The sequence below is a fragment of the Streptomyces sp. IBSBF 3136 genome (genome assembly GCF_036815105.1).
GTDB lineage: Bacteria > Actinomycetota > Actinomycetes > Streptomycetales > Streptomycetaceae > Streptomyces.
The window spans coordinates 15,066-69,690 of the sequence record NZ_JAJSZC010000011.1 but is presented as its reverse complement, the minus strand read 5'-3'; the positions used below and the strand labels follow the sequence as shown (position 1 = coordinate 69,690).

General features: G+C 72.4%; 40 protein-coding genes, 2 tRNA genes and 1 pseudogene. 22 read left to right on the top strand and 21 right to left on the bottom strand.

The genetic code is table 11. The features are described 5' to 3' along the window. The 3 genes from V7E45_RS04320 to V7E45_RS04310 all read right to left on the bottom strand — a co-directional run. A partial coding sequence (locus tag V7E45_RS04320) for a serine/threonine-protein kinase (protein WP_333772711.1) occupies positions 1–872 on the bottom strand: 872 nt, incomplete at its 3' end. 154 nt (positions 873–1,026) lie between these two features. After that, positions 1,027–1,100, bottom strand: a tRNA-Ile gene (locus tag V7E45_RS04315). Positions 1,101–1,275: 175 nt separating this feature from the next. Beyond that, positions 1,276–1,348 (bottom strand) — tRNA-Asn (locus V7E45_RS04310). A 150-nt stretch (positions 1,349–1,498) separates the two neighbouring features. On the opposite strand from V7E45_RS04310, the gene V7E45_RS04305 reads away from it, so the two are divergent. From V7E45_RS04305 to V7E45_RS04290, 4 genes are all read left to right on the top strand, one after another. Beyond that, positions 1,499–1,813, top strand: coding sequence for a YtxH domain-containing protein (locus tag V7E45_RS04305; RefSeq protein ID WP_319148855.1), 315 nt, complete (start codon positions 1,499–1,501; stop codon positions 1,811–1,813). 85 nt (positions 1,814–1,898) lie between these two features. Beyond that, the gene (locus V7E45_RS04300) at positions 1,899–3,350 is read left to right on the top strand and encodes an FGGY family carbohydrate kinase (RefSeq protein WP_333772710.1); all 1,452 of its coding nucleotides are present in this window, start codon (positions 1,899–1,901) and stop codon (positions 3,348–3,350) included. 131 nt (positions 3,351–3,481) lie between these two features. After that, positions 3,482–5,215 (top strand): ABC transporter ATP-binding protein, encoded by a 1,734-nt coding sequence (locus tag V7E45_RS04295; protein WP_333772709.1) that lies wholly within the window; start codon positions 3,482–3,484, stop codon positions 5,213–5,215. Continuing rightward, positions 5,215–7,143, top strand: a complete 1,929-nt coding sequence (locus tag V7E45_RS04290; RefSeq protein WP_333772708.1) for an ABC transporter ATP-binding protein — start codon at positions 5,215–5,217, stop codon at positions 7,141–7,143. The genes V7E45_RS04295 and V7E45_RS04290 overlap by 1 nt, the downstream gene beginning before the upstream one ends. Before the next feature lie 73 nt (positions 7,144–7,216). Here V7E45_RS04290 and V7E45_RS04285 read toward each other — a convergent pair. The 5 genes and pseudogenes from V7E45_RS04285 to V7E45_RS04265 form a co-directional block, all read right to left on the bottom strand. Then, positions 7,217–8,507: pseudogene (locus tag V7E45_RS04285) on the bottom strand (RNA polymerase sigma factor). A 105-nt stretch (positions 8,508–8,612) separates the two neighbouring features. After that, complete coding sequence (gene dnaG / locus V7E45_RS04280) at positions 8,613–10,523, bottom strand: DNA primase (protein WP_333772707.1); 1,911 nt, start codon at positions 10,521–10,523, stop codon at positions 8,613–8,615. 47 nt (positions 10,524–10,570) lie between these two features. Continuing rightward, positions 10,571–11,836 carry an NAD(P)/FAD-dependent oxidoreductase gene (locus V7E45_RS04275; RefSeq protein WP_333772706.1) on the bottom strand — a complete coding sequence of 422 codons (1,266 nt, stop codon included), beginning with the start codon at positions 11,834–11,836 and terminating at the stop codon, positions 10,571–10,573. 152 nt (positions 11,837–11,988) lie between these two features. Next, a complete protein-coding gene (locus V7E45_RS04270; protein ID WP_333772705.1) occupies positions 11,989–13,263 on the bottom strand; it encodes a deoxyguanosinetriphosphate triphosphohydrolase in 1,275 nt (424 codons plus the stop codon). A 77-nt stretch (positions 13,264–13,340) separates the two neighbouring features. Continuing rightward, positions 13,341–14,207, bottom strand: a complete 867-nt coding sequence (locus V7E45_RS04265; protein WP_333772704.1) for a sirohydrochlorin chelatase — start codon at positions 14,205–14,207, stop codon at positions 13,341–13,343. Positions 14,208–14,372: 165 nt separating this feature from the next. On the opposite strand from V7E45_RS04265, the gene V7E45_RS04260 reads away from it, so the two are divergent. Both V7E45_RS04260 and V7E45_RS04255 read left to right on the top strand, forming a co-directional pair. After that, positions 14,373–15,050: a SanA/YdcF family protein gene (locus V7E45_RS04260; RefSeq protein WP_333772703.1), complete on the top strand. Its 678-nt coding sequence runs from the start codon at positions 14,373–14,375 to the stop codon at positions 15,048–15,050. Positions 15,051–15,190: 140 nt separating this feature from the next. Next, entirely contained in the window at positions 15,191–17,389 is a 2,199-nt protein-coding gene (locus V7E45_RS04255) for a molybdopterin oxidoreductase family protein (RefSeq protein WP_333772702.1), read from the top strand. A gap of 4 nt (positions 17,390–17,393) precedes the next feature. Here the strand turns inward: V7E45_RS04255 and V7E45_RS04250 are convergent, their stop codons facing one another. Beyond that, positions 17,394–17,828 (bottom strand): gamma-glutamylcyclotransferase family protein, encoded by a 435-nt coding sequence (locus V7E45_RS04250; protein ID WP_333772701.1) that lies wholly within the window; start codon positions 17,826–17,828, stop codon positions 17,394–17,396. Positions 17,829–17,969: 141 nt separating this feature from the next. Between V7E45_RS04250 and V7E45_RS04245 the strand changes: the two genes are divergently transcribed. From V7E45_RS04245 to nirD, 6 genes are all read left to right on the top strand, one after another. Continuing rightward, complete coding sequence (locus V7E45_RS04245) at positions 17,970–19,619, top strand: M4 family metallopeptidase (RefSeq protein ID WP_333772700.1); 1,650 nt, start codon at positions 17,970–17,972, stop codon at positions 19,617–19,619. Positions 19,620–19,939: 320 nt separating this feature from the next. Then, a complete protein-coding gene (locus V7E45_RS04240; protein ID WP_333772699.1) occupies positions 19,940–20,584 on the top strand; it encodes a hypothetical protein in 645 nt (214 codons plus the stop codon). Positions 20,585–20,736: 152 nt separating this feature from the next. Further along, positions 20,737–21,369, top strand: a complete 633-nt coding sequence (locus tag V7E45_RS04235; RefSeq protein WP_333772698.1) for a class F sortase — start codon at positions 20,737–20,739, stop codon at positions 21,367–21,369. Positions 21,370–21,544: 175 nt separating this feature from the next. Further along, positions 21,545–22,759 carry an NAD(P)/FAD-dependent oxidoreductase gene (locus V7E45_RS04230; RefSeq protein WP_333772697.1) on the top strand — a complete coding sequence of 405 codons (1,215 nt, stop codon included), beginning with the start codon at positions 21,545–21,547 and terminating at the stop codon, positions 22,757–22,759. After that, positions 22,760–25,369, top strand: a complete 2,610-nt coding sequence (gene nirB, locus V7E45_RS04225; RefSeq protein ID WP_333772696.1) for a nitrite reductase large subunit NirB — start codon at positions 22,760–22,762, stop codon at positions 25,367–25,369. Further along, positions 25,366–25,725 carry a nitrite reductase small subunit NirD gene (gene nirD, locus V7E45_RS04220; RefSeq protein ID WP_333772695.1) on the top strand — a complete coding sequence of 120 codons (360 nt, stop codon included), beginning with the start codon at positions 25,366–25,368 and terminating at the stop codon, positions 25,723–25,725. The genes nirB and nirD overlap by 4 nt, the downstream gene beginning before the upstream one ends. A gap of 22 nt (positions 25,726–25,747) precedes the next feature. Here nirD and V7E45_RS04215 read toward each other — a convergent pair whose 3' ends face one another. Continuing rightward, on the bottom strand, positions 25,748–26,680 hold the full coding sequence (locus V7E45_RS04215; RefSeq protein WP_333772694.1) for an oxidoreductase: 933 nt from the start codon (positions 26,678–26,680) through the stop codon (positions 25,748–25,750). A 116-nt stretch (positions 26,681–26,796) separates the two neighbouring features. On the opposite strand from V7E45_RS04215, the gene V7E45_RS04210 reads away from it, so the two are divergent. Then, the gene (locus V7E45_RS04210; protein ID WP_333772693.1) at positions 26,797–27,381 is read left to right on the top strand and encodes a DUF4232 domain-containing protein; all 585 of its coding nucleotides are present in this window, start codon (positions 26,797–26,799) and stop codon (positions 27,379–27,381) included. A 93-nt stretch (positions 27,382–27,474) separates the two neighbouring features. On the opposite strand, the gene V7E45_RS04205 is transcribed toward V7E45_RS04210, so the two are convergent. Beyond that, a complete protein-coding gene (locus V7E45_RS04205) occupies positions 27,475–27,753 on the bottom strand; it encodes a zinc-ribbon domain-containing protein (protein WP_333772692.1) in 279 nt (92 codons plus the stop codon). Between the two features lie 485 nt (positions 27,754–28,238). Here V7E45_RS04205 and V7E45_RS04200 point away from each other — a divergent pair, with 485 nt between their 5' ends. Further along, on the top strand, positions 28,239–28,745 hold the full coding sequence (locus V7E45_RS04200; RefSeq protein WP_093477838.1) for a DUF1003 domain-containing protein: 507 nt from the start codon (positions 28,239–28,241) through the stop codon (positions 28,743–28,745). 62 nt (positions 28,746–28,807) lie between these two features. Here V7E45_RS04200 and V7E45_RS04195 read toward each other — a convergent pair whose 3' ends face one another. The 6 genes from V7E45_RS04195 to V7E45_RS04170 form a co-directional block, all read right to left on the bottom strand. Further along, positions 28,808–30,142 carry a Dyp-type peroxidase gene (locus tag V7E45_RS04195; protein WP_333772691.1) on the bottom strand — a complete coding sequence of 445 codons (1,335 nt, stop codon included), beginning with the start codon at positions 30,140–30,142 and terminating at the stop codon, positions 28,808–28,810. A 41-nt stretch (positions 30,143–30,183) separates the two neighbouring features. After that, a complete protein-coding gene (locus tag V7E45_RS04190; RefSeq protein WP_333772690.1) occupies positions 30,184–31,263 on the bottom strand; it encodes a tetratricopeptide repeat protein in 1,080 nt (359 codons plus the stop codon). Then, positions 31,263–32,417, bottom strand: a complete 1,155-nt coding sequence (locus tag V7E45_RS04185; protein WP_333772689.1) for a DUF4331 family protein — start codon at positions 32,415–32,417, stop codon at positions 31,263–31,265. The genes V7E45_RS04190 and V7E45_RS04185 overlap by 1 nt, the downstream gene beginning before the upstream one ends. 210 nt (positions 32,418–32,627) lie before the next feature. Beyond that, positions 32,628–33,152 carry a hypothetical protein gene (locus tag V7E45_RS04180; protein ID WP_333772688.1) on the bottom strand — a complete coding sequence of 175 codons (525 nt, stop codon included), beginning with the start codon at positions 33,150–33,152 and terminating at the stop codon, positions 32,628–32,630. 462 nt (positions 33,153–33,614) lie between these two features. After that, positions 33,615–36,335 (bottom strand): pyruvate, phosphate dikinase, encoded by a 2,721-nt coding sequence (gene ppdK, locus V7E45_RS04175; protein ID WP_333772687.1) that lies wholly within the window; start codon positions 36,333–36,335, stop codon positions 33,615–33,617. A 449-nt stretch (positions 36,336–36,784) separates the two neighbouring features. Further along, positions 36,785–38,005, bottom strand: coding sequence for an ROK family transcriptional regulator (locus V7E45_RS04170; protein ID WP_333772686.1), 1,221 nt, complete (start codon positions 38,003–38,005; stop codon positions 36,785–36,787). Between the two features lie 283 nt (positions 38,006–38,288). On the opposite strand from V7E45_RS04170, the gene V7E45_RS04165 reads away from it, so the two are divergent. The 3 genes from V7E45_RS04165 (at position 38,289) to V7E45_RS04155 (ending at position 44,275) form a co-directional block, all read left to right on the top strand. Continuing rightward, complete coding sequence (locus tag V7E45_RS04165) at positions 38,289–39,683, top strand: MGH1-like glycoside hydrolase domain-containing protein (RefSeq protein ID WP_333772713.1); 1,395 nt, start codon at positions 38,289–38,291, stop codon at positions 39,681–39,683. Next, on the top strand, positions 39,680–41,617 hold the full coding sequence (locus tag V7E45_RS04160) for an amylo-alpha-1,6-glucosidase (protein ID WP_333772685.1): 1,938 nt from the start codon (positions 39,680–39,682) through the stop codon (positions 41,615–41,617). The genes V7E45_RS04165 and V7E45_RS04160 overlap by 4 nt, the downstream gene beginning before the upstream one ends. A gap of 1,041 nt (positions 41,618–42,658) precedes the next feature. Beyond that, complete coding sequence (locus tag V7E45_RS04155) at positions 42,659–44,275, top strand: CDP-alcohol phosphatidyltransferase (protein WP_443055932.1); 1,617 nt, start codon at positions 42,659–42,661, stop codon at positions 44,273–44,275. A gap of 45 nt (positions 44,276–44,320) precedes the next feature. Here V7E45_RS04155 and dusB read toward each other — a convergent pair whose 3' ends face one another. After that, the gene (gene dusB / locus V7E45_RS04150; RefSeq protein WP_333772684.1) at positions 44,321–45,454 is read right to left on the bottom strand and encodes a tRNA dihydrouridine synthase DusB; all 1,134 of its coding nucleotides are present in this window, start codon (positions 45,452–45,454) and stop codon (positions 44,321–44,323) included. A gap of 259 nt (positions 45,455–45,713) precedes the next feature. Here dusB and V7E45_RS04145 point away from each other — a divergent pair, with 259 nt between their 5' ends. Continuing rightward, positions 45,714–47,165 (top strand): MFS transporter, encoded by a 1,452-nt coding sequence (locus V7E45_RS04145; RefSeq protein ID WP_333772683.1) that lies wholly within the window; start codon positions 45,714–45,716, stop codon positions 47,163–47,165. Positions 47,166–47,322: 157 nt separating this feature from the next. On the opposite strand, the gene V7E45_RS04140 is transcribed toward V7E45_RS04145, so the two are convergent. Then, on the bottom strand, positions 47,323–48,249 hold the full coding sequence (locus V7E45_RS04140; RefSeq protein ID WP_333772682.1) for a helix-turn-helix transcriptional regulator: 927 nt from the start codon (positions 48,247–48,249) through the stop codon (positions 47,323–47,325). Between the two features lie 101 nt (positions 48,250–48,350). On the opposite strand from V7E45_RS04140, the gene V7E45_RS04135 reads away from it, so the two are divergent. Together V7E45_RS04135 and V7E45_RS04130 are read left to right on the top strand one after the other, a co-directional pair. Next, complete coding sequence (locus V7E45_RS04135; RefSeq protein WP_333772681.1) at positions 48,351–49,778, top strand: MFS transporter; 1,428 nt, start codon at positions 48,351–48,353, stop codon at positions 49,776–49,778. Positions 49,779–49,890: 112 nt separating this feature from the next. Next, positions 49,891–50,115 (top strand): hypothetical protein, encoded by a 225-nt coding sequence (locus V7E45_RS04130; RefSeq protein ID WP_333772680.1) that lies wholly within the window; start codon positions 49,891–49,893, stop codon positions 50,113–50,115. 146 nt (positions 50,116–50,261) lie between these two features. On the opposite strand, the gene V7E45_RS04125 is transcribed toward V7E45_RS04130, so the two are convergent. Beyond that, entirely contained in the window at positions 50,262–50,849 is a 588-nt protein-coding gene (locus V7E45_RS04125; RefSeq protein WP_333772679.1) for a TetR/AcrR family transcriptional regulator, read from the bottom strand. A gap of 26 nt (positions 50,850–50,875) precedes the next feature. Then, positions 50,876–51,886 carry an aldo/keto reductase gene (locus V7E45_RS04120; RefSeq protein WP_333772678.1) on the bottom strand — a complete coding sequence of 337 codons (1,011 nt, stop codon included), beginning with the start codon at positions 51,884–51,886 and terminating at the stop codon, positions 50,876–50,878. A gap of 204 nt (positions 51,887–52,090) precedes the next feature. Here V7E45_RS04120 and V7E45_RS04115 point away from each other — a divergent pair, with 204 nt between their 5' ends. After that, positions 52,091–53,143 (top strand): chitinase, encoded by a 1,053-nt coding sequence (locus tag V7E45_RS04115; RefSeq protein ID WP_333772677.1) that lies wholly within the window; start codon positions 52,091–52,093, stop codon positions 53,141–53,143. A gap of 263 nt (positions 53,144–53,406) precedes the next feature. Continuing rightward, positions 53,407–54,522, top strand: coding sequence for an endonuclease/exonuclease/phosphatase family protein (locus tag V7E45_RS04110; RefSeq protein WP_333772676.1), 1,116 nt, complete (start codon positions 53,407–53,409; stop codon positions 54,520–54,522). Positions 54,523–54,625 lie beyond the last annotated feature (103 nt).

Sequence of the window (54,625 nt, the reverse complement as noted above, 5' to 3'; positions counted from 1 at the left end):
GTCGAGGGGGCCGGGGGCGTCGGGGCCGGCCGCGGCGCCGGTGGTGCGGTCGCGAGCGTCGGGTGGTACGACGGCGTGTCCGGGCGGGCCGGGCCGGCCGGCTCCCCGGTGAGGCGGTCCAGCAGTTCGGCGGGGGTCGGCCGGGCTGCGGGGTCCTTCGCCAGGCAGGCGGTCACCACGTCCACCAGCCCGGCCGGCACGGCGGACGTGTCCGGCGGCTCATGGACGGAGCGGTACATCAGCCCCATCGGCGTGCCCTCGCCCCAGGCGCTGCCGCCGGCCGCGGCCACCAGGACGGCGCCGAGCGCGAACACGTCGGCCGCGCCGCCCACATCGTGGCCGAGGGCCTGCTCGGGGGCGAGGAAGCCGGGCGTGCCGAAGGCGGTGCCGGTGGCGGTGAGCCGGGTGGACTCGACGGCCCGGGCGATGCCGAAGTCCAGGACGCGCGGCCCGTCGTCGGCCATGACGATGTTGCCGGGCTTGAGGTCGCGGTGCACCAGGCCGCAGGAGTGGATGGACTCCAGCGCCTCGGCGAGCGCGGCGGCCAGCGCCCGCAACTGCGGCTCGTCCATGGCCCCCTGGGCGGCGAGCCGGGCCGCGAGGGTCGGGCCCGGGATGTAGGCGGTCGCCAGCCACAGCGGGTCGCCGTCGACGTCCGCGTCCACCACGGACGCGGTGTGGAAGCCGCCGACCGCCCGGGCCGCCTCCACCTCGCTGCGGAACCGCTCGCGGAAGACCGGGTCCGCCGCGAGCTCCGCCTTGGCGACCTTCAGCGCCACCGCACGCCCACCGCGCGTCCGCGCGAGGAACACGGTCCCCATCCCGCCCTCACCGAGCTTCCGCTCGACGAGGTAGCCCCCTATGCGTTCCATGCGCACAGTATGGCGCCGGGCGCGGCACCGTGATCGCGGGGAGTGTCCTTCGGATCCTGCTCGGAGCGGGTGAACGGCTGCCACTCCTGCGGTGTGGCAACCACCGTTCATTCGAGCGCACAGGTCAGATCGATTCTGCTCCGGTGCTGCTGGGTGGGGCGGGTGGGACTCGAACCCACGGCCGACGGATTATGAGTCCGCTGCTCTAACCGGCTGAGCTACCGCCCCATAGCGGCGTGTCGCGTACAGGTGTGCGCGCCGTCTGCCGCAGCATAGCCGCTCATACGATCTCCTGCTTCGGATGGTCGGCTTCCGCGCTGCTTCCTGACCTTGAGACTTCGCCCAGCCCAGGGCGGTTCCCGCGGGCATGAAAAAGGACCCCGAAGGGTCCTCGTTCAGCGTGCTCCCCCGACTGGACTCGAACCAGTAACCTGCCGGTTAACAGCCGGCTGCTCTGCCAATTGAGCTACGGAGGATTGCCTCGTTGCATCGAACGTACCTACCTGGGTATTCGCCAGGGGGCGGGCGCTCGCTGCGACACATACATTAGCGCAAGCAGGGGGGTGCTTCGCCAATCGGTATCCCCCGGCCCCGACGCCGCACCACAGACCCACGCAAGGAGAAGGGTGACAGCCATGCGCTACCGGCTCACGTTCGTCGCCGGACTGGCCCTCGGTTACGTGCTCGGCACGAGGGCCGGGCGCGAGCGTTACGAGCAGCTGAAGAAGTCAGCTCGGCAGATCTCGCAGAACCCGGCCGTCCGGAACACCGCCGAGACAGCCGCCCAGCAGGGCCGGGTGTACGCCGGCAAGGCCCTGCACACGATGAGCGACAAGGTCGGCGACCGGGTCCCCGAGTCGGTGGCCCAGCGGGTGCGTTCCCTGCGCGACCGCAACGTCAACGGCACGCCCGAGGACGACTGGGGCACCAGCAACACCTAGGGAGCGGGCTTCGCGAAGGCCGGTGGGCGCGGGCAACCGCGCCCACCGGCGGAAGCAAGCGCCGCGGTACGGCAGAATTTTGGCCATGGGGATAGTCGCCGGGTTGGACAGTTCGCCCGATTTCACTCGCATCGTCGTCTGCGACGCGGACACCGGAGCCGTGCTCAGGCAGGGGTACGCCCCGCATCCGGTGGACACGCCGGACGGAGCCCGGCCCAGCGACGTGGACCCGCAGGCCTGGCTGCTGTCCCTGGGCGAGGCCGCCGGGGGCGGACTGCTGGAGGGCGTGCAGGCCATCGGCGTGTCCGCGCAGCAGAACGCGCTGATCCCGCTGGACGCGCAGGGCAACACGGTCCGCCCGGCGATCACCGGCGGGGACAAACGGGCGCAGGTCGCGGCCGCCGACCTCGTCGACGCGCTCGGCGGCCGGGAGGTATGGGCGCAGGCCGTGGGGTGCGTGCCGCAGGCCGCGCAGCCGGTGACCAAGCTGCGCTGGCTCACGAAGAACGAACCCGAGAACGCCCGCCGCACGGCCGCCCTGCTCCAGGCACACGACTGGCTGGTGTGGCAGCTGCTCGGGCGGCCGGTGCGCCGGACCACCGACCGCGGCGGGGCCTCCGGCACCGGCTACTGGTCCGCCGCCACCGGCGCCTACCGGCCCGACCTGGTCGAGCTGGCGCTGGGCCACCATGCCATGCTGCCCGAGGTGATCGGCCCGTCGGAGGCGGCCGGCACCACCCCGGAGGGCCTGCTGATCTCGGCGGGCACCGGGGAGACCATGGCCGCCGCGTTCGGGCTCGGCATCGGGCTCGGCGACGCGGTCGTCTCGCTCGGCGCGTCCGGGTCCGTGATGGCCGTGCATCCCGAGGCGCTCGCCGACCAGAGCGGGATGATCACCTCCCTCGCCGACGCCACCGGCATGCACCTGCCCGTCGTCACCACCCTGAACGCGGTGCGCGCGCTGCGCGGCACCGCCGAACTGCTCGGGCTGCCGGATCTGGAGAGCCTCTCCGACCTGGCGATGAAGTCCACGCCGGGGTCGCACGGGCTGGTCCTGCTGCCCTACCTGGAGGGTGAGCGGACCCCGCACCTGCCGCACACCGCGGGCACGCTCGCCGGGCTGCGGCGGGAGTCGATGAAGGCCGAGCACCTGGCCCGGGCCTCGTTCGAGGGCATGCTCTGCGGGCTCGCCGACGCGCTGGACGTGCTGCGCGGGCGGGGCGTGGAGGTGCGGCGGATCTTCCTGCTCGGCCAGGCCGCCGAGCTGCCCGCGGTGCAGGCGGCGGCGCCCTCGCTGTTCGGCGCGCAGGTCGTCGTACCGCAGCCCGCCGACTACGCGGCGATCGGCGCGGCCCGGCAGGCCGCCTGGGCGCTCGGCGTGTCGCAGGGCTCGCTCGACCCGCGCAACCCACCCGCCTGGCAGGGGGCGGCCGCTCAGGTCCTGGAGCCGGGTGACGATCTGGCCGTGGGCCAGGCGGTGCGCCAGCAGTTCGTGTCGGTACGCGAGCAGACCCACCCCGGGGCGTTCCGCCCGTAGCGGCGCAAACCCCCGGGGCGGCAGGAGCACGCCGATGGGTTAATCGGTTGGGGTAACGCGGGTGGAGTGCCCGACGATAGGGGCCAAGGGCACACCGACCCGCCCCCATCGCCGACTCCGAGAGACGTAGCGTGCTCATACGACTTCTGCGGACCTATCTCAGGCCCTACAGGAAACCCATAGCCTTCCTGGTGCTGCTGCAGTTCCTGCAGACCTGCGCCACCCTCTACCTGCCCACGCTCAACGCCGACATCATCGACAACGGTGTCGTGAAGGGGGACACGGACTACATCCTGTCCTTCGGCGCCCTCATGATCGGCATCTCGCTGGCCCAGGTCGTCTGCAACATGGGCGCGGTCTACTTCGGCGCCCGAACCGCCGCCGCGCTCGGCCGGGACGTGCGCGGTGCCGTCTTCGACCGGGTGCAGTCCTTCTCCGCGCGTGAGGTGGGTCACTTCGGGGCGCCTTCGCTCATCACCCGGACGACCAACGACGTGCAGCAGGTCCAGATGCTGGCCCTGATGACGTTCACCCTGATGGTCTCGGCGCCCATCATGTGCGTCGGCGGCATCGTGCTGGCGCTCGGCCTGGACGTGCCGCTGTCCGCGGTGCTCGTGGCGGTGGTGCCGGTGCTCGGCATCTCCGTGACCCTGATCGTGCGCCGGCTGCGGCCGCTGTTCCGGTCCATGCAGGTCCGCCTGGACACGGTGAACCGGGTGCTGCGCGAGCAGATCACCGGCAACCGGGTGATCCGCGCCTTCATCCGGGACGACTACGAGAAGGGCCGGTTCGGGAAGGCGAACGGCGAGCTGACCGACATGCAGCTGGCCACCGGCCGGATGCTCGCGCTGATGTTCCCGATCGTCATGACGGTGGTGAACCTGTCGTCGATCGCGGTGGTGTGGTTCGGCGCCCACCGCATCGACAGCGGCGGGATGGCGATCGGTGACCTGACCGCGTTCCTCGCCTATCTGATGCAGATTGTCATGTCTGTGATGATGGCCACATTCATGTTCATGATGGTGCCGCGCGCCGAGGTCTGCGCCGAGCGCGTCCAGGAGGTCCTGGGCACCGACTCCAGCGTGGTGCCGCCGTCGGCGCCGGTCACGGAGCTGCGCCGGCACGGACATCTGGAGATCCGGGGCGCGGGCTTCCGCTATCCGGGTGCCGAGGAGCCGGTGCTGAAGTCGATCGAGCTGGTGGCCCGGCCGGGCGAGACGACCGCCGTCATCGGCTCGACCGGCAGCGGCAAGTCCACCCTGCTGGGGCTGGTCCCCCGGCTGTTCGACGCCACCGAGGGCGAGGTGCTGGTGGACGGCGTGGACGTCCAGCAGGTCGACCCCACGCTCCTGGCGAAGACGGTCGGCCTCGTGCCGCAGAAGCCGTACCTGTTCGCGGGCACGGTCGCGAGCAACCTGCGCTACGGCAATCCGGACGCCACCGACGAGGAGTTGTGGCACGCGCTGAAGGTGGCGCAGGCCGAGGACTTCGTGCGGAAACTGGGGGGCGGCCTGGACGCGCCGATCGCGCAGGGCGGCACGAACGTCTCGGGCGGCCAGCGCCAGCGGCTCGCCATCGCCCGCACGCTGGTGCAGCGCCCGGAGATCTACCTGTTCGACGACTCCTTCTCCGCGCTCGACTACGCCACCGACGCGGCACTGCGGGCCGCGCTCGGCCGGGAGACCGCCGAGGCGACCGTCGTCATCGTCGCCCAGCGGGTGGCGACCATCCGGGACGCGGACCGGATCGTCGTGCTCGACGAGGGCCGAGTGGTCGGCTCCGGCCGGCACCACGAGCTGATGGCGGGCAACGAGACCTACCGGGAGATCGTGCTCTCCCAGCTCACGGAAGCGGAGGCTGCCTGATGTCCGGGCCCATGGGACGCATGATGGCCGCGGGCGGCCCCGACCAGCGCTCGATGGACTTCAAGGGGTCGGGCAAACGGCTCGTCGCCCAGTTCAGGCCCGAACGGGTCACCATCTACGCGCTGCTGGCGTGCGTGGTGATCAGCGTGGGCCTCAGCGTGATCGGCCCCAAGATCCTGGGGCGGGCCACCGACCTGGTGTTCGCCGGCATCATCGGCCGCCGGATGCCCGCCGGGGCCACCAAGGAGCAGGTGCTCCAGTCGATGCGCGACCACGGCCAGGGCCGGATCGCGGACATGCTCAAGAGCACCGACTTCACCCCCGGCCAGGGCATCGACTTCACGGCCGTCGGCCATGTGCTGCTGCTCGCGCTCGGCACGTTCCTGGTCGCCGGCCTGCTGATGGCGGTCGCCACCCGGCTGGTCAACCGGGCGGTGAACCGCACGATGTACCGGCTGCGCGAGTCCGTGCAGGGGAAGCTGTCGCGGCTGCCGCTGTCGTACTTCGACAAGCGCCAGCGCGGTGAGGTGCTGTCCCGCGCGACCAACGACATCGACAACATCGGGCAGACGCTCCAGCAGTCGATGGGGCAGCTGATCAACTCGCTGCTGACCATCATCGGTGTGCTGGTGATGATGTTCTGGGTCTCCTGGATCCTGGCGCTGGTCGCGCTGGTGACCGTGCCGCTGTCGTTCGTGGTCGCCACCCGGGTCGGCAAGCGGTCGCAGCCGCACTTCGTGCAGCAGTGGCGCTCCACTGGCAAGCTGAACGCCCACGTCGAGGAGATGTACACCGGGCACACCCTGGTGAAGGTGTTCGGGCGGCAGGAGGAGTCGGCGAAGCAGTTCGCCGAGCAGAACGAGGCGCTGTACGAGGCTTCCTTCAAGGCGCAGTTCAACAGCGGTGTCATGCAGCCGCTGATGATGTTCGTGTCGAACCTGAACTACGTGCTGGTGGCGGTCGTCGGTGGCCTCAGGGTCGCGTCGGGCGCGCTGTCCATCGGTGACGTGCAGGCCTTCATCCAGTACTCGCGCCAGTTCTCGATGCCGCTGACGCAGGTCGCGTCGATGGCGAACCTGGTGCAGTCGGGTGTCGCGTCGGCCGAGCGGATCTTCGAACTCCTGGACGCGGAGGAGCAGGAGGCGGATCCGGTGCCAGGCGAGCGGCCGGCCGAGCTGCGCGGCCGGGTGCGCCTCGAACACGTGTCGTTCCGCTACGAACCCGAGAAGCCGCTGATCGAGGACCTGTCGCTGACGGTGGAGCCGGGGCAGACGGTGGCGATCGTCGGACCGACCGGTGCGGGCAAGACCACGCTGGTCAACCTGCTGATGCGGTTCTACGACGTCTCCGCCGGGAGCATCCTGCTGGACGGCGTGGACATCCGCAGGATGTCCCGGGACGACCTGCGGTCCGGGATCGGCATGGTGCTCCAGGACACCTGGCTGTTCGGCGGCACCATCGCGGAGAACATCGCCTACGGCGCCTCGCGCGAGGTCACCCCGGGCGAGATCGAGGAGGCGGCGCGGGCGGCCCACGCGGACCGGTTCATCCGCACCCTTCCCGACGGCTACGACACCGTGATCGACGACGAGGGCACGGGCGTCAGCGCCGGTGAGAAGCAGCTCATCACCATCGCGCGGGCGTTCCTGTCCGACCCGACGATCCTGGTGCTCGACGAGGCGACCAGCTCCGTCGACACCCGTACCGAGGTGCTGATCCAGAAGGCGATGGCCAAACTCGCCGACGGGCGGACCTCGTTCGTCATCGCGCACCGGCTTTCGACGATCCGGGACGCGGACACCATCCTGGTGATGGAGAACGGGTCCATCGTCGAACAGGGCGCGCACGCCGAGCTGCTGGAGGCCGGCGGGGCGTACGCGCGGCTGTACAAGGCGCAGTTCGCGCAGGCGGTCGCCGAGGTCGACTGACCGGGACGGTCCGGCCGGCGGGAAGGACGAGGGGGCCGCTCACCGAGGTGAGCGGCCCCCCGTGCGTCCGGTCTCAGTCGAGGTAGCCCCGGAGCTGGTCGGCGAAGGCGTGGTCCCTGAGCTTGTTCAGGGTCTTGGACTCGATCTGCCGTATCCGCTCCCGGGTCACGCCGAACAGCCTGCCGATCTCCTCCAGGGTGCGCGGACGGCCGTCGGCCAGGCCGTAGCGGAGCTGGACGACCTTGCGCTCGCGTTCGCCGAGGGTGGACAGGACCGCCTCCAGGTGCTCCCTGAGCAGCAGGAACGCGGCCGACTCGACGGGGGACGCGGCGTCGCCGTCCTCGATGAGGTCGCCGAGGGCCACGTCGTCCTCCTCGCCGACCGGGGCGTGCAGGGACACCGGTTCCTGGGCGAGCCGCAGCACCTCACCGACCCGCTCGGGCGGCAGTTCGAGATAAGCGGCGACCTCTTCGGGCGTCGGCTCGTAACCGCGTTCCTGGAGCATGCGGCGCTGGACCCGGACGACCCGGTTGATCAGCTCCACGACGTGCACGGGGACGCGGATGGTGCGGGCCTGGTCGGCCAGCGCGCGGGACATGGCCTGCCGGATCCACCAGGTGGCGTAGGTGGAGAACTTGTAGCCGCGGGCGTAGTCGAACTTCTCCACGGCCCGGATGAGCCCGAGGTTGCCCTCCTGGACCAGGTCGAGCATGGTCAGCCCGCGGCCGACGTAGCGCTTGGCGACCGAGACCACGAGCCGCAGGTTGGCCTCGATGAGGCGGCGCTTGGCCATCCGGCCCATGACGACGAGCCGGTCCAGGTCGTGCGCGAGCCCGCTGTCCAGGTCGGGGGTGCTGCCGAGCTTCTCCTCGGCGAACAGCCCGGCCTCGACCCGGCGGGCGAGTTCGACCTCCTCGGCCGCGGTGAGCAGCGGGATGCGGCCGATCTCGCGCAGGTACTGGCGGAACAGGTCGGCGGAGGGGCCGCCGGTCTCGGCGCGGGCGGCGAGCGGTGCCTCGACCCGCTCGGCGGATTCCTCGAGTTCCCCGGGGCCCTCGGGTTCCTCGCTCTCCGTGGCCTCAGCGGCCTCGGCCGCTTCCTCCGCGAGCGCTTCGGCGGGCGGCTCCGCCGGTTCGGCGGGCCCCGCCTCCGGGTGCTGGGGGGCTCGGCCCTGCGGCGGCACGGCCACGAGAACGTCCGGCTCCGCGTCCGACTCGTCCGCGGCGGTGCTGGTGGCGCTGGTACTGCCGTCGGTCTGGGTGAGGGTCTGGGTCTGCACGGGGGCGACCTCCAGGATGATCGCTGCTCAGCAGTCAGTCCGGCAGCGGCACTTCGGGAGCGGAGGACTCGGGCACCGCACCCAGTGTGGAGTACGACACATCCCCGCCACGAGGGGCGTGCGGTGACTTTTTGCGTCCGGTCCGTGACCCGCTGGTGATCGGGGCGGGGGGAACCGGGCGTCCGGAGCGCTAGAGCGCCTCCGCTCCCCGCTCCCGAAGGGCCTGGTCGTACTGCTGGAGGACCCACATCTCGTTCTGCACGGCGGCCAGCTGGGCGGGGTCGCCGCCGGTGGACAGCCGGGTCAGCTGGGACTGGATGTCGCGGACGCGGCGCTCCACGGCGCGGCGGCGGATCTGCACCAGGACCGTGCCCGCGTACGTCTCGTCCACGGTGCGGCGCAGGATCGGCTCGACTGCCAGTTCGGTGACCATCGCGCGGACGGTGTCGTCGGGCGCGGCCTCGCGGACCCGGACCAGGTACTCCTGCGCGTCCTGGACGCCGTACTCGGCGCCGCCCGCCTCGGCGATGGCCCGGTGCACGGCCGCGTAGGGCGGTGCGGTGAACTCGTCGGCGCCGTAGGCGTCGAAGGCCGGTGAGACCAGATCGGGCCGTTGGAGGGCGAGCTTGAGGAGTTCGCGTTCGGCGGCGTGCACGGGGTTGCGCAGGGTGAGGGCCGGGCCGGACGGGGCCGCGGCGCGGGGGCCGCTCTCCCACTGCTGCCGGGGGTCCCGGGACTGCTGCTGCGGGCCGCCCCTGCCGCCGCGCTCGCGGGCCCAGCGGGCCAGCTGGGCCACCCGCTTCACCACGAACTGGGTGTCGAGGATGCCGAGCATGCCGGCGAGTTGGACGGCGACCTCGTGCTGGGCGCCGGTGTTCTTGATGCGGGCGACGATCGGGGCGGCCTCGTCCAGGGCGGCGGCGCGGCCCGCCGGGGTGTTCAGGTCGTAGCGTGCCACGACCTGGCGCAGCGCGAACTCGAAGAGCGGGGTGCGTGGTTCGGCCAGGTCGGCGACCGCGTCGTCGCCCTTGGCCAGGCGCAGCTCGCAGGGGTCCATGCCGTCGGGCGCGATCGCGATGTACGTCTCGGCGGCGAACTTCTGGTCGTCCTCGAAGGCGCGCAGCGCGGCCTTCTGTCCGGCCGCGTCGCCGTCGAAGGTGAAGATCACGCGTGCCGAGCCGTTGTCCATCAGGAGGCGGCGCAGGATCTTGATGTGGTCGCCGCCGAAGGCCGTGCCGCAGGTGGCGATGGCGGTGGTGACGCCGGCCAGGTGGCAGGCCATGACGTCCGTGTAGCCCTCGACGACGACGGCGCGGCTGGTCTTGGCGATGTGCTGCTTGGCGAGGTCGATGCCGTACAGCACCTGGGACTTCTTGTAGATCGCCGTGTCGGGCGTGTTCAGGTACTTCGGGCCGTTGTCCGCCTCGTAGAGCTTGCGGGCGCCGAAGCCGACGACCTCTCCGCCGATGTCGCGGATCGGCCACATCAGCCGGCCCCGGAAGCGGTCGATGGGGCCGCGCCTGCCCTCCTGCGACAGCCCGGAGAGGATCAGCTCCTTGTCCGTGAAGCCCTTGCCGCGCAGGTAGCGGGTGAGGTGGTCCCAGCCCTGGGGGCTGTAGCCGACGCCGAAGTGGACGGCGGCGGCCTGGTCGAAGCCGCGCTCGGCGAGGAAGATCCGGCCGGTCTCGGCCTCGGGGCCGGTGGCGAGCTGCTCGGCGTACCACTGGGCGGCGATCTTGTGGGCCTCGACCAGGCGGATGCGCTCGCCGCGCTGGTGGGCGGGGTTGTACCCGCCCTCCTCGTAGCGCAGCGTGATGCCGGCCTGGGCGGCGAGGCGCTCGACCGCCTCCGAGAAGGAGAGGTGGTCCACCTTCATGACGAAGGTGATGGTGTCGCCGCCCTCCTGGCAGCCGAAGCAGTGGAAGAGTCCCTTGCTCGGGCTGACCTGGAAGGACGGCGACTTCTCGTCGTGGAACGGGCACAGTCCCTTGAGGTTGCCGCCGCCCGCGTTGCGCAGCTGGAGGTACTCGGAGACCACGGCGTCGATCGGGACCGCGTCCCGTACCGCCTTCACGTCCTCGTCGTTGATCCGTCCTGCCACGGGTGAATTCTACGGGGGCGCTCCGACAGTGCCGGTCGCCGTGGGATTCAGGAGGCGAGGCCGTCGAGCGGTACGTGCGGGTCGGCGAGGGCTTCGGTGTCCACCGCGGCCCGGGAACGGACGAGCCGCTGGATGGGCTCTGTGACATCCCACACGTTCACGTTCATCCCGGCCAGGACCCGGCCTTCGCGGACCCAGAACGCGATGAACTCCCGCTTGCCCGCGTCGCCCCTGATCACCACCTGGTCGTACGACCCCGGCGGCGCCCAGCCGCTGTACTCCATGCCCAGGTCGTACTGGTCGGTGAAGAAGTACGGCACACGGTCGTAGGTGACGTCACGGCCGAGCATCGCGCGGGCCGCCGCCGGGCCGCCGTTCAGGGCGTTGGCCCAGTGCTCGACCCGGATGCGGGTGTCGAAGAGGGGGTGCGGGAACGCGGCGACGTCACCGGCCGCGTAGATGTCGGGGTCGGAGGTGCGCAGCCGCTCGTCCACCAGGACCCCGCCGCCGTGCGCCCGGTCGGCCAGCTCCAGACCGGCCGCCTCGGCGAGCGCGGTGCGCGGTGCCGCGCCGATGGCCGCGAGGACGGCGTGCGCCGGGTGCTCCTCGCCGTCGTCGGTGCGGGCGGCGAGGACCACGCCGTCCTGGCCGACGATCTCGGTGAGCTGCGCACCGAAGTGGAAGCGGACGCCGTGGGCGCGGTGCAGTTCCGCGAAGACGTTGCCCAGCTCGGGGCCGAGGACGCCGTGCAGCGGGGTCTGCGCCGCTTCGATCACGGTGACCTCGGCGCCGTACTCGCGGGCCGCCGCCGCGACCTCCAGGCCGATCCAGCCGGCGCCCGCGATCACCAGGTGCCCGTTGTCCCGGCCGAGCGAGGCGAGGACGCCCTTGAGCCGCTCGGCGTGGGCGAGGCGGCGCAGGTGGTGGACGCCCGCCAGGTCGGTGCCCGGGATGTCGAGGCGGCGGGGCTCGGCACCGGTGGCGAGCAGCAGCTTGTCGTAGTGGACGAGGGTGCCGGCGTCGCCGAGGCGCACGGTCCTCGCGGTGCGGTCGATCCGGTCGACGGTCTGGCCGAGGTGCAGCTCGACGTCGTTCTGCGCGTACCAGGCGGGCTCGTGCACGAAGACGCTGTCCCGCTCCTCCTTGCCGAGCAGGTAGCCCTTGGACAGCGGCGGCCGCTCGTAGGGGTGGTCGCGTTCGTCGCAGATCAGTATCACCCGGCCGGTGAAGCCCTCCGCCCGGAGCGTCTCGGCCGCCTTGGCGCCGGCGAGACCGCCTCCGACGATGACGAATGTCTGATCCGCGTCGACCACTTGATGCCTCCTGGTAAGGGTGCCGCCACATGGGAGCGTCCCGCACGCGGCGTGCTGCGGGAAGGGGGTGTGACCCGATCAGGCCACCCTCGGTCACTTTCCTTTCAGATATGCCCCGCCTCGGACATGCCCCGTCTCGGACACGTCCCGTCTCAGATACGCCCCGTCAGTCTCGCGTGCAGCGAGCGGGCGGAGGCATCGGTCAGCGAGGCGATCTGGTCGACGATCACCCGCTTGCGCGCGTGGTCGTCGGACGCCTGGTCGAACAGCGCCCGGAACTGCGGGTCGAGGCCGTCCGGGGCCCGGGCGGTGAGCGCCTCGGCCAGCTCGGCGACGACCACCCGCTGGTCGGCGCGCAACAGCTCCTGCTCGGCGCGCTGCATGACGTACCGGTCGGCGACCGCCTTGAGCACGGCGCACTCCATGCGGGTCTCGCGGGGTACGACGAGTTCGGCGCCGTACCGGGTGAGTCGGCCGCCGCCGTACGCGGCGCGGGTCGCGACCTCGGCGGCCAGGCAGAACCGGCCGATGAGCTGGCTGGTGGCGTCCTTGAGGCGGGCCTGGGCGGCCGCGGTGCCGTCGTAGCCGTGCGGCCACCACTCCTGGTCGTGGAGGCGGTCGAGGGCGGCGGCGAGTTCGGCCGGGTCGGTGTCCGCGGGCACGTACCGGCCGACCGCCACCGCGAACACCGCCTGCCGTTCGGGCTCGGCGTGCAGGCAGTTGGGGTCGACGTGGCCGGCGTGCAGGCCGTCCTCGACGTCGTGCACCGAGTAGGCGACGTCGTCGGACCAGTCCATGACCTGGGCCTCGAAGCAGGTGCGGGTGCCGGGGGCGGCGCTGCGGACCCAGTCGAACACCGGGCGGTCGTCCTCGTACACGCCGAACTTCGGGGACGCCGGGTCGGTGGGATGGGCGCCGCGCGGCCAGGGGTACTTGGTGGCGGCGTCCAGGGCGGCGCGGGTGAGGTTGAGGCCGACGGAGCCCTCGGGGGTGAACCGCTTGGGCTCGATGCGGGTCAGCAGCCGGAGGGACTGGGCGTTGCCCTCGAAGCCGCCGCAGTCGTCCGCGAACTCGTTCAGCGCCTGTTCGCCGTTGTGGCCGAAGGGCGGGTGGCCGAGGTCGTGGGAGAGGCAGGCGGCTTCCACCAGGTCGGGGTCGCAGCCGAGGGCCGCGCCCAGTTCCCGGCCGACCTGGGCGCACTCCAGGGAGTGGGTGAGGCGGGTGCGGGGGCTGGCGTCCCAGACCTGGTTGGAGGTGCCCGGGGTGACCACCTGGGTCTTGCCGGCCAGCCGGCGCAGCGCGGAGGAGTGCAGGACGCGGGCGCGGTCACGCTGGAAGGCGGTGCGGCCCGGGCGTTTGTCGGGCTCGGGGGCCCATCGTTCGAGTGCCGCCGGGTCGTAGGTGTCGAGGAGTGCGATGCCTTCCATGATTCGACAGTAAGCGTCGGCGGTGACAATCGGGGACTGCCGGGCGCCCGGCGGTGTGCCGGGTCGTCCCGCTCCGGTCAGGCGGACGCCGGTTCCGCCCCGGTCATCGCCCGCGCCTGGTCGTAGCGGTGGAGGACCAGGCGGGCCATCGCCTCGTGGGCCCCGAGGGGTGCGGAGACGATCCCGGGTGCCTGTGCCGCGCACTGCGTCGCGAAGCGGCCCGGTGCCGTGAAGCAGGAGGCCACGGCCACGTCGTGGCGGCCCCGCGCGGCCAGCGCCCGCAACGCCGTCGCCACCGTCGGGGTGGCCGCCGAGGCGTACGCGGGGACCACCGGGACGCCCAGGCGGCCGGCGAGCAGGCGGGCCGTGCGGCGGGTGTCGGCGGCCGAGTCGGGGTCGCGGGAGCCGGCCGCGGCGAGGACGACCGCGCTCGTGCCGCGGGCGGCGGCCTCCGGGCGCCAGCCGGCCTCCGTCAGACGGGCGTGCAGGGTCGTGACGAGGAGCGGGTGGGGGCCGAGCGGGGCGGCCACGCGCACCCGCGCCCGCGCGGCCGCGGCCATCTCCGGGATGTCCCGCTTGACGTGGTAGCCGCGGCCGAGCAGGAGCGGCACGAGGACGGCGGGGGTGCCGCCGAGGGCCGCGAGGGTGTCCGGGAGCAGCGGCTCGTTCAGCTCGATGTGGCCCAGGCGGACGGGGAGCGAGGGGCGCAGCGCGCGCACCAGGTCCGTCAGGGCCCGTACGGTGTCGAGCGCGCGCGGGTCGCGGCTGCCGTGGGCGACGAGCACGAGGGCGGGCGGGACGGCGGCCTGGACCGGGCGGCGGCGTCCGGGCGGGGAGACCAGCCGGAGCCGGTCGGCGAGCTGGCTGCTGATGCTGTTCATGAGGTGCGCCGTGCTGTCGAGGTGGCGGGCGGGCTCGTCGTTCAGGGGGTTCGACGCCGTCATGGGAAGATCCTGACGGCGGGAGGTTGCGCGGCCGTTGCCGGGCCGTCACGACTGTTTTCCGTGGCTTCACGTCGTACGGATGCACGATGTGAGCTGAACCGGAACGCCGCCGTTCGCGTCCTCCATGGTCGGGACCGATGGCCGCACCGATCCGTGGGGGACCGCATGAAGATCCGTCGACCGCGGCTGCCGCGCACCCGCGGGGGCCGGCGGCTGCTGGTGCAGTCGGTGATGGCCGCGTGCGTGCTGGCGCTGCTGCCGGCCACCTGGCTGTACGTGTCCACGGCGGACCGGCTGCGGACGACGGCGGACGTGCCGCGCACCGAGGTCGCCGTGGTGTTCGGGGCCGGGCTGTGGGACGGGGAGCCGTCCCCGTACCTCGCGCACCGGCTGGACGCGGCGGCCCGGCTGTACCGGGCGGGCCGGATCGAGGTCGTGCTGGTCACCGGGGACAACAGCCGCGAGGACTACGACGAGCCGGACGCCATGCGCGCCTACCTCACGAAGCACGGCGTGCCGGCCCGGCGGATCGTCAGCGACTACGCCGGTTTCGACACCTGGGACTCCTGTGTACGGGCCAGGAAGATCTTCGGGGTGGACCGGGCGGTGCTGATCAGCCAGGACTTCCACATCCGGCGGGCGGTGGCGCTGTGCGAGGCGGCCGGGGTGGAGTCGTACGGGATCGGCGTGGCCGCCAAGCACGACACGACCTGGTACTACGGCGGGACGCGCGAGGTGTTCGCGGCGGGCAAGGCGGCGCTGGACGCGGCGTTCCGGCCCGATCCGCAGTTCCTCGGACGCAAGGAGCACGGGGTGGCGCGGGCACTCGCGGCGGGGCGCTGACCCGGGGCCGCTCGGCGGCCCTTCCGGCGGGCGGTGGCACTCGCCTCACGGCGGGCGCGGCGGCGCGGGGAGGTCGTCGTCCCGGCCGTGTAACCGGGAGCGGGGGCGGGCCGTAACACGCCCGAAGCACGCTGGGCCGCATGGACACCGCCGCGACGCCCACCCACTGCCCGTACTGCGCCCTGCAGTGCGGGATGAACCTCACGCCGCTGCCGCAGGGGGGCGTCGAGGTGACCGAACGGCCGGACTTCCCGGTGAACCGGGGCGCGCTGTGCGGCAAGGGCCGTACGGCCGCCGAGGTGCTGTCCCCGGCGGTACGGCTGACCTCGCCGCTGGTGCGCTCCGGCGGCCGGCTGGTGTCCGCCTCGTGGGAGGAGGCGCTGGACCGGGTCGCCGGGGCGCTGGGGTCGGTCCGGGAGCGGCACGGCGCCGACGCGCTCGGTGTGTTCGGCGGGGGCGGCCTGACGAACGAGAAGGCGTACGCGCTGGGCAAGTTCGCGCGGGTGGTGCTGGGCACCTCGCAGATCGACTACAACGGCCGCTTCTGCATGTCCTCGGCGGCGGCCGCGGGCACCAGGGCGTTCGGGCTCGACCGGGGGCTGCCGTTCCCGCTGGAGGACGTGCCGCGGACCGGGTGCGTGATCCTGGTCGGCTCCAACCTCGCCGAGACCATGCCGCCGTCCCTGCGCTTCTTCAGCGAACTGCGGGAGAACGGCGGCACCCTGATCGTGGTGGACCCGCGCCGTACGAGGACCGCCGAGCAGGCGGACCTGCACCTGGCGCCCCGCCCGGGTACCGATCTCGCGCTCGCGCTGGGTCTGCTGCACCTGGTGGTGGCCGAGGGCCGCACGGACGAGGAGTTCATCCGGGAGCGCACGGCCGGCTGGGCGGAGGCCCGGGCCGCGGCGATGGGGCACTGGCCCGAGTACGTGGAGCGGATCACGGGGGTGTCCGTTCCGCACCTGCGAGAGGCGGTGCGGCTGTTCTGCGAGCCGGAGTCGGCGATGGTGCTGACGGCGCGGGGGCCGGAGCAGCAGTCCAAGGGGACGGACACGGTCGGCGCGTGGATCAACCTGTGCCTGGCGACCGGCCGCGCGGGCCGCCCGCTGTCCGGGTACGGCTGTCTGACCGGGCAGGGCAACGGGCAGGGCGGGCGCGAACACGGCCAGAAGGCCGACCAGTTGCCCGGCTACCGCAAGCTGGACGATCCGGCGGCGCGGCGGCACGTGGCCGAGGTGTGGGGAGTGGACCCCGACTCGCTGCCCGGCCCGGGGCGCAGCGCGTACGAGCTGCTGGACGCGCTGGGCGGGGACGTCCGCGCGCTGCTGGTGATGGGGTCCAACCCGGTGGTGTCGGCCCCGCACGCGGCACACGTCGAGGAGCGGCTGCGCTCGCTGGACTTCCTGGTCGTGTGCGACGTGGTCCGCTCCGAGACGGCGGAGCTGGCGGACGTGGTGCTGCCGGTCACCCAGTGGGCCGAGGAGACGGGGACCACGACCAGCTTGGAGGGCAGGGTCCTGCTGCGCCGCCGGGCGGTCTCCGCGCCCCCGGGGGTGCGCGGCGACCTGGAGGTCCTGCACGCCCTGTCCGCCCGCCTCGGCGTGGAGAAGGGCTTCCCGACCGACCCCGAGGAGGTCTTCGAGGAACTGCGTCGAGCGAGCGCGGGCGGCCCGGCGGACTACTCGGGCATCAGCTACCGCCGGCTCGCCGAGGAGAACGGCCTGTTCTGGCCGTGCCCGGCGGCGACCGACACCCCGGGGGCACCCGGCGTCCCGGGGGCGAGCACCGCCCCGGCGGACGCCGAACCCTCCGCGCACCTCGCCCCCGCGCACCCCGGAACCCCCCGGCTCTTCCTCGACCGGTTCGCCACCGGGGACGGGCGGGCCCGGTTCGTCGCGGTGGCGCACCGGGCGGGTGCCGAGGAGCCGGATGCCGAGTACCCGTTGGTGCTGACGACCGGCCGGGTGGTCGCGCAGTACCAGTCGGGGGCGCAGACCCGGCGGGTGCCGGAGCTGAACGCGGCGGCGCCCGGACCGTTCGTCGAACTGCATCCGCGGCTCGCGGCCCGGCTCGGGGCGGCCGAGGGCGACCCGGTGGCGGTGGTCTCGCGGCGCGGCCGCGCCGTGGCTCCCGCCCGGATCACCTCCGGCATCCGGCCGGACACGGTGTTCATGCCCTTCCACTGGCCGGGCGAGGGTCGCGCCAACACCGTGACCAACCCGGCGCTCGACCCCGTCTCCCGCATGCCGGAGTTCAAGTCGTGCGCGGTGCGGGTGGAGGTGCTCGGCCCCGGGAGTGAGTCGGGTTCGCCGCCGGGCCGATCAGCGGCCGGTCGGTAGCCGGTCAGCGGCGGGTCGGCCAGTCGCCGTCCGTGAGGGGCGTGCCGCGCTCGCGCAGCCCGGCGGCGACGCGGGGGGCCGCCAGGTACACCCAGGCCCGGACGGTGCTGCCGTCGGGGCGCAGTACGTCCCGGGCGACGCGCTCGTAGAGGTTGCCCGGGTCGCCCGGGACGTACTCCTCCAGCCGGTCGAGTTCGGCCAGCAGGCGGTCGTACGTCTCCGGTGACGCGGTGACCAGTTCGCCGTTCACCGGTCCCGCTCCGGGCCGCTCCACGGCGTAGGGGTAGCCGGGGCCGTCGTAGAGCGCCGCGTCGGGCAGGCGTGCCGGTTCCTCCGACTCCGTCCGCCCGCGCAGGAGCAGGTCGTGGTTGGCCTCGCCGGGGCGCAGGGTGCCGTAGACGAAGAACGGCAGGGGGTGCCGCTGGTCCGAAGTGATCACGGAAACGATTCTGCATCCCCCCGAGCTCCCCACACATCTCCATGGAGGCGCTATGGACATGACATGTCATGGCCCCTTAAATCTCTGTCACGACCGCCGCGCCATCCCCCACGCCTCACAGGCGCCTCCCCAAGGAGACAGATGAGTCGGATACGTCAGCACGTCCGAGGATCCCGTCGTCTCGCCACCGCCGGCATCGCCGTCACCGCCGCGACCCTCCTGGCCACCGCCCTCTCCCCCGCCGCGCAGGCCGACGCCCGGCCCACCCGGGCCACGGCCGTGCGCAACGCCGCCTCGGCCCTCGTGGCGCACGCGGCGAGCCTGGGCCTGACCTCGGCGCAGGACACCAGCGTCCGCGACGTCGTCGTGGACCACAACGGCACCCAGCACGTCCGGTACGACCGCACCTACCGCGGACTCCCGGTGCTCGGCGGCGACTTCGTGGTCCACCTGGCCCCGGACGGCGCCTACCGCAACGCCGACCGGGCCACCCGGAGCCGGCTGTCACTGCCCTCGGTCACCCCCAAGGTCTCCGGCCCCAGAGCCGCCGACCTCGCGGTGAACGCCCTGCGCGCCGCCAACCTCGGCGAAGCGCTGAAGCAGGTGAAGGCCAAGCCCGAGCTGGTCGTCGACGCCCTGCACGGAGCGCCGAGGCTCGCCTGGCGGACGAACGCCGTCGGGCAGGACTCGCTCGGCAACCCGGTCGCCCGGACCGTGCTGACCGACGCCCGCACCGGCGCCCAGATCGACGCCTGGGACAGCATCGAGACCGCCGCCGGCGACGGCTCCTCCCTGTACAGCGGGACCGTGGCGCTGGAGACCACCCAGTCCGGGTCGTCGTACCAGCTGAAGGACCCGACCCGCGGCAACACCTACACCGGTGACGCGCAGGGCAAGACCGACCTGTGCTTCTTCGGCATCTGCTTCAGCCGCGCCCCCGCGACGCTGTTCACGGACGCCGACAACCACTGGGGCACCGGCGCCACTTCGGACCGCGCCTCGGCCGCCGTCGACGCCCAGTACGGCACGAACGAGACCTGGGACTACTACAAGAACGTCCACGGCCGCAACGGCATCGCGGGCGACGGCAAGGGCTCGTACAACCGCGTCCACTACGGCAGCAACTACAACAACGCCTTCTGGGACGACAGTTGCTTCTGCATGACGTACGGCGACGGTGACGGCACCACGTTCGGGCCGCTGGTCGCGCTGGACGTGGCCGGGCACGAGATGTCCCACGGCGTGACGTCGAAGACGGCCGCCCTCACCTACTCGGGCGAGTCCGGCGGCCTCAACGAGGCCACCTCCGACATCCTCGGCACCATGGTGGAGTGGTACGCCGACAACTCCTCCGACCCCGGCGACTACCTCATCGGCGAGAAGATCGTGAAGCCGGGCTTCGGCAAGGCCGCCCTGCGTTTCATGGACAAGCCCTCCAAGGACGGCAACTCGGCCGACTACTGGAGCAGTTCGGTCGGCAACCTCGACGTCCACTACTCCTCGGGCGTCGCCAACCACTTCGCGTACCTGCTCGCCGAGGGCAGCGGCGCGAAGACCATCAACGGCGTCAGCTACGACTCGCCGACGTACAACGGCTCGGCGGTGTCCGGCATCGGCCGGGACAAGGTCGGCAAGATCTGGTACCGGGCCCTGACGGTCTACATGACCTCCTCCACGAACTACGCGGGCGCCCGCACGGCCACCCTCAACGCGGCCAAGGACCTCTACGGCGCGGGGAGCACGGAGTACAACGCGGTGGCGGCCGCGTGGAGCGCGGTCAACGTCAACTGACCCGTTCCGGAGCACAGGGGGCCGGTGCCCGTCCGGGCGCCGGCCCTCCGCCGTGTCCGGGGGCGGCTGACGTCCCGTCACCCGTTCACCAGCCCCCGTCGCTCCATTCGTGTGTTCTTCGTACTTGTTCTTTCGCCTTCCCCCACGGACGCCACTGACCTGCACGAACACCCTCCCGCCGGGCGTCGCGAGGGCCCCGGCGGACACCCGTTCGGCACAGCCGCGACGAGATCTCGGCAAGCGGGCCGGGCCGAGTGCCACTTACCTCGGAAGGGCAGGGGCGCACCCCTGAACGAGTCGGACAAGCTCTGGGGAGCACCATGCGACGCACCGCCCGTCTGCTGACCGGTACCGCGCTCGCCGTGGCGACGGCGGGACTCGCCACCGCACCGGCCCACGCCGGCGCGGCCGCCCGCACCGCGGTCCGCCCGCCGGGCGCCGCGGCCGGCGCCGGCACCGTGGCCCTGTTCGGTCCCGCGGGCATCGGCGGGCTCACCCTCCCACTCCCGGCGCGCCCCCTCGGCGCCCTCACCGACAGCCTCCAGGTGTACCCGTCGATGACGGCGCCGGGCAGCCAGGTCACCGTGAACACCGCGGCGTGCGGGGAGAAGGGAACGGCGCTCGGGGACGCGGGCGCGGTCGGCGCCGGGACGTTCACGCTGGCGCCCAGCACCCACGAGGGCGAGGCGATCGGCCAGTTCCGGGTGCCGCCCAGCGCGCAGCCCGGGACGTACGAGATCGTCGCGAAGTGCGCGGAGGGCACCCGGCGGGTCACCGGTGACCTGGTCGTGGCGCTGGCCGCGGCGCACGAGCAGGTGCAGCCGCGGGGAAGTGTGAAGACGGGGGTCGGTGGCGCACTCGGCAACGACCCCGTGCAGACCACGGCGGGTGTGGCGGCTCTGGCCGTCGCCGCCGCGGGCGGTACCTGGCTCCTGCATCGCCGGGCGAGAGGCGACGGGATCTGACGGACACCCTCCGCTGTCCGTCCGCCGGTACCGCAAGCCCCCGCCCCCTCCGGGTCCGATGCCCCTCGCGGCCCGGAGGGGGCCGGGGCCCACCTCTGGGACCCGTCCGGGTCCCGCCTCGCAGGAGGTCCGCCTCCGGGAGAGGGGTTCACATGCGCAGGATCGGGGACACCGCGATAGCCGCGGTCACCGTCGTCGCCCTGGGCGCGGCGGTGTGGCTGCTCGGCGCCGGGAGCGGGACGCACGCGCCACCGCAGCCGACGGCCGCCGAGGGCCGGCCCGACCCCGGCGAGGAGCGGCTCACCGCCGCCGCGCTCGAACCGTCCCCGCCCACCCGCATCCGCATCCCCGCGATCCGCGTGGACGCCCCCCTGATGGGGCTGGCACTCACCCCCTCGGGAAGCCTGGACGTGCCGCCCCCCGAGAAGAAGAACCTCGCCGGCTGGTACGAGGCCGGCACCACCCCCGGGGAGACGGGCACCGCCGTCGTCGCGGGCCACGTCGACAACACCGAGGGCCCCGCCGTCTTCTACGACCTCGGCGCCCTCAAGCGGGGCGCCGTCATCGAGGTGGACCGCCAGGACGGCACCGTGGCCGTGTTCACCGTGGACGCGGTGGAGGTATACGCCGCCCGGTCCTTCCCCGACGAGAAGGTGTACGGCGCGGCCGCCCGCCCCGAGCTGCGCGTCATCACGTGCGGCGGCGGCTACTCCAAGGCCACCGGCTACCAGGGCAACGTGGTGGTGTTCGCCCACCTGACCGGCAGCCGCACGACCCCCTCCTGACCGGCAGCCGCAGGACCGCCCGCCCCCGACCGGCAGCCGCACGACCGCGTTCCGAGCGGCCCCCGGCGCGTGCGCGGGCCCCTCACACCTCCCGCGCGCCCCCGCTGAGGGCAGCGTTCCCGCCGGGAAACAGGAGCGATGCGGTCGGGTAACGTCGGGATCGCACGCTGCCTGCATGACCTCGGAAACGCGTGTGGTGGTGATCGGCGCCGGCCTCGCGGGCGCCCGCCTCGCCCGCCGTCTCGGCGAGCTGGGCACGCCCGCGCTGCTCGTCGGCGACGAGGCGCACCCGCCCTACAACCGGGTACTGCTCGCCGAGGTGCTGGCCGGCCGGTACGCGCCGGAGGTGATCGCCCTCCCCGCACCCGGCACCCACGTCCGCGCCCGCGTCACCGGCATCGACCGCGCGGCCCGGCTGCTGCACCGCGCCGACGGCCCGCCGATCGGCTACGACACCCTGGTGCTGGCCACCGGGTCCAACCCGGTGCTGCCACCGCTGCGCGGCCTGTTCACACCCGACCACCGGCTGCCCGAGGGCGTCCACGCGTTCCGCACCATGGACGACTGCCTGGGACTGTCCGGGGCGGTACGGCCCGGCGTGCGGGCGGTCGTCGTCGGCGGCGGTCTGCTCGGGGTCTCCGCGGCCCGCGCGCTGGCCGTGCGCGGCGCCCAGGTGGTCCTCGCCCAGCAGGCCGAGCGCCTCATGGAGCGCCAGCTCGACCCGCGCGCCTCCCACCTGGTGCTGCGGCACCTCAGGGACCTCGGTGTCGAGGTGCACACCGAGTGCCGGGTGCGGGACGTGCGCTCGGCCGGCGGCACGGTCCGCTCGGTGGAGCTGGCCGACGGGTACGCGCTCGACGCCGACCTCGTGGTCCTGGCCTGCGGGGTACGACCGCGCACGGGCCTCGCCGAGCAGGCCGGCCTCGCCGTCCACAAGGGCGTCCTCGTCGACGACCGGCTGCGCACCTCCGACCCGCGCGTCCACGCCATCGGCGACTGCGCCCAGCACGACGGGACGCTGTACGGCCTCGCCGCCCCGGCCCTCGAACAGGCCGACGTCCTGGCGCGGTTGCTCACGGGTGACCCGGACGCCCGCTACACCGGCACCCGTTCGCTGACCCGGCTGACCCTCACCGGGTCCGGCTCCCCCTTCGACCTCGCCGCGTTCGGCGAGCCCGAGGGCCGCCCCGGAGACGACGTGGTGCAGCTCACCGACGCCACCCGGGGCACCTACCGCAAGGTCGTCGTCCGCGACGACCGCCTGGTCGGCGGGGTCCTCGTCGGCGAACTCGGCACCGTCGGCGCACTCGCCCGCGCCTGGGAGGGAGCAGAGCCGCTCCCGGCGGACGGCCCCCTGCTCCACCTGCTCACCCATGATGGAGGCTCCTGAATGACCGCCACCCCGGAGGCCACCCCCACGATCGTGCTCGTCGGCCACGGCATGGTCGGCCAGCGCTTCCTCGAAGCGCTCGCCCAGCGCGGCCTGACCGCCACCCACCGGGTGGTCGTGCTGTGCGAGGAGCCGCGCCCCGCCTACGACCGCGTCCAGCTGACCTCATACTTCTCGGGCCGGACACCCGAGGACCTGTCGCTTGCCGACGCGGGGTTCATCGAGGACCACGGCATCGAGCTGCACCTCGGCGACCCGGCGGAGCACGTCGACCGCGCCGCGCGGAAGGTGACCGCGCGGTCGGGTCTGGTCGTCGACTACGACGTGCTCGTCCTGGCCACCGGCTCCTACCCGTTCGTGCCGCCGGTGCCGAACAAGGACGCCACCGGCTGCTTCGTCTACCGCACCATCGAGGACCTGCTCGCCATCGAGGAGTACGCCGGGGCCCGCGCCACCACCGGCGCCGTGGTCGGCGGCGGCCTGCTCGGCCTGGAGGCCGCCGGGGCGCTCAAGGGGCTCGGACTCGCCGCCCACATCGTCGAGTTCGCCCCGCGCCTGATGCCGGTCCAGGTGGACGACGGCGGCGGCGCGGCGCTGCTGCGCACCATCCGGGACATGGGCCTGACGGTCCACACCGGGGTCGGCACCCAGGAGATCGTCACGGACGCCACCGGCGCCGTCACCGGCATGAAGCTGTCCGACGGCTCCGAACTCGCCACCGACATGGTGGTGTTCAGCGCCGGTGTACGCCCTCGCGACCAGCTGGCCCGCGACTGCGGCCTGACGGTGGGCGAGCGCGGCGGCGTCACCGTCGACGAGCAGTGCCGTACGGTCACGGACCCGCACGTGTTCGCGATCGGCGAATGCGCGCTGGCCGCCGACGGCCGGGTCTACGGCCTGGTGGCCCCGGGCTACGAGCAGGCCGAGACGGCCGCCGCGACCATCGCCGCCGACGAGGCGTCCTTCACCGGCGCCGACCTCTCCACCAAGCTGAAACTGCTCGGCGTGGACGTGGCGTCCTTCGGCGACGCGCACGGCACCGCCGAGGGCTGCCTGGACGTCGTCTACTCCGACTCCCGCGCGGGCCTGTACAAGAAGCTGGTCATCGGCGGCGACGGCACGCTGCTCGGCGGCATCCTGGTCGGCGACGCGGAGGCGTACGGCACCCTGCGCGCGCTGACCGGCTCGGTGCCCCCGGTCTCCCCCGAGTCCCTCGTCCTGCCCGCCGGAGCGGACTCGGGGGCTCAACTCGGCCCTTCCGCCCTGCCGGACGACGCGGTCATCTGCTCCTGCCACAACGTCAGCAAGGGCGCCATCCGCGGCGCGGTCACCGAGCACGCGTGCACCACCGTGCCCGAGGTGAAGAAGTGCACCAAGGCCGGCACCGGGTGCGGAAGCTGCGTGAAGATGCTCGGCCGGCTCGTCGACGCCGAGCTGGAGGCGAGCGGCGTCGAGGTCGACACGGGCCTGTGCGGCTGCTTCGGCCGGACCCGCGAGGAGCTGTACGAGATCGTCCGCGCCCTGCGCCTCACGTCGTACCGCGAGCTGCTGGACCGGTTCGGCCGCGAGGAGGCTCGCGGCGGCGACGGCTGCGAGGTCTGCAAGCCTGCCGTCGGCTCCATCATCGCCTCCCTCGCCCCGGCGATCGGCGCGAGCGGCTACGTCCTGGACGGCGAGCAGGCGGCCCTTCAGGACACCAACGACCACTTCCTGGCCAACCTCCAGCGCAACGGCTCGTACTCGGTCGTGCCCCGCATCCCCGGCGGCGAGATCGCGCCCGAGAAGCTGATCGTGATCGGTGAGATCGCCCGCGACTTCGGCCTCTACACGAAGATCACCGGCGGCCAGCGGATCGACATGTTCGGCGCCCGGGTCGAGCAACTGCCCCTGATCTGGACGCGGCTCGTGGACGCCGGCTTCGAGTCCGGACACGCCTACGGCAAGTCGCTGCGCACGGTGAAGTCCTGTGTGGGCTCGACCTGGTGCCGGTACGGCGTGCAGGACTCGGTCCGCATGGCGATCGACCTGGAGCTGCGCTACCGGGGACTGCGCTCCCCGCACAAGCTGAAGTCGGCGGTCTCCGGCTGCCAGCGCGAGTGCGCCGAGGCCCGGTCCAAGGACTTCGGCGTGATCGCCACCGCCAACGGCTGGAACCTGTACGTCGGCGGCAACGGCGGCGCGACCCCGCGCCACGCGGATCTGCTGGCGCAGGACCTGTCCGACGCCGAACTGGTCCGGCTGATCGACCGGTTCCTCATGTTCTACATCCGCACCGCCGACCGCCTGGAGCGCACCTCCGCCTGGCTGGAGCGGATCCCGGGCGGCCTCGACCACGTACGGGACGTGGTCGTGCACGACTCGCTCGGCATCTGCGACGAGCTGGAGCAGCTGATGCGGGCCCATGTCGCGCACTACCGCGACGAGTGGGCCGAGACCGTCGACGACCCCGAGAAGCTGGCCCGGTTCGTGTCCTTCGTGAACGCCCCGGACACCCCCGACCCGGTCGTCGCCTTCGTCCCCGAACGCGACCAGATGAAGCCCGACCTGCCGCTGCTGTCCATCGGCATGCGGCCCGCTGAAGACGTCCTGGAAGGAAGCGCCCAGCGATGACCCTGGCACTGGAGACGACCGACCTGAAGGTGCAACTCCGCTGGTCGGAGGAGTGGTTCACGGTGTGCGACCTGCACCTGGTGGCACCGGGCCGCGGGGTGGCCGCCCTGCTCCCGGACGGCGGCCAGGTGGCCGTGTTCCGCGACCGCTCGGACCGCCTGTACGCGATCGACAACCGTGACCCGTTCACCGGAGCGGCAGTACTCTCCCGCGGCCTGACCGGCACCCACAGGGGCCGCCCGTTCGTGGCGTCCCCCCTGCTGAAGCAGCGCTTCGACCTGGAGACCGGGCAGTGCCTGGACGACGAGTCGGTGCGGGTACGGGCTTATGAGGTGCGGTGCTCCTCGCGGGTGTGAGGGGGGCCGAAGCCGGCGCCGGTCAGGCCCCCTGAGGGCCGAAGTCCACCCCGGTCAGCTGCACGGAGGCGTCCCAGAGTCTGGCGGCCATGCGGTCGTCCCGGGCCCAGGGCGCCCGCCAGGAGGGTGCCGGCGCGCCCCGCCACATCGCGAAGGACGGCCCGAAGAACGAGTCGGGACGCACGCCGGGCGCGGTCGCCGCGTACAGCGTGGGCAGGGCGCCCGCCTCGGCCGGCTGCGCGAAGACCTGGTTGGCGAGCCGCATGACCCGCTCGGCGGCCCGCCGCCCCTCGGCGCGCGGCCCGGCGGTCTGGAGCCCGGTGGCGGCGTAGCCGGGGTGGGCGGCGGCCGCGACGACGTCCGCGCCGCACGCGGCGAACCTGCGCGCCAGTTCGTGCGTGAACAGCAGGTTGGCGGTCTTGGAGCGGGCGTACGCGATCCAGCGCCGGTAGGGGCGGTCGCCGCCGAGGTCCCGGAGGTCGATCCCGGCCAGGGTGTGCATCAGGCTGGAGACGGTGACGACCCGGGCGCCCGGCGCGGCCAGCAGGGCGGGCGCGAGGAGTCCGGTGAGCGCGAAGTGCCCCAGGTGGTTGACCCCGAACTGGGTCTCGAAGCCGTCCGCGGTGGTCCCGCGAGGGAGCGCCATCACCCCGGCGTTGTTCACCAGCAGGTCGATCCGCTCGTACGGCAGCCGAGCGGCGAAGTAACGCACGGAGGTCAGGTCCCCGAGGTCGAGCCGCCGGACCTCGGCCTCGGCCCGGGGCACCTCTTTCAGCAGCCGTTCCACCGCCTCGCGCCCCCGCGTCTCGTTCCGGCAGGCGAGCACGACCCGCGCCCCCTTACGGGCGAGCTCCCGCGCGGTGACGTTGCCGAGCCCGCCGTTGGCCCCGGTGACGACGGCCGTGCGGCCGCTCTGGTCGGGGATGTCGGCGGTGGTCCAGCGGGGCTCGTGCACAGGACATCAGCCACCTTTCCCGCATCGGCCGACGGACGGCACAACCTTTCCCGCCGGAGGTGCATCCAACATAGCGACCTCCATCCACCCATTCGCCCCTTGGAGGCGGATGCGCCATGATTGCCACCACTGAGCACCCCTGCCGCCCACTGCGCCGACGCCTCACCCGGCGCGGCCTGCCCGCCGCTCTGGCCGCGGCCGCGGCGGCCCTCGCGACAGCGGGAGTCGCCTGGGGCACGACGACGGCGACGACGACCTCCACGCCGGCCGCCACGACGGCCCGATCCGCGGCCGGCCCGCGCACCTGCACCCTGGGTGACCTGTACGTCTCGATGGGACACAAGGAGGGCGCGGCCGGCTCCCTCTACTGGTCCGTCGTCTTCACCGACACGAGCAGCACGAAGTGCGCCCTGCGCGGCTACCCGGGCGTCAGCGTCCTGGACACGGCGCACCACCGGATCGGCCCGGCTGCGACCCGCTCCGGCACGCCGTACTCCACCGTCACCCTCACCCCAGGCCACACGGCGACAGCCGTGGTACGCACCACCAACGGCCCCATAGGAGGCCCCTGCCAACGCCCCGGCTCCTACCTGCGCGTCTATCCCCCGGCCTCCCACGAGGCCGTCCTGGTCCCCGCCCGCTGGACGACATGCTCGAACATTTTCGAGGTCGGTCCGGTGGGCACGGAGGGCACCATCTGACGCCCGGGCCGGACCGCACCCGGGCACGCCGGAGGGGCGGCACTCCCCCATGGGGTGCCGCCCCGGACGCGGGTTCGTGCCATCGGAGTTCGATCACGCCTGCTGTACCTGCGTGTACGTCCCGCCGACGGGGGCGCCTGCGGCCTGTGTCGGCGACTGCTCGGCCCACTCCCTGGACACCTCCTGCTCCGTGCCGCAGAACGTGCACTGCGTCGCGAATCTCGTCGAGACGGGGAAGAGCGGCACGAAGAACAGCGTGAACTTGGTGACGTGCTTCGTGACCGTATGCGCGGCAGGGTTGCCGCAGTGACGACACGCGAGTACGAGGATCGCGAGCCGGTACAGGTGACCGCTGGTGCCAAAGATGATCATGAGAAGGCTCCTTGAAAGTGGGGGGAGGAGGCTGGGGCGAGGCGGCGGGCGTCCGCTGCCCGTCCCGTGTGGTGATTCCATTACGCCCGGGGCGGGGGTCCGGGTCATGGCCCGGAATGTCGTGGCTTGACAAAGCCGTGCCGAAGACCGGCGCGGGCCGTTCGGGGCCGGGACCGGAAGAAGAGGCGGCACCCCCGCACAGGATGCAAGAGCAATGCCCTGAGCTGGGTACCTGTCGTAGTCCTGGCCGTCTTCGAAGGCGAAGAGTGGCTTGGTGCCGTGGGCGGGTGCTTCGGCCGGCGTGACAGCTTCGGTGAAAGGTTCGAGCGGGAACGGCCGGCCTCCCGAGATGGTCAGCACCCCGTCGGCGGCCCGGCTCGACCACGCGACGCATTCGGGTGTGTCCACCGGCGGACGTCACGAGGTTCGAACCCGCCCGCCCGTACGCTGTCGGTCGGTGGCGTGGACGACAGCCGGGAGTGGGCATGGACGGTGCGGCGAGCGGCCCCGGTGGCCAGGGCCGTCCGGGTGGTCCGGGCAGCCTGGCTCTGCGGCTGCGGCGCGAGCAGGACGTGCTCGCGCGGATGCGCGGGACCGAAGACCGGATCGCGGACGCGATCACCGCCTTCGCCGGCACCATGCACTTCGTATACATCCACGCGGCGTGGTTCACGATCTGGATCGTGTGCAACGAAGGCGTGTTCGGTCAGGGGATCGTCTGGGACCCCTTCCCTTTCGGGCTGCTCACCATGATCGTCAGCCTGGAGGCGATCTTCCTGTCCACCTTCGTGATGGTGAGCCAGAATCGCCAGGCCGCCCGTGAGAACGTCCGCGCCGACCTCGACTTCGAGACCAACGTGCGCTCGGAGGTCTGGTCGATCCACATGGGCCGCGCCCTGGGCGTCGACCCGACGGAGGTCGAGCGCAAGGTGCAGGAGGTCCTCGCGGAGAACCGCGCCCGGATGCTCGGCTCCGGCCAGTCCTCCGCATAACGGCAGACGGCGTGCCCGCGCCCGTGTCCAGCGGGGTGACTTACACCCAGGCTTGGACAGGGTCAGGCGTCGAGGTCGGCCAGCCAGCGGAGTGCGCTGAGGCTCGGCAGGAAGAAGTATTCGCCGCCCCGAGTAGTGACAAAGCGCTCGACGCCGTGCAGGCGACGCCGGACGGGGCGTTGCGGAATCGTGTAGATCCCCGAGCCGTCGTTGTCACCCGTGAGCAGATCCTTCTCCACATCGAGGCCGGTGAAGTTGCCGTCGTTGAACCACTGCGACTTCACGAACTCGAACTGGCGGTCGAGGTGGGCGTTGACGGCGATGAACACGATGCCGCGGTCGGCGCCGTCGTCGTCCAAGGTGCCGGCCGGCAGCGGCGGCCCATAGCTAGTGCTCCGCCGGATCAGCCGGTGGAGGTCGACGTCACCGATGATCTCCGAGTCACGCGGATTGGCACGCCTGGCGTGGGCGCCATGGGGGCAGACCATGCCGCGGGGATCGGAAGCGTAGAGGAAGTCGTTGTTGCGCTGATCGTCCGCGCCCAGGTCCGGATCGTCGTGCTCGGGCGCCAGGATCAAGGGGGCTCCGCTCGGCCAGCGGCCCACGATCTTCGCGGCGAGCAGCAGCTCCTCCTCCGGGCCGCCGGCGTTGTCGCGGAGATACCGCCGGAAGGCGGCCACGTGGGTGTGCAGCTTCCTCCAGACCAGGAACGTGCCGTTGCGACCCAGGGCCTCAGGCTCCGGCATCGGCGGCAGGTTTCCCGTCTCGTCGGGGTAGCCCAGCACGAACTCGCCCGCCTTGAGGGTGGGGCCGCCACCCGGTGGGTACTCCGCGCCGCTGCCCTCCACGGCGGGATTGCTGATGCCGTCCTTGTAGCCGAAGCTGGTGTGCCCCGAGGCCAGTTGGTACAGATCCTGCCGGTACACCGCTTGAACGCCGAGGAGTTGCGCATGCGCCTGCCGCGCCCGTTCGAGGACGACCGCCAGTGACTCCTGGTCGGCGGCGATGAGGGACAGCACGATGTGCACCTGCCCGGTACCGAAGGGCGGCTCCCAGTGCGCGGGCGCGCTCTCGCCGGTGTCGCCCAGGAACCCGGCCCGTGCCGCCATCCCCTCCCGGAACTCCTCGGGGAAGCTGTTCAGGGAGGTATGCGGCACCCGGAGCGCTTCGAGCCCCCGGTAGGTCAGCGCGACGTTGAGGAGCGCGGGCAGGGGCGGCTGCCACCAGTCGGCGGCGGAATCGACCAGCCCGGCCAGACGGCCCATCAGCTCACGGCCGGCACGGGGATCGTCCACCCGGAGCAGGATGTAGGTCCCGACGTATGGTGACGGCCGGGTGCGCAACACGATGCCTTGGATGTCGTCGAGTTGCAGAGGCGGGCCTTCAACCGTCGTCATGTCGTCCCCTCAGCCAAACAACTGCCGATTTGTACCAATTTCTAGATCTGGCGACTCTCTCCGACACGGTTCCTCGCCCGAGAGACGAGCGCGCGGGCCCGAGGAGTCGGTCGAAGCGCGAGGTTCTGGAGCGACAGGCGAAGGGCCCGCTCAGGATCGCCGCCGACCGTCAGCCAGAACTCCGCCGCGTGATCGGCGTACGCCTCCGGGTGGCGCGCGACCAACAGCTCGTAGTGGTCAGCGGCCCTGGCGCGCCAGAACCGCGCCTCGCTCCACGCCTGCCCGTCTGCCAAAACGCCGGCGAGCTGAGCCGCGTAGTGGGGATCATCGCTGTCACGAGCAAGCCGGCGCAGCCGGCCGATCACCCCGGCGGTCCCGCCCCGGACGGCATCGATACCGGCGAGACGGCCTCGCGCCGGCGCGTAGGGCGGCAGTCGGCGTACCGCCTCGTCCAGCCAGAGCCGCGCCCTTGCCAGGTCACCCGCGGACAGCCATACCTGTCCGCACTGGCATTCGAGCTCGGCGAGCGGGAAGGGGCTGACCCCGCGATAACCGCGTCTGGCGGCCACGAACCACCTCTCGGCCTCGGCCGCCTCACCACACTCCGCGTGCCACCGAGCCAGGGCGGCCAGGGCACTGAAGCCACGCCGCTCCGACAGCGCCCGTCGATGCGCGGCGAGTGCCTCGTCGTACCGCCCGACCGCCTGATGGACGGCGGCCCGCTCCTCGTCCAGGCGCCGTCGTTCGAGCCCCATCGCGGCCGCCGCGTCCAGATCGGCCAGTGCCGCCGAGAACCGATGAAACCGCGCGGCCAGCCTGGCGCGAGCCACACGGGCGCGCGGATCGCCGGGGGACCGGTCGACGAACATCTCGGCGAGCGACGCAGCGCGCTCGGCCTCGTCGATACGGCCGAGAACATGCCCGCGCAGCGCGGTCAGCTCTACCAGCTCGTCCCACCCGGCACCCGTCAGACTTCCCCGCGTCGCCTGGCCCGTCAGCCCCTCGATGCGCGCATGGAGGTTGCCCATCGCGATCACTCCCGCCGTCGTCGCACAACCGCCGGCGAGATCGGGGATCTCCCCGTCGCTCGTCCGGTCGGCCGCTGCGACGTTGCCTCCCATCAGCTTGCTGAGGCCGACGGAATGGAAACCGGCTGGGGCGGGTCGAGGTTGGGCGGTGCCAGATACGGGAACTCCCGGGAACTCCGTGCGGTCGCCTGGTCGACGCCGTCACTGACCCGTGGGCCGTGGAAGGCATTGACGATCAGCGTGTACAGCGTGTCGATGACATCGTCGTCGAGCGAGCGGCCGCCACAGGTCGCGTGCGACCTGCCCTCCAACAGCGCACGCTCGATCTCGAAGTAGCTGTCCTCGGCGTACGGCTGCGCCACGTCCACGACCAAGAAGTCGGCGAGCAGCAGGTCGGTCAGCGGATGGGTGCCGCCCGGGTCCATCTGCCAGTCGAGTTTGCCGTCCAGACCGTCGAAGAAGGCGAGGTTGGCGTTGAGCCGGGAGCGGTAGGCGGCCAAGTGCTGCGGGCCCGGCCGGAACGGGTCTTCCTCGTTGTACAGGTCGCGCAGGTCCACCACCTTGTTCGCGCTGTCGACCCCGTTCTCCGACATCAGAACGTTCTTCACCTCCGGGCGGCCGAGCCGTTCGAGGCGTATGGGATAGGGGCCGGCCGTGACGGTCTCCGCGGCGACGGCGAACACGGCGCCCACGGCCGACCCGAGCAGCCCGGCGACGTCGAACTCGACGACGATGGTCAGGACGTTGACGTCGTGCAGCGTGTTGGTGCCCTTCGGCAGGAAGGCGAGCCGTCGCTCCGTCCGCGTCTGCACCTCTTTGCCGACATCCATGAAGAATGGATCCAGCCGCAGCCCGCCGTAGACGCGCACGCCCTGCCCCTCGCCGCCCCGCTCGTCGTTCACCTGGAACGCGACCGCCTCCCCGTCCGGAAGCACGCACGTCCCCCACTGCGCCACCTCTCCGCCGACGTCCGACTCGATCGGGCCCGAGAAGGTGCAGGTGAATGCGTACTCATCGGCACCCACCTCGAAAAGTGAACCCGGATGATCCGCTGCGATGGCTGCGGGGCGAACGCGGAACCGGTAGCTGGCGGCGTCGGAGAACAGGGCCCCCGGGCGGGCATTGGGAAAGACGTCCATGACGAGGACGAGCCGGCCCTCCAGGGAAGGGCTGGGGAAAACGTAGAGATCCGCGAGGTCGATGGCTGGATCGGCCTCGGCGCGGGTGCCGGAGAGGTGGTCGGACATGACGGCGCGGCCTTCGCTGCGGGGACCCGGGTCCGGCGGCCGTGCGCCGTTGCCGGGCCGCCTGGGTGATGCCCCAGGTGCCAGGGCCGCAGTCCGACCACAGCCACAGCACTCGGGACGGATGACAACTGCTGGGTACGCCCCTTTCGACGGACACACCTTCCAGCGGGCAGTTCGCCGAGGCGGCCACGACCGCCGAGGGCCAGGCCGTCAGTCGGCCGCCGCATCCAGCAACGAGTTGAACGCCTGGGAGACCTTCTGGGCCTTGGCGGTGTCCTCGACCGTCATGCTCGGATTGGAGGCGTACCACATGTCGGCCTCCACGATCTTCGGTGTCAGCCAGTCGACGATGCCGGGATCGGTCGCCCCGGGGTAGCCCTCGAGGACGCCGTCGAACATCTCGTCGAACCACGGCGCGGCGTTGGCGAAGATGTCCGCGATGTACGGCTTGAAGTCACCGTCGTAGGTGACCGCGCCTATGACCTGGGTGTCATTGTTGATGAACGTGACACGGAAGTCGTGGACGGTGCCGACAAGCTTCTCGTAGTGGAAAGCGTCTTCCTGGATCTTGTCGGCGTGCTGGCGGAACCTCTCCGCCCCGCCTGGCTCGACATCCCAGAGAACCGTGATTTCCGCTATGTCCCCGACCCGCTTCCCGAGACCGTCAGGCTGCCTGAAGACGGTCGGCGCGGCATCCTTCGGAGTTGCCGACGTCTCGGACCTTTGCGTCGTCATGACTCCCTCTCCCTTTGATCTTCTATATGGCCGGTATAGGGCTCCTTCTCCGTTCTGAGGCGTTCGGATTCCATCCTTTTAGCCAGCTTTGTCACCTCGCAGAGCGTATGCAAGAGGATCATCACGGAACGGGCCGCAGGCCCCGTCTCGCGGGGCAAAGCACGGTCCTCCCCTGGCCGAAGGCTTGCCGCACCAGGGCGCGGTACCGAGGGATGCGGTCACGACGAGGGCCCTCACCGCCTCCGGATGGAGCGGGTGGATCTCCGGGTAGAAGACCTCTGGTGGTCTCAGCCCCTCCCATGGGCACTTCGGGATGATCCCCTCTCGGCGGGCCATCTTCCGCAGACCATGCGCGAAGAGGCGGCACCCCCGCACAGGGTGCCGCCCCTTCTCTTTTCTTCATGTGCGCCGGAGCCGCCGTCGATCGGTTTGAGGGTCGGGGACCGACGACGGCTCCGGGGTCTAGCGGTGGTCGCTGCCCGCCGAGTTGGTGGCCGCGCGACCCGCTTCCAGGCGGGCGACCGGGATGCGGAACGGGGAGCAGGAGACGTAGTCCAGGCCGGCCTCGTGGAAGAAGTGGACCGACTCCGGGTCGCCGCCGTGCTCGCCGCAGACGCCGAGCTTGAGGTCGGGCCGGGTGGCGCGGCCGGCCTGCGCGGCCGCCTTCACCAGGGAACCGACGCCGTCCTTGTCGATCGTCTCGAAGGGCGACACACCGAAGATGCCCTTCTCCAGGTAGGCCGTGAAGAACGAGGCCTCCACGTCGTCCCGGCTGAAGCCCCACACCGTCTGGGTCAGGTCGTTGGTGCCGAAGGAGAAGAACTCCGCGGCCTCCGCGATCTGGCCGGCGGTGAGCGCGGCGCGCGGCAGCTCGATCATCGTGCCGATGGCGAGCTTGAGTTCCGTGCCCGTCGCCGCCTGGACCTCGGCGATGACCTGGTCGGCCTCCTCGCGGACGATCTCCAGCTCCTGGACCGTGCCGACGAGCGGGATCATGATCTCGGCGCGCGGGTCGCCCTTGGCCGTCTTGCGTTCCGCCGCGGCCTCCGCGATCGCGCGGACCTGCATGGTGAACAGGCCGGGGATCACCAGGCCGAGGCGTACGCCGCGCAGACCCAGCATCGGGTTCTGCTCGTGCAGACGGTGGACCGCCTGGAGCAGGCGCAGCTCGTTCTCGTGCGGCTCCTGGCGGGACTCGGCCAGGGCCACGCGGACCGACAGCTCCGTGATGTCCGGCAGGAACTCGTGCAGCGGCGGGTCGAGGAGACGGACCGTCACCGGAAGGCCGTCCATCGCCTCGAACAGCTCGACGAAGTCCTTCTTCTGCAGGGGCAGCAGCTCCCGCAGGGCCGCCTCGCGCTCCTCCTGGGTGTCGGCGAGGATCAGCTTCTCGACCATCTCGCGGCGCTCGCCGAGGAACATGTGCTCGGTGCGGCACAGGCCGATGCCCTGGGCGCCGAAGCGGCGGGCGCGCAGCGCGTCCTCGGCGTTGTCCGCGTTGGCGCGCACCCGCAGGCGGCGCTTGCGGTCGGCGAAGGCCATCATGCGGTGCACGGCCTCGACCAGCTCGTCGGCGTCGTCGGCGCCCGGGTGCATCCGGCCCTCGAAGTACTCCACGACCGGGGACGGGACGACCGGGACCTCGCCCAGGTAGACCTTGCCGGAGGAGCCGTCGATGGAGATGACGTCGCCCTCCTCCACGATGTGACCGCCGGGCACCGTCATGCGGCGGCGCTTGGTGTCGACCTCGAGCTCCTCGGCGCCGCAGACACAGGTCTTGCCCATGCCGCGGGCGACCACGGCCGCGTGGGAGGTCTTGCCGCCGCGCGAGGTCAGGATGCCCTCGGCCGCGATCATGCCGTCGAGGTCGTCGGGGTTGGTCTCGCGGCGGACGAGGATGACCTTCTCGCCCGAGCGGGACCACTTCACGGCGGTGTAGGAGTCGAAGACCGCCTTGCCGACCGCGGCGCCCGGCGAGGCGGCGATGCCCCGGCCGACCTTCTCGACCTTGGCGGACTCGTCGAAGCGCGGGAACATCAGCTGCGCCAGCTGGGCGCCGCTGACACGCTGGAGCGCCTCGGTCTCGTCGATGAGGCCCTGGTCCACGAGCTGGGTCGCGATGCGGAAGGCGGCACCGGCGGTGCGCTTGCCGACGCGGGTCTGGAGCATCCAGAGCTGGCCGCGCTCGATGGTGAACTCGATGTCGCAGAGATCCTTGTAGTGGTTCTCCAGGGTCTCCATGATCTGCATGAGCTGGTCGTACGACTTCTTGTCGATGTTCTCCAGCTCGGCGAGCGCGACCGTGTTGCGGATGCCCGCGACCACGTCCTCGCCCTGCGCGTTCTGCAGGTAGTCGCCGTAGACGCCCTGGTGGCCCGAGGCGGGGTCACGGGTGAAGGCGACGCCGGTGCCGGAGTCGGGGCCGAGGTTGCCGAAGACCATCGAGCAGACGTTGACCGCCGTGCCGAGGTCGTGCGGGATGCGCTCCTGGCGGCGGTAGAGCTTGGCCCGGTCGCCGTTCCAGGAGTCGAAGACCGCCTTGATGGCGAGGTCCATCTGCTCGCGCGGGTCCTGCGGGAAGTCCCGGCCGGCCTCGGTCTTGACGATCTTCTTGAACTTGGTGACCAGCTTCTTCAGGTCGGCGGCCTCGAGGTCGGTGTCGACCGTGACCTTCTTGGCCGACTTGGCCGCGTCGAGGGCCTCCTCGAAGAGTTCGCCGTCGACGCCGAGGACGGTCTTGCCGAACATCTGGATGAGGCGGCGGTAGGAGTCCCACGCGAAGCGGTCGTCGCCGGCCTGCTTGGCCAGGCCCTGCACCGACTTGTCGGAGAGGCCGATGTTCAGGACGGTGTCCATCATGCCGGGCATGGAGAACTTCGCGCCGGAGCGGACCGAGACCAGCAGGGGGTCGTCGGCCTGGCCGAGCTTCTTGCCCATCTTCTGCTCGAGGGCGTCGAGGTGCGCACTCACCTCGTCACGCAGTGCCGCGGGCTCCTCGCCGCTCTCCAGGTAGACCTTGCAGGCCTCCGTGGTGATGGTGAAGCCAGGAGGGACCGGGAGGCCCAGGTTCGTCATCTCGGCGAGGTTGGCACCCTTGCCGCCGAGGAGATCCTTGAGCTCCTTGTTGCCCTCGGTGAAGTCGTAAACGAACTTCGCTACGTGGGGTTCTTTGTTTTCCGACACGGGTCTCGACTCCTTGAGGCCGCGGTGGCTGCCCTGACGGCGAGGAACATACCCAGATCGAAGGCACCTTGGTACGTCCACTTGCGCGTCATGCGCCTGTAACCACTCGTCCGCCAGCGGATCGAAAGTCAAAGCTTGGCAAGCAACAACAGCAGTAAGTGTTCATCTCTTGAACGCACCCACCCACGAAGGTGGGGTTAATTGCTCAGATGAGCGGCTCTCAACACGTCTGAGTTCGATCGATGAACGATCAAGGGGTGGCACCGAGTGCCACCCCTTGGAGAAGTGCAGTCGCTCAAGATCCGCTCATCTGAGCGCAACCCTTATCAAGGGTGGCGAGAATCACGCTGCCACAGCGCGTCGGATTTCACCATGCGGACGGGTGTCCGGACCGGAGACGAGCAGGTCGAGCGGGTCGCGCACCCGGCGCCCGGCGCGGTTCGAGCGGGTCACACACCCAGCGCGAGCAGCCGCTCCTCCACCCGCTCGGGCGCGTACAGGTGCTCCACGACCAGCGCCCCCGCGCCCACCAGCGCGGCCCGCTCCCCCAGCCGGGCGGTCACGACGTCCAGACGGGCCGTGGAGCGGGGCAGCGCCCGCTGGTAGAGCAGCTCCCGGACACCGGTGAGGAAGGCGGTCCCGGCGAGGTCGCCCGCGATCATCAGCACCCCCGGGTTGAGCAGTGTCACCACCGTGGCCAGCACGTCCCCCACCCGGCGCCCGGCCTCCCGGGCCAGCGCGGCCGCCTCCGGGTGGCCGGCGGCCAGCAGGTCCCGCACGTCCGAGCCGGACGCGGCCGGCACCCCGGACTCCGCCAGCCGCCGGGCCACGGCGCCACCGCTGGCGACGGCGGCGAGACAGCCGTACGAGCCGCACCGGCAGAGCGTCTCGGAGCCCACCCGGATGTGCCCGATGTCCCCCGCGCCGCCGTCGACGCCCCGGTAGACGGAGCCGTCGACCACCACCCCGGCACCGATGCCCGTGGACACCTTCACCAGCACGAACGCCGAGCAGTCGGGGTACCCGGTGCGCTGTTCGCCGTAGGCCATGAGATTGGCGTCGTTGTCGACCAGGACCGGGACGGGGCCGGCGCCGGTGTGCTCGGTGAAGGCGCGGGAGAGGCGCCCCCGTATGTCGTAGCCGTCCCAGCCCGGCATGATCGGCGGCTGCACGACCCGGCCGGTCTCGCTGTCCACCGGGCCCGGGACCGCGAGACCGATGCCGCACACCGCGTGCGGTGGGTGCCCCGCCCCGGCCAGCAGCTCGCCGAACCAGCGCGCGAGTTCGCCCAGCACCGCCTCGGGGCCGGCCTGCACCACCAGGGTGCCCGCGCGCTCGGCGAGTATCTCGCCGGTCAGGGTGAGGACGGCCGCGCGCGCGTGCCGGGTGTCGAGGTCGGCGGCGAGGACGACCGCGTGGGAGTCGTCGAACTCCAGGGTGATGGCGGGTCGCCCGCCGAGCGACGACTCGACCGGACCCGCGGCTCCCTCGCGCAGCCAGCCCGCCCGGAACAGCCGGTCCAGGCGCTGTCCGACGGTGGCGCGGGACAGCCCGGTGGCCTGCTGGAGCGCGCCCCGAGTCACCGCCCGTCCGCTGCGCACCAGTTCGAGCAGATCGCCGGCGCCGGGCTGACTGCCACCCTTGCCGGTCCTGCCGGGCCGTCCGGTCATGCACACCCCCTTGTGTTCACCGAACCCGCATTACATAGTGGGTTCTGCGTGTTAAATAGACGTAACCCCACGGTAGCCACCGCCGGCCACCGTCAAACCCGACCGGCCGGACGTCTTCGGGGAGCCCCGAGTGGACCGCACTTCCCAGCTCACAGCCTGTTCCCCCGAGCCTGCGATCGCATACGACCGCCCGGCACCGCAACCGGCCCCGACCACGGCACCGGAACCGGCCCCGGACCCGGAGGCCACACACTTAACCGCGGCGCCGACCCCCACCCCGGACCTGTCCGGCCCGGCCGACCTGTCCGGCCCGTCCGAACCGTCGCTGCGCGCGCGGGCGGCCCAGGTGCTGGCGGCGAACTGGACGGGCGGCTCGACCGTCCCCTCCCGGAGCCTGTATCCGCACCAGTGGTCGTGGGACTCGGCGTTCGTCGCCATCGGCCTGCGCCACCTGTCTCCCCTGCGGGCGCAGACCGAACTGGAGACGCTGCTGGCGGCCCAGTGGGGCGACGGGCGCGTCCCGCACATCGTCTTCAACCCCTCCGTACCGCTCGACGCGTACTTCCCGAGCCCCGACTTCTGGCGCTCCTCGACCGCGGGGCGCGCGGCCGGCGCCCCGCGCACCGTACAGACGTCGGGCATCGTGCAGCCACCCGTGCACGCGCTGGCGGCCTGGCTGGTGCACCGCGCCGACCCCGCCCTGTCGCGGGCGCGCGGCTTCCTGGCCCGGATGTATCCCCGGCTGGCCGCCTGGCACCGCTATCTGCTGCACCGGCGGGACCTGGGCGGGGGCGGCCTGGCGTCCGTCGTGCATCCCTGGGAACAGGGGATGGACAACAGCCCCTGCTGGGACCTCCCGCTCTCCCGGGTCACCCCGGCCCCGGCCCGCACCTTCCGCCGCGCCGACCTCACCCACGGCGCGCCCGAGGACCGGCCGACCGACCTCGACTACGGGCGGTACGTGCGGCTGGCCGCGGACTACCGGGACGCCGGGTACGCCGACGGCGGCGGGCGGTTCGCCGTCGAGGACCCGGCGTTCAACGCCCTGCTCATCGCGTCCGAGCGGGCACTGGCCCGGATCGCCGAGGAGCTGGGTGCGCCCGGGACGGCCCGCCGCGCACGAGCCGGGCGGCTCACGGCGGCCCTGGTGGAACGGCTGTGGGAGCCGGCGAGCGGGATGTTCCTGTGCCGGGACCTGCGCGGCGGCGGCCTGCTGCCCGAGCGCGGTGTGTCCGGCCTGGTCCCGCTGCTGCTGCCGGAACTGCCCCGGGACGTCGCCTGCGCCCTCGTGCGCACGCTGCGCGGCCCGCACTTCGGGCTCGGCCGGTCCACGGCGCTGGTCCCGAGCTACGACCTGCTCGGCGAGGCCTTCGACCCGCACCGGTACTGGCGCGGACCCGCCTGGTTCAACACCAGCTGGCTGCTGGAGCGGGGGCTGCGGACGCACGGCGAGCGGGAACCGGCCGACGCCCTGCGCGCGGCGGTGGTCGCCCTCGCGGGGGCCACCGACTTCGCCGAGTACGTCGACCCGTACACCGGCCAGGCCTGCGGGGCGACCGGCTTCAGCTGGACCGCCGCGCTCGCACTGGACCTGCTGCACCAGCGCCGGGGCCCCACCGTGTCCCGCACGGCCACCGGCGCGTTCGACACCAGTGACAAGGGAGGGGACCGGCAATGACGGACCGGCATCATCTGCTCGTGCACGGGGCGACCTTCGCCGCCGTGGGCGACCGCGGCGACATCAGCGGGGTACGCAACGGCAGTTCCCCCGACGGGCTGTTCGTGCGGGACGCCCGGCACCTCAGCCGCTGGCAGCTCACCGTCGACGGCGCGGTGCCCGAGGTGCTCACCCCGGTCGCCGACGGCGACGCGGCCCGCTGTGTGCTGGTGCCGCGCGGGGGCCGGCGGGAGCCGCCCGGGCACACCCTCTTCCGGGAACAGGCCGTCGGCGACAGCTCGTTCGTCGAGTCCCTGCGGGTGACGAGCAACCGCCCGGCACCCACCACCGTCCGGCTCGCCCTCACCGCCGACGCCGACTTCACCGACCAGTTCGAGCTGCGTTCCGACCACCGCACCTACGTCAAGGCCGGCGCCGTGCGCTCCCGCCAGATCCTGGACGACGGCATCCAGTTCACCTACCGGCGGGCCGAATGGCGGTCCTGCACGACCATCACGGCCGAGCCCGCCCCGGACGCCGTCGAGGAGACCGGCACCGGCGCCCGCCGACTGGTGTGGACCCTGGAGCTGGAACCCCACGGCACCACCGAGCTGATGCTGCGCGTGATGGCCCGCCCGCACGGCGACCGGCGCGCCCTGCGGGTGCCGCGCTCCCCCGCCTCGGTGCACGAGCAGGTCGTCGACCTGGAGGAGCGGTTCATGGAGGGCGTCGCCTTCCCCACCGGCCGGCCGGAGCTGGCGAGGGCCTGCGCCCGCGGGCTGGCCGACCTGGCCGCGCTCCAGGTGCCCGCGGCCGGGCCGGACGGCGAGGAGCTGCGCGTCCCGGCCGCCGGCGCCCCCTGGTTCCTCACCCTGCTCGGCCGGGACGCGCTGCTCACCGCCCTGTTCGCGCTGCCGTACCGGCCCCGGTCGGCCGCGGCCACGCTGCTCGCGCTGGCCGCGACGCAGGCGACCACGACGGGCGGGGCGTCCGCCGCGCAGCCCGGCAAGATCGTGCACGAGGTGCGCCACGGCGAGCTGGCGCACTTCGGGCAGGTGCCGTTCGGGCGGTACTACGGCTCGGTCGACGCCACCCCGCTGTTCCTGATCCTGCTCGGGGCCTACGCCGAGCGGACCGGGGACACGGACCTGGCCCGGCGTCTGGAGCCGCACGCCCGGGCCGCCGTCGGCTGGATGCTGGACCACGGCGGACTGACCTCGCGCGGCTACCTCGTCTACCGCGCCGACGAGGGCGGCCTGGCCAACCAGAACTGGAAGGACTCCCCCGGCGCCATCTGCTGGGCCGACGGCACCCGGCCCACCGGGGCGGTGATGGCCGCGGGCGCCCAGGGCTACGCGTACGACGCGCTGCGCCGCACGGCCTGGGTGGCGCGCACGGCGTGGGCCGACGAGACGTACGCGGCGCTGCTGGAGCAGGCGGCCGCCGACCTCCGGGACCGCTTCCAGCGGGACTTCTGGATGCGGGAGCACTCCTTCCCGGCGCTCGCGCTCGACGGCGACGGCCGCCAGGTGGACGCGTTGGCCTCCGACGCCGGGCACCTGCTGTGGTCGGGGCTGCTGGACAAGGAGTACGGCGAGGCCGTCGGCCGGCGCCTGCTGGAGCCGGACTTCTTCTCCGGCTGGGGAGTGCGCACCCTCGCCTCCGGCCAGCCGGCGTATCACCCGCTGTCGTACCACCGCGGCTCGGTCTGGCCGCACGACAACGCGCTGATCGCGCTGGGTCTGGCCCGGTACGGGCTGCACGACGAGGCCCGTACGGTGGCGCGCGCCCTGGTGGAGGCGGCGACGGCCACCGGGCACCGGCTGCCAGAGGTCCTCGCGGGGTACGGCCGCGGTACGCATCCGGAGCCGGTGCCGTACCCGCACGCGTGCGTCCGCGAGGCCCGCTCGGCGGCGGCCCCGCTGGCCCTGCTCACCGCGGTCGGAGGGGTCTGACGGGCTTTGACCGGGCGTTTGCCCGGTGTTTGCCGAGGCCCGTGAACAGCGGACTCGGGCGAGCCGTACGGGATGGCGGCGGGCCAGGCGGGCCGTGCTTCCCCGGCCCTGCCCAGCCTCCCGGCGTGGCCCGCCACTCCGTCACGGGTCTCGCACGGAAGGACCTCCGGGTTGCCTCAGCACACGAGCACGCGCCAGTCACCGGACACACCGGAGGCGACGACCGGGGACGCCCCGAGCGAGGCGGACCCGGCCACCGCGGCGGCCCCCGGGCCGGTCACGGGCAAGCCCCCGCAGCCCCGCGCCGCCGAGCCGGCCGCGACCGGCCAGGCGGAGGGGCCCGGCACCGATGAGGTTCCGGAGCCCCGCACGGCCGGATCGGCGGCCACCGGGGAAGCCCCGGAGCCCGGCACCGACAAGGCCGACAGCACCGAAGCGGTCCCGAAGGCCGGGGCCGATGAGACTGCCCCCACCGCGGAGGCCACGAAGGCGGTCCTCTCCGAGACCGGCCCCACCGAAGAGGCGGAGAAACCGGACGTCGACGCGGCCGGCGCCGCCGCCGAGACCCCGGAGCCCGGTCCCGACAAGGCCGGCCAGAGCGGCGAGGCCCCGAAGAGGGGTGCCACAGAGGCCGGCCCCGCCGAAGAGGCAGAGAAGCCGAACGCCGACGCGACCGGCACCGCCGGTCAGGCCCCGGAGACCGAGTCCGGCGCCACCGGAGCGGCCGCACCGTCCGGGACCGACGAGGCCGCCGCTACTGGAGCGGCCGCACAACCCGGCACCGACAGGGTCGCCATCACCGGTGAGGCCGCACGGTCCGACACCGGCGACGCAGCACAGTCCACCACCGGCGGGACCGCCACCACCGCCGAAGCCACCGAGCCCGGCGCCGGCGAAGCCGATCCCACGCCCGGCCCGGAGGCCACGCAGCCGGACGTCGATGAGGCGACAGTGGCCGGTGCGGACGGAGTGCGGACCCGGTGGGCCAGGCGCGTGGGGCGCTGGCGGGAGGCGCATCCGGGGGCCGCACGCGGGCTGTCCGTGACGGTGACCGTACTGGCCGCCGCTCTGGTCGTGGCCGCGCTGGTGCTACCGAACAGCGTCGTCGGGCTGCGGCCCGTGAAGTTCGCCCGGATTCCGGCGGAGGCGGTCATCGGGGCCGCGGTGATGCTGGCCCTGCCGCGTCGGCCCCGGGTGGTGCTGGCCGCGGTGTCCGGGGCGGCGCTGGCCGCGATGACCGTGCTGAACCTGCTCGACATGGGGTTCAACCAGTACCTGGGCCGCAGCTTCAACCTCGTCCTCGACTGGAGCCTGCTCGGCGACGCGCAGTCGTACCTGGAGGACTCGCTCGGCCGTACGGCCACCCTCGTCGCCACCGCCGGTCTGATCGCCCTGGTGCTGCTGCTCTTCGTGCTGCTGGCGCTGTCCATGGTCCGGCTGAGCAACCTGCTCGCCCGGCACACCGGTACCGCCACTCGCGGCACGCTGGTCGCGGGCGTCGTGTGGATCACCTGCTCCTCGCTCGGCCTGCAGATCTCCGGCGTGCCGATCGCCTCGGACCGCACCGCCGCCGCCCTGAAGATCCAGGCCCACCGGGTGGCCGACACCCTCCGGGACGAGGCGGAGTTCCGCAAGGTCGCGAGGGTCGACGCCTTCGGGAACACCCCCGGCGCCCAACTCGTGCCCGACCTGCGCGGCAAGGACATGATCTTCACGTTCATCGAGAGCTACGGCCGCAGCGCGATCGAGGACCCGATCATCGCGCCCGGCGTCGACAAGACCCTGGACGAGCGCACCGCCGCGCTGGCCAAGGCGGGCTTCCACGCCAAGAGCGGCTGGCTGACCTCGGCGACCTACGGCGGCAGCAGTTGGCTCGGCCACTCCACCACCATGTCGGGGCTGTGGGTCAACAACCAGCAGCGCTACCGCACGGTCATGGCCAGCGACCACCTCAGCCTCACCAAGGCGTTCGAGAAGACCGGTGCCTTCGACACGGTCGGGGTCATGCCGGGTGTGCAGAAGGCATGGCCGGAGCAGAGCTTCTACGGCCTGAACAAGGTCTACAACGCCTTCGAACTCGGCTACAAGGGGCCGAAGTTCAGCTGGTCGACCATGCCGGACCAGTACGCGCTCCAGCAGTACCAGGAGCGGGTGCACAGCAAGCGGCCCGCCGACGGCAGGTCGCGCATGTCGCTGCTCATCCTCACCTCCAGCCACCAGCCCTGGGCGCCGATCCCGAAGATGGTCGGCTGGGACCAGCTCGGCGACGGCTCGATCTTCAAGGGCATCCAGGCGGCGGGGAACAAGCCGGCCGACATCATCGCCGACACCACCAGGTCCCGGCAGGAGTACGGCAAGTCGGTCCAGTACTCGGTGACCGCGCTCACCCAGTGGCTGGAGCGCTACGGCAGCAAGGACACCGTCCTGGTGTTCCTCGGCGACCACCAGCCCATCGCCCGCGTCAGCGGCAACCACGCCAGCCGTGACGTGCCGGTGGCGATCGTCGCCAAGGACCCGAAGGTCCTCGACAAGATCGACGGGTGGGGGTGGACGGACGGTCTCCGGCCCGCGCACGACGCCCCGGTGTGGAAGATGAGCTCCTTCCGCGACCGATTCCTGACGGCCTACGGCTCGACCCCGCACCCGAAGCGGGGCTGACCCGCCGGACGGCGACGGCGGGCGGCGGACGGCGCGCGGGCGGAATCAGCCCCCGGACGTGTCCAGTTCCGCTTCCTCGCCGACGCCCGCGCAGTCGTACGGGTCCTTCAGCCAGCCGTCCGGCAGCACCACACGGTTGTTGCCGGACGTACGGCCGCGGGGCCCGTCCGCGCCGGCCGGCCAGGGCTGGTCCAGGTCGAGCTCGTCGAGACCGGCCCGCAGCTCCGCCAGCGACGAGGTGATCGCGAGCCGCTTGCGCATCTCGGAGCCGACCGCGAAGCCCTTGAGGTACCAGGCAACGTGCTTGCGGAAGTCGACGACGCCCTTCGACTCGTCCCCGATCCACTCGCCGAGCAGGGTCGCGTGGCGGACCATGACAGCGGCCACCTCGCGCAGGGTCGGCCGGGCCAGGTCCTCGGTGCGCCCCTCGAAGGCGGCGACCAGGTCCGCGAACAGCCACGGCCGCCCGAGGCAGCCGCGCCCGACGACCACACCGTCGCAGCCGGTCTCCCGCACCATCCGCAGCGCGTCCTCGGCCGACCAGATGTCGCCGTTGCCGAGCACCGGGATCTCGGGCACGTGCTCCTTCAGACGGGCGATGGCGTCCCAGTCGGCCGTGCCGCCGTAGTGCTGGGCGGCCGTTCGGCCGTGCAGGGCGATCGCCGTGACGCCCTCCTCGACGGCGATGCGGCCGGCGTCGAGGTAGGTGATGTGGTCGTCGTCGATGCCCTTGCGCATCTTCATCGTGACGGGGAGGTCCCCCGCCCCGCTGACCGCCTCGCGCAGGATGGCGCGCAGCAGGTTGCGCTTGTACGGCAGGGCGGAGCCGCCGCCCTTCCGGGTCACCTTGGGGACCGGGCAGCCGAAGTTCAGGTCGATGTGGTCGGCGAGGCCCTCCTCCGCGATCATGCGGACGGCCTTGCCGACGGTCGCCGGGTCGACGCCGTAGAGCTGGATCGAGCGCGGCTGCTCGCTCGCGTCGAACCTGATCAGCTGCATGGTCTTGTCGTTGCGCTCGACCAGCGCCCGGGTGGTGATCATCTCGCTGACGAACAGGCCCTTGCCGCCGCTGAACTCCCGGCACAGGGTGCGGAAGGGCGCGTTGGTGATGCCCGCCATGGGTGCGAGCACGACGGGCGGCGCGACGGCGTGCGGGCCGATGGAGAGCGGGTGGGTCATCAGACGGCTCCGGGACGGACGTACGGCGGGAGGCAAGGACCCATTGTCCCTCACTCCCCGCCCTGCTCCGCCGGCCCCTCCCGGAACCCGGGGCGCTTGCCCCCGGCGGGCCCGGGTACAGGGGGTGGCCGGAGCGCATTCCGGGTCCCGCACACCGGCACCGGTACGGACGCGGCCACGGACACGGACACGGACACGCCGGCATCTTGTAGCGGTCATTAGTTAGATGCACTATCGAAATTCGCGTACGATGGGGCCCATGCCCGAGCTCAGCCACCGCCGACGCATGCTCGTGCTCGCGATCTGCTGCATGAGTCTGCTGATCGTGAGCCTCGACAACACCGTCCTGAACGTGGCGCTGCCCTCGATGCAGCGCGAACTGCACGCCGAGACCTCCGGCCTGCAATGGACCATCGACGCCTACACACTGGTCCTGGCCTCCCTGCTGATGCTCGCGGGCTCCACCGCCGACCGCATCGGCCGCAAGCGGATCTTCATGTCGGGCCTGGTCGTCTTCTCGCTCGGCTCCCTGCTCTGCTCCCTCGCGCCCAACCTCGAACTGCTCGTCGTCTTCCGCATGGTCCAGGCGATCGGCGGCTCGATGCTCAACCCGGTCGCCATGTCGATCATCACCAACACCTTCACCGACTCCCGTGAGCGCGCCCGCGCCATCGGTGTCTGGGGCGCGGTGGTCGGCATCTCCATGGCGGCCGGTCCGCTGGTCGGCGGCCTGCTGGTGGAGTCGGTCGGCTGGCGCTCCATCTTCTGGGTCAACCTCCCGGTCGGCCTCGCGGCCCTGCTGCTCACGCTGCGGTTCGTGCCGGAGTCCCGCGCCCCGAAGGCCCGCCGCCCCGATCCGGTCGGCCAGCTGCTGGTGATCGCCCTGTTCGGCTCACTGACGTACGCGATCATCGAGGCGCCGGACGCCGGACTCGGCACCGTGGCCCCCTTCGGCGCGGTGGCGGTCGTGGCCCTGCTCGCCCTGCTCTGGTACGAGCCCCGACGCGACGAGCCCCTGATCGACCTGCGCTTCTTCCACTCCGCCCCGTTCAGTGGCGCGACCGTGATCGCGGTCAGCGCGTTCGCGGCCCTCGGCGGCTTCCTGTTCCTGTCCACGCTGTACCTGCAGAACGTGCGCGGCCTCGACGCGCTGCACGCGGGCCTGTGGATGCTGCCCATGGCCGCGCCCGCGTTCGTGTGCGCGCCGCTGTCCGGACGCCTGGTGGGCAGCCGGGGGCCGCGGCTGCCGCTGGTGCTGGCCGGTGCCGCGATGACCGCGAGCGGGGTGCTGTTCGCGGCCTTCGAGGCGGAGACCTCCAACGCCACCCTGTTCGTCGGCTACATGCTGTTCGGCATCGGCTTCGGCTTCGTGAACGCCCCGATCACCAACACGGCGGTCTCCGGGATGCCGCGGGCCCAGGCTGGTGTCGCGGCCGCGGTCGCCTCCACCAGCAGGCAGCTGGGGCAGTCACTGGGCGTGGCGGTCGTCGGGGCGGTGCTCGCCTCCGGAGTGGGGTCGTCGCCCTACAGGGACGCGTTCGTGTCGGCCGCCAGGCCGGGATGGTGGATCCTCACCGCGTGCGGGCTGGCCGTGCTGGTCCTCGGCTTCGTCTCCAGCGGGCGCTGGGCCCGGCGGACCGCCGAGCGCACGGCGGACCGGCTGGAGTCGGCGAAGGTCCGCGAGGTCGTGGGAGCCTCCGGGCGCGCCTGACACCGGGCGCCTGCCCCGGGACGCCGACCCGGGGTGCCCGTCCCGGGGGCCGCCTGTCCGCGGGGTGCCGAGCCGGGGTGCCCGTTCCGGGGGCCGCCTGTCCGCGGGGTGCCGAGCCGGCGGCTCCTGACCCGAAGGAAGTTTTTCAGGGGCCCCCTCAGGGGCGCCCCTGACCTGCCAGTGCCTTCTCGTGCAGCTTCTCCAGGCGCCGGCGGGTCTCCTCGTTGCGCGGGGTGTACGTCACCATCCGCGGCCCGGCGTCCGGGCCCAGCCACAGGTCGGTGTGCTCCAGCGTCAGATGCCCCACGTAGGGGTTGAGGAACTCCTTGATCTTGGTGCGGTGGCCGACGACCTCGTACCGCTCCCAGTTCTCGCGGAACTCCGCCGACTCCGTCTGCAGCCGCTTGACCAGCATCTTCCAGGCGGGCTCGCCGAGGTGGCCGGCCAGCGAGGCGCGCAGCCGGGCGGCCATCAGGCGCATGGTCTCGTCGAGGTGGACGATGGCCGCGCGCCAGTCGCTGTTGGTGTACACGAGGAGCATGCAGTTGCGGTCCTCGGGCGGGACGGCGTCCAGGTCGCCGAGCAGCAGGCCGTAGGTGCGGTTGTAGGCGAGGATGTCGTACCGGCTGTTCTGGATGCAGGCCGGGACCGGCTCCAGTGCTCGGAGCATCTCGCGCAGGGCCGGGGTCACGCTGGGGCAGTCGGCGGCCGGGCTCGGATCGGCGGCGCCGGCCAACTGGAAGAGGTGGGCTCGTTCGCCCGCGTCCAGCATCAGGGTGCGGGCCAGGGCGTCCAGGACCTGCACGGACACCTGGATGTTGCGGGCCTGTTCGAGCCAGGTGTACCAGGTGACACCGACCGCGGAGAGCTGGGCGACCTCCTCCCGGCGCAGTCCGGGGGTGCGCCGCCGGGCACCCCGGGGCAGCCCGACCTGCTCGGGCGTGATCCGCTCACGCCGGCTGCGCAGGAAGGCGGCCAGCTCGTGCCGCCGGATCTCCGCGCCCCGCGCGGTCGGGCCGGTCGGCGGCGTCGGGCCGGCCGGCGCGGTCGGCGGGGCGGCGGTCCGCTGGACGGTGGTCGTCATGGCTCCAGGGTGCCCCGTGGCGGATCCTGTTGCCAGGTAGTTCTTGTACCAGGACAAGGACACTCTGGTACCCGCCTGAGGGTGCGCGCAGGCTCGGGGGCATGACACAGACCGTCACCACCTCCGCGGTCCGCGCCCGGGCGTCCTCGCCCGTGCTGAGCGGGCCCGGGCTGTTCACCGTTCTGCTGGCGGCCGCGCTGCCGCTGGTCGACTTCTTCATCGTCAACGTCGCCCTGCCCACCATCGGTGCCGATCTCGCCGCGGGCGAGGCCGTGCTGGAGCTGGTCGTGGCCGGGTACGGGGTCGCCTACGCCGTGCTGCTCGTGCTCGGCGGGCGGCTCGGGGACCTGTTCGGCCGGCGGCGGCTGTTCCTCGCCGGCATGGCCGCCTTCGGGCTGACCTCGCTGGCCTGCGGGCTCGCGCCCGGCGCCTGGTGGCTGGTGGGCGCGCGGGCCGCGCAGGGTGCGTCGGCCGCGGCGATGCTGCCGCAGGTGCTCGCCACCATCCAGGCCACGACCAGCGGCGGCCGCCGGGCCCGGGCGATGAGCCTGTACGGCGCCACCGCCGGCCTGTCCATGGTGGCCGGGCAGATCCTGGGCGGCGTGCTGGTCGCCGCCGACCTCGCCGGGACCGGCTGGCGGGCGATCTTCCTGGTCAATGTGCCGGTCGTGCTGCTGGGTCTGGTGCTGGCCGTGCGGTTCGTTCCGGAGACCCGCTCCCCGCGTCCGGAGCCCGTCGACGGGCCCGGCACCGTCCTGCTCGCGGTGTCCCTGCTGACGCTGCTCGCGCCGCTGACCGAGGGCCGGGCCGCCGGCTGGCCGCTGTGGACGTGGCTGTCCCTGGCCGCGTTCCCCCTCGCGGCGGCCGCCTTTTACGCGGTGGAGCGGCGGGCGGACCGGCAGGGGCGCACCCCGCTGGTGCCACCGAGCCTGTTCGCGCTGGCGTCACTGCGCCGGGGACTGATGCTGATCCTCCCGTTCTCCGTCGGCTTCAGCGGGTTCATGTTCGTGATCGCGCTGGCGTTGCAGCGGGGCGCCGGGCTCGGACCGGTGCCGGCGGGGCTCGCGCTCGCGCCGATGGCGGTGGCGTTCCTCTTCGTCTCCCTGGCCGGGCCGCGGCTGATCGCCCGGTACGGAACCCGGGTGCTCACCGCCGGTGCCGTGGTGCAGGGCGCGGGCGTGCTGCTGATCGTGCTGGCAGCCTGGCGGGACTGGCCGCACCTGGGCTTCGGTCCGCTGCTGCCGGGCGTGACCGTCGCGGGGGCCGGGCAGGCGCTGCAACTCCCCAACCTGATGCGGATCGTGATGTCCGAGGTGCCGCCGGCCCGGGCCGGGGTCGGCAGCGGTGTGATGGTCACCACCCAGCAGTCCGCGCTCGCCCTCGGGGTGGCCACCCTCGGCACCCTCTTCCTGGCCCTCGTACCGCACCAGGGCATGCGGGACGCGCTGGTCGTCACGCTGCTGGCGCAGCTGGCGGGGGTGGTGCTGACCGGCCTGCTCAGCCTGCGGCTGCCGCGCACGGTCGGCTGAGCCGGCCGGTCCCGGGGCACGGCTTGGACAACTCGCCGCGAAGGACCCCCCGTTGATGTTGAACCTGCTGCACACTCCTTGCGGTCGGGTCTGCCGGACGTGGGGAGGCGTCATGCCGCGGGACATCAGCACGAGCAAGGTCAGCCGCTGGGACGGGCACGGCCGGGAGCACGTCGTCCGGGTGCAGCGCACGGGTGTGCAGCGCACGATCAGATGCGACACCTGCGGCTGGCGCCGCAATGCCCAGTTCCTGCCCTGGCTGAAGGCCGAGGAGCACCTGGCCGAGGCCCACCAGGCGACGGTGGACCCGGCGGCCACCCGCCAGCCGTCCCGCTGACAGCCGGCACGGTCCCGACCCGCCGCAGCGTCGAGTGACGTCGGCTGAGCCGCGACCGGCACCGGGACCAGGACGGGGACGGCTTCGGCCCACGCCGGCCGTCGCGCCGACGCGCGGAGCCCGGCGGTTCACCGTGCGACGTCGGCCTACGCCTTCAGGCCGCGCACCAGCAGCTCGACGACCGCCTCGAACTCCGTCCGGATGCCGGGCTGCTGCCACTCCCGGGCGTAGCACGGGTCGTGGAAGCGGCCGGTGGCCTGGAAGACGGCGCGGGCCGCCGCGGCCGGGTCGGGGGTGGTGAAGGAGCCCGCCCCGGCGCCCGCCTCGATGATCCTGGCGAGCTGGGCGGTGAGGTCGGTGACGTGCTCGCCGACCACCCCGCCGTTCTCGTCGGTCAGCACCGTGTAGGTCGCGAACAGCTCCGGGTCGTCGCCCGCCTTGTGCCGCTTGGCCTCGAACAGGGCCGCCAGCCAGGCCCGCAGCCGGTCCTCGGCGGCGTCGTCACCGGCGGCGATGCCGGCGAGCCGCTCCGACGTACGGTCCAGCCACCGCTTGGTCACCGCCTCGCGCAGCGCCGCCTTGGTGCGGAAGTGCCGGTAGACACTGCCGTGACTGACCCCGAGCGAGCGGGCCACGTCGACCACGGTGGCCTTGGCCGGGCCGTGGCGGCGCAGCACCTCCTCGGTCGCTTCGAGGATGCGCTCGGCGGTCAGGGTCTCGGTGGTCGGTGCCATGCCATAGACCGTACCCGGGGGCGTGGTCAGTGCTCGCTGTCGAGGTGTGCCATCTGTGCCGCCGGGTAGCGGTCGCCGGCCGCCGCGTCGGCGGGGACGGCCTCCTCGACGGCGGCGAGGTCGGCCTCGTCCAGGGTGATGTCCGCGGCGCCCAGCGCCTCGCCCAGCCGGTCACGGGTGCGGGCGCCGACGAGCGGCACGATGTCCTCGCCGCGGGAGAGGACCCAGGCGATGGCGATCTGCGCGACGCTCACGCCCTTCTTCTCGGCGATGGTGCGCAACGCCTCGACCAGCGCCAGGTTGTGTCGCAGGTTCTCGCCCTGGAAGCGGGGCGAGTGGGCACGGAAGTCGTTGGCGGCCAGCTTGCGGTCCTGGGAGAAGTGGCCGGAGATCAGACCGCGGGACAGGACGCCGTACGCGGTGATGCCGATGCCCAGCTCACGGGTGGTCGGCAGGATGTCCCGCTCGATGCCGCGCGAGATGAGCGAGTACTCGATCTGCAGATCGGCGATCGGGGCGGTGGCGGCCGCCCGGCGGATGGTCTCGGCGCCGACCTCGCTCAGGCCGACATGCCGGACGTACCCCTTCTCGATCAGTTCGCTGATGGCACCGACGGTCTCCTCGATCGGCACGTCCGGGTCGAGTCTGGCGATGCGGTAGACGTCGATGTGGTCGACGCCGAGGCGCTGAAGGGAGTAGGCGGCGAAGTTCTTCACGGCGGCAGGGCGGCCGTCGTAGCCGGACCAGTTGCCGTCCGGGTCGCGCAGGGCGCCGAACTTCACGCTGAGCAGGGCCTTGTCGCGCAGGGCGGCGGGCGCGGCGCGCAGGGCCTCGCCGATCAGCATCTCGTTGTGCCCCATGGCGTAGAAGTCGCCGGTGTCCAGCAGGGTGACGCCCGCTTCGAGGGCGGCGTGGACGGTGGCGACGGACTCCGCGCGGTCGGCGTCGCCGTACAGCGCGGACATGCCCATGCAGCCGAGGCCGAGGGCGGAGACCTGGGGGCCGGTGGTTCCGAGGGTTCGGGTTCGGATCGTCATGTCGTCCACTCTGCCATGACAGATGACAGATTTCAATATCTGTCATCTGTCATCTGTCATTCGCCAGCCGCCCCCCGGGCGCACCGCACAGCCAATCGGGACTTGGTCCAGACCTATTGACGAGAGGTCTGGACCACCTGCACTGTCGAATCAGCACTGTCATGCCTACGTCACCTCACCGCACCCCCCACCGGGAGGCCCCGCATGCTCCGCCGCACGCTGCGTCTGCTCACCGCCGCGCTCACCACGGCCGTCCTCGCTCCGCTCGCGATCGCCATCGCCCCCACCGCCTCCGCCGCCGACACCTGCGCCGTGAAGCCGCGCCCGGCCGGCAAGGTGCTCCAGGGCTACTGGGAGAACTGGGACGGCTCCGCCAACGGCGTCCACCCGCCCTTCGGCTGGACCCCGATCACCGATTCCCGGATACCCGCCCACGGCTACAACGTGGTCGACGCGGCCTTCCCGGTCATCCGCTCGGACGGGACGGCCCTGTGGGAGGACGGCATGGACAGCGGGGTGAAGGTGGCCACGCCCGCCGAGATGTGCGCGGCCAAGGCGTCGGGCCAGACGATCCTGCTGTCCATCGGCGGCGCGGCGGCCGGCATCGACCTCTCCTCCAGCGCGGTCGCCGACCGGTTCGTGGCGACGATCGTCCCGATCCTGAAGAAGTACAACTTCGACGGCATCGACATCGACATCGAGACCGGCCTGGTGGGCAGCGGCAGCATCACCCAACTGTCCACGTCCCAGGCCAACCTGGTCCGCATCATCGACGGCGTCCTCGACCGGATGCCGGCCGGTTTCGGCCTGACGATGGCGCCGGAGACCGCCTACGTGACCGGCGGCAGCATCACCTACGGCTCGATCTGGGGCGCCTACCTGCCGATCGTGAAGAAGTACGCGGACAACGGCCGGCTGTGGTGGCTGAACATGCAGTACTACAACGGCAGCATGTACGGCTGCTCCGGCGACTCGTACTCGGCCGGCACCGTGCAGGGCTTCACCGCCCAGACCGACTGCCTCGCCAAGGGGCTCGTCGTGCAGGGCACGACCGTGCGGGTGCCCTACGACAAGCAGGTGCCGGGCCTGCCCGCACAGTCGGGCGCGGGCGGCGGCTACATGTCACCGTCCCTGGTGTCCCAGGCGTGGAAGCACTACGGCGGCGCGCTCAAGGGCCTGATGACCTGGTCGGTCAACTGGGACGGATCGAAGAACTGGACCTTCGGCGACAACGTCCGGACGCTGCAGGGACGTTGAGCGTGCGGTAGGGGCGCGGGCGGGGACCCCCGCGCCCCGGACGCTGTTGGGGGGGGGGGGGGGGGGGGGGGGCGGGGGGGGGCCCCCCCCCCCCCCGGCCCACCCTCCCCTGACCAGAGGTCAGCACCGGTTCCCGGCTCCGGGCCCGTTCCGTTGGACACCGCTGCGTGGTGCCCGGAGAATGGGAACTGTCGGCGAGCAGTCCTCAGGCGGCGCCTGCCGCCGGCCCCGCGGTGCTCTCGCGCCGCCGGAGGAGGCCCGCCATGAGCGTCCGTATCGCCACCTTCAACATGGAGAACGTGTTCCGCCGGCCCACGGCCTTCCGCCTCGCGGATACGGCGAAGCGCGAGGAAGTCCTCGGTGACTTCGCCAAGTTGGTCACCCTCCTGGACCTGCCGGTGTATCAGGAGGGCGACAAGAAGGAGATCGCCCGGATCATCGAGAAGCACCGGGCGTACGCCATCGACCCGCAGGACCCTCCGCCGATCTACGTCAACCAGTCCCGTCCCGGCAAGGGCTCCGGGCTGTTCCGGACGTCCGGGACCGGGAAGAACACCAAGGTCGAGGTCACCGCGGACGGCCGTACCGGTTGGGCCGGCTGGGCCGAGCTGGGGCAGGACGACCTCCACCTGGACGTCGTGCGCAACACCGGCCGGGTGGTCTCGGAGGTCGACGCCGACATCCTGCTCACCGTGGAGGTCGAGGACCGGCTCACCCTGGAGCGCTTCAACACCCAGGTGCTGGCCGGGGCGCTCGGCAGACGCCCGTACCCGTACAACCTGCTGATCGACGGCAACGACCCCCGGGGCATCGACATCGGGATCCTCAGCCGCCACCCGATCACGTCCGTGCGGACGCACCTCTTCGACACCGGCCCGGAGCACCCCGACGAGCGCCTCTTCAGCCGGGACTGCCCCGAGTTCGAGATCCGGCTCGACGGGTCGCCCCTGGTGGTCCTCGGCAACCACCTCAAGAGCAAGTTCAACGACGACCCGGAGCTGCGGCTGGCCCAGGCGAGGCGGGTCGTGGAGATCTACCGCGCCGCCTCGGAGCGCACCCCGCACGTCCTGGTCGCCGGAGACCTCAATGACGACCCGACCAGCGCGGCGGCCGAGGAACTGCGGGACACCGGGCTGCGGGACGTCATGAGCCACCCGTCCTACCACGGCGAGCCCGGCACCCACGGGGACTGCCGCAGCGAGCGCGACAAGATCGACTACGTGCTGCTGCCTCCGTCGCTCTGGCCCCAGGTGCAGCACGTCGGGCTGGAGACCCGGGGACTCTTCGCGCCGCCGGGCATCAAGTCGTTCGACACCGTCACGTCGAAGACGGACGCGGCGTCCGACCACGCGGCGCTCTACGTGGACCTGGACCTCTGAGACACGACGGTGGGGGGGGGCCGCCGGGGGGGGGGGCGGGGCCGGGGGGGGGGGGCCCGGGGGGGGGGGCCGCCGCCCCCGGGCGGGGGGGGGCGCCCCCGGC

Coding starts and splice junctions, on each gene's coding strand:
- V7E45_RS04255 (WP_333772702.1), top strand. CDS start 15,191: ATGGACACCGCCGCGACGCCCACCCACTGCCCGTACTGCGCCCTGCAG.
- V7E45_RS04110 (WP_333772676.1), top strand. CDS start 53,407: ATGAGCGTCCGTATCGCCACCTTCAACATGGAGAACGTGTTCCGCCGG.
- V7E45_RS04265 (WP_333772704.1), bottom strand. CDS start 14,207: ATGACGGCGTCGAACCCCCTGAACGACGAGCCCGCCCGCCACCTCGAC.
- V7E45_RS04195 (WP_333772691.1), bottom strand. CDS start 30,142: ATGACGACGGTTGAAGGCCCGCCTCTGCAACTCGACGACATCCAAGGC.
- V7E45_RS04185 (WP_333772689.1), bottom strand. CDS start 32,417: ATGTCCGACCACCTCTCCGGCACCCGCGCCGAGGCCGATCCAGCCATC.
- V7E45_RS04260 (WP_333772703.1), top strand. CDS start 14,373: ATGAAGATCCGTCGACCGCGGCTGCCGCGCACCCGCGGGGGCCGGCGG.
- nirD (WP_333772695.1), top strand. CDS start 25,366: ATGACCCTGGCACTGGAGACGACCGACCTGAAGGTGCAACTCCGCTGG.
- V7E45_RS04290 (WP_333772708.1), top strand. CDS start 5,215: ATGTCCGGGCCCATGGGACGCATGATGGCCGCGGGCGGCCCCGACCAG.
- nirB (WP_333772696.1), top strand. CDS start 22,760: ATGACCGCCACCCCGGAGGCCACCCCCACGATCGTGCTCGTCGGCCAC.
- dusB (WP_333772684.1), bottom strand. CDS start 45,454: ATGACCCACCCGCTCTCCATCGGCCCGCACGCCGTCGCGCCGCCCGTC.
- V7E45_RS04180 (WP_333772688.1), bottom strand. CDS start 33,152: ATGACGACGCAAAGGTCCGAGACGTCGGCAACTCCGAAGGATGCCGCG.
- V7E45_RS04160 (WP_333772685.1), top strand. CDS start 39,680: ATGACGGACCGGCATCATCTGCTCGTGCACGGGGCGACCTTCGCCGCC.
- V7E45_RS04125 (WP_333772679.1), bottom strand. CDS start 50,849: ATGGCACCGACCACCGAGACCCTGACCGCCGAGCGCATCCTCGAAGCG.
- V7E45_RS04210 (WP_333772693.1), top strand. CDS start 26,797: ATGATTGCCACCACTGAGCACCCCTGCCGCCCACTGCGCCGACGCCTC.
- V7E45_RS04205 (WP_333772692.1), bottom strand. CDS start 27,753: ATGATCATCTTTGGCACCAGCGGTCACCTGTACCGGCTCGCGATCCTC.
- V7E45_RS04240 (WP_333772699.1), top strand. CDS start 19,940: ATGCGACGCACCGCCCGTCTGCTGACCGGTACCGCGCTCGCCGTGGCG.
- V7E45_RS04120 (WP_333772678.1), bottom strand. CDS start 51,886: ATGACGATCCGAACCCGAACCCTCGGAACCACCGGCCCCCAGGTCTCC.
- V7E45_RS04270 (WP_333772705.1), bottom strand. CDS start 13,263: ATGGAAGGCATCGCACTCCTCGACACCTACGACCCGGCGGCACTCGAA.
- V7E45_RS04115 (WP_333772677.1), top strand. CDS start 52,091: ATGCTCCGCCGCACGCTGCGTCTGCTCACCGCCGCGCTCACCACGGCC.
- V7E45_RS04170 (WP_333772686.1), bottom strand. CDS start 38,005: ATGACCGGACGGCCCGGCAGGACCGGCAAGGGTGGCAGTCAGCCCGGC.
- V7E45_RS04190 (WP_333772690.1), bottom strand. CDS start 31,263: ATGGGAGGCAACGTCGCAGCGGCCGACCGGACGAGCGACGGGGAGATC.
- V7E45_RS04145 (WP_333772683.1), top strand. CDS start 45,714: ATGCCCGAGCTCAGCCACCGCCGACGCATGCTCGTGCTCGCGATCTGC.
- V7E45_RS04300 (WP_333772710.1), top strand. CDS start 1,899: ATGGGGATAGTCGCCGGGTTGGACAGTTCGCCCGATTTCACTCGCATC.
- V7E45_RS04135 (WP_333772681.1), top strand. CDS start 48,351: ATGACACAGACCGTCACCACCTCCGCGGTCCGCGCCCGGGCGTCCTCG.
- V7E45_RS04130 (WP_333772680.1), top strand. CDS start 49,891: ATGCCGCGGGACATCAGCACGAGCAAGGTCAGCCGCTGGGACGGGCAC.
- V7E45_RS04230 (WP_333772697.1), top strand. CDS start 21,545: ATGACCTCGGAAACGCGTGTGGTGGTGATCGGCGCCGGCCTCGCGGGC.
- V7E45_RS04235 (WP_333772698.1), top strand. CDS start 20,737: ATGCGCAGGATCGGGGACACCGCGATAGCCGCGGTCACCGTCGTCGCC.
- V7E45_RS04200 (WP_093477838.1), top strand. CDS start 28,239: ATGGACGGTGCGGCGAGCGGCCCCGGTGGCCAGGGCCGTCCGGGTGGT.
- V7E45_RS04140 (WP_333772682.1), bottom strand. CDS start 48,249: ATGACGACCACCGTCCAGCGGACCGCCGCCCCGCCGACCGCGCCGGCC.
- V7E45_RS04245 (WP_333772700.1), top strand. CDS start 17,970: ATGAGTCGGATACGTCAGCACGTCCGAGGATCCCGTCGTCTCGCCACC.